This window comes from Brevundimonas sp., assembly GCF_036659295.1.
GTDB lineage: Bacteria > Pseudomonadota > Alphaproteobacteria > Caulobacterales > Caulobacteraceae > Brevundimonas.
Genome location: NZ_JAVXCU010000017.1, coordinates 1 through 40,466 on the forward strand (window position 1 = coordinate 1; position 40,466 = coordinate 40,466).

The window sequence follows — 40,466 nt, forward strand, 5'->3', positions numbered from 1 at the left end:
TGATCATCTTGGAGCGGATGTTCTTGGGATCGATTTTGGCCATGGCGGCCAGTTCGGCTTCGGTTGGTGCCGGTGTAACCGGCAGATCGTCCAGACGGGCCAGTTCAAAGCCCGTATTTTCCTGCACTTCCTCGAAGGTCACGCCGGGGTGCAGCGAGATCACCCGCATGGCGCGGTCAGGGCCGCCAAAGTCCATCACGCACAGATTGGTGATGATGCGACCCAGATCCAGCCATACCGGAACCTTACCGTCCGGATAGCGGGCCGGATTGAAACCGGGCGAGCAGACATAGTCGACTTCGCCCGCCACAAAGGCGCGCTTGGTGTGGTTGGTGAACATGAAGCTGTTCAGGTGGCAGGTGGTGTTGCCGGGGAAACCGCGTGCGCCCAGCATGGCCGACTTGGGTTTCTTGTGGTCGCCAATGACGCTGATATTGGTCTGGCCAAAGCGGTCCATCTGCACCGGAGCCACCATAGAGTGACGCTTGCCGCTCCACAGGGTGGTGAAGACGCGCTGGTAGGGCACCCAGCCTTCGATTTCGAAATCGGCACTGGACAGGCCCGGACCCAGCGGCTCGGTGGTGTAGAAACACTCACCGTCCGTTGTCATCAGGTCGGGATTGTACAGGGTCTTGGAGACACCTGCGGCAATACGGGGCAGGGGGCCAATGCCCGTGCCCATGATCTCGCCATCGTCCACCCAGCACTGGGCCGCAGCGGCGATCATCAGTTCGACCAAGGAATACGACATGTCCGGAACCCCTTAATAAGCCGGTTTGCGCAGGGCGCGGATGGCATCGACACCGCCAACTGCGGCGACATAGGTTTCGTGCGGTACATCGACGAAACGCTGGCGATATTCGGACAGGGCCTCGGCGGATGCGGCGGCATCCACATAGGTTTTCAGGTGGTCCATATCGATGTGGTAATCCGGCTCGGCGCTGGTCGGATGGGCTCCGAACGGTACCTCGGCCACACCGGCGACCAGAGCGCGGTCGATGATGTTGAAGCGGCTATTGGCGCGCATATCCAGTTCGGCCGTCGTGACCAGTTTCTCGGTGGTCACAAAGGTACGTTTGGCGGCGCGGGCCAGAATCTCGTCAAACAGCGGATCGGGTGACAAGGTCAGCACATTGCCGCGCTCGTCCGAGCGGTGAACGTGGATCAGGGCGGCGTCCAGAGGAATGGCAGGCACGGCCACCAGTGTCTCTGCGTCTTCAAACGGGCTGACGACGGTTTTGGACAGTTCCGGCTGTTTGATCAGGTCGGTGCCCAGACCGATGCGGGTGGCCATGAACGGCACCTGCATGGCGGCGGCCATCAGGGCGAGCTGGTAGTGGCCTTCGTCCAGTTCCAGAATGTCGAAGCCACCCGCCTGACGGGCCGCACGGAAATGCGGGTCCAGCGGAATCTGGTCCATGCTGACGAACGAGAAGATCAGCTTTTTGATCTTGCCGCTGGCTGCCAGCAGGCCGACATCCGGCCCGCCATAGGTCATGACCGTAAGGTCCTTGAGCTTGCTGCGGGCGATGGCGCGAACCAGTGCCATCGGCTTGCGGCGTGTGGCCCAGCCCCCCAGACCAAGGGTCATACCGTCTTGAAGTTGGTCGACGATGTCGTCGATCGTCATACGCTTGTCAGCCATAACCTAGTCCTCGGCCTCCCAGGCCCATTTGTGGCCCCATGCACTCACCGCCATACTGGTGGTGGGCACCCATGTTTGCGGGTCGATCACCAGTCCGTTCCAGCCGTATTCGAGATCGAAACCGCCGGGGGTCTGGACGTAGAAGGAAATCATCTTGTCGTTGACGTGCTGGCCCAGCGTCGCCGAGATCGGGATGGCACCCTTGCTCTTGAGCGCACGGTCATAGGCGCGACCGACATCGGCCAGTTCCTTGACTTCGAGCATGAGATGGACGGCACCGTTCGGGCTTTCGGGCATTTCGCCCAGTGCCAGCGAGTGGTGGCGGCCATTGGCGGCATGCATGAAGGCAAAGCCGATACCCGGATCGTCGCGACCGCCGCCTTGCAGATAGAAGCGGCCCAGATCGGTATCGCTGAACCCCAGCACCGACTTGTAGAATTCGTGGACGGTGGTGAAGCTCGGGGCGGTCAGCACGACGTGGCCCATGCCCAGATCGCCATTGTCGCCGGTGACAAAACCGCTGGTCCCCGCCTTGGAACTAAACGGCGCATAGTCAACGAAACGGCCGTGATAGATTTCAAAAGCGTGGCCGTCAGGATCGCTGGAGCGGACGATTTCATAGGTCTGGCGCGCACGCGCTTCCAGCACATCCACATGCTCGACCGGACGACCGGCATCTTTCAGCGCGACGACTGCGGCGTCGAAGCCGGCCTTGTCGGCAAACTCCCAGCCGGAAGCCAGAAAGCGGTCCTGCTGACCCTTCTGGATCCAGAATCGGTAGGGGCGGTCATCGATACGGAAAAGCGCCACGTCGGGATCGGCTGACGGCGCTTCCATCATGCCCAGAAACTCGACGGCGAAGCTGCGCCAGCGGTCAAGATCCGTCGCCTCCACCACAATATATCCCAAAGAGCTTACGGCCATGCGTCGAACCTCCCCGTTTGCGCATTCGACTGATTTTGTGTCGAACGCTCGCTTGACGATTTGCGTATTAAACAATAACTCTTTTTACGCAATATGAAAGTTCTATCCGCTTTTAGCAGAAGGATGCAAGCCAGATGGTCGATAACTCTGCACCTGTGGCAGCCCGTAAAAACGAGGCCCTAGCCTCCATTCCGACCCCGGCAGAGTTGATAGAGCGTGCCCGCGCCCTGATCCCGGCCATCCGTTCGCGCGCTGTGCAATGCACGGCCGAGCGCCGCGTCCCGACCGAGACGATTCGCGATATCGAGGCGGCGGGCCTGTTCCGGATTCTCCAGCCCCAACGCTGGGGCGGCTACGAGATGGAGCCGAACGTCTTCTTCGAGGTGCAGAAGCTGCTGTCGCAGGGCTGTATGTCGACGGGTTGGGTGTTCGGTGTGGTCGGTGGTCACCCTTACGAAATCGCCCTGTTCCCGCATCAGGCGCAGGCCGATGTCTGGGGCGATGACGATGCGGTTCTGGTGTCGTCTTCCTATCAGCCGGTCGGCAAGGTCGAGCGCGTCGAGGGCGGCTTCAAGCTGTCGGGCCACTGGGGCTTCTCGTCCGGCTCCGAGCACTGCAACTGGGTGCTGCTGGGTGCGATGATCCCGCCGCTCAATGCCGGTGATCCGCCCGACATGCGCACCTTCCTGCTGCCGCGCAGCGACTATCGCATCGAAGACGCCTGGTACACGTTCGGCCTGCAAGGCACCGGCAGTCAGGACATTGTCGTCGAGGACGCTTTCGTGCCGGAATACCGCACGCACAAGGCGGCGGACGGTTTCCTCTGCACCAATCCGGGTCAGGCCGAGAATGACGGCCCGCTGTTCCGTCTGCCATGGGCGCAGGTGTTCCTGCGTCTGGTTTCGACCTCGGCGCTAGGGGCCACGATTGCGGCTCTGGATGGTGCCACCAAGATCATGGAAAGCCGTATCTCGACCAATACGGGCAAGGCGTCCAAGGCCGATCCTCTGCTGCAAGGCGCGATTGCGCGGGGCTATGCCGAGGTGGACGAGATGGAAACCGTTCTTACACGCAATATGGACGTGCTGTATGGCCGCTCTGTTGCGGGTGAAGAGGTCACGATGGAAGAGCGTGCGCGCTTCCGTTACCAGTCCTCGACCGTGGCGCGCCGCTGTGCCGAGATCGTGGATGCGTTGCTGCCGCTGCTGGGTGGTCGCGCCATCTATATGCACAGCCCGCTGATCCAGCCGTGGCTGGACCTGAACGCCGCCCGCCAGCACGTCGCCAATGATCCCGGCAATGGTGCGGCAGATGTGATCGGCACCCGTTCGGGCAACGCCCCGACCTTCATGTTCATGTGAGGCAGCCATGATCCGCGCGACTGTGACACGCAAAGTCCACCGCATTAGTGGCGGCTACGACATCTGTATTCAGGAAGCCGGTTCCGGCCCTGCCGTGGTGTTTCTCCATGGCAGCGGACCGGGGGCGTCGGGTCTTTCGAACTTTCGCCAGAATGTTGATGCGTTCGTGGATGCCGGTTACCGCGTCATCCTGCCGGACCTGATCGGTTATGGCGCGTCGTCCAAGCCGGAAGGCATCGACTATACGCTGCACCTGTTCACCGACACGACGGTCGAGGCCCTCAAGGCCCACGGCATCGACAAGGCCATACTGGTCGGCAACTCGCTGGGCGGCGGCGTCGCCATCCAGATGGGGCTGGACCACACCGAGATGGTGGATCGTCTGATCCTGATGTCGCCGGGCTGTATCGAAGAACTGCCGATCTATTTCGCCATGCCGGGCATTGCGAACATGAAGAGCACCTTCGGCAGCCCCGAATTCGCTGTCGGCGACCAGCGCCGTCTGGCCGAGAGCCTTGTCTATGATCCGGCGCACATCACCGACCAGCTGGTGGCCGAGCGTTTTGCCGTGGCCAAGGCCCAGCCCAAGGATGTGCTGGCGCGCATGAAGACGCACAACCTGCGTCCGCGCCTGTCGGAACTGAAGATGCCGATCCTCGGCTTCTGGGGTTTCAACGACACCTTCATGCCGTTGTCGGGGATCAACTATTTCCTCGAAGACTGCGAGGACGTCCGGTTCGTCACCTTTAACAAGGTGGGGCACTGGGTGCAGGTCGAGCGTACCGAAGAGTTCAACCGTTATAGCCTCGAGTTCCTGCGTGGGTGAGCCAGCCATGAACCATGATCTGTCGGGTGGGTTAAAGGATGCCATGCGGCGTCTGGCCTCTGCGGTGGCTGTGGTTTCGGCCCGCAGTCGCGATGGCGGCGCAGTGGGCATGGCGGCGACCTCGGTCACCTCGCTGTCGATGTCGCCGCCGTCGTTGCTGGTCTGCGTCAATCGCCAGACCGGCATTCATGCCAGCCTGTTTATTGGTGCCAAGTTCAATGTGAACCTGCTGGGCAATCATCACCGTGATGTCGCCTCGGCGTTTGGCGGCCAGATGGCCCGCGAACTGCGCTTTGGCGTGGGCGAATGGGCGGACGACATTCAGGGTCTGCCCGCCCTTGCCGATGCACAGGCCGTGGTCGGCTGCGAGGTTGACCGTCTGGTCACCTATGGCACCCACACCATCGTCATCGGCGCTGTGCGCGAAGTGCGTGTGGCCGGTGAAGTCCAGCCGCTGATCTATCAGGACGGACGCTATCTATGAGCAAGCATCAACAGTTTGCCGACCAGCTTCATGCGGCCTTGAGTGACGGTCAGGTGATCGCGCCCCTGATCGAGCAGGACGCCTCGCTGACCATCGACGACGCCTATGCCATTTCGCTGGAGGTGATGAAGCGCCGCACCGCCGAGGGCGAGGTGGTGATCGGCAAGAAGATCGGCGTCACCTCCAAGGTGGTGCAGGACATGCTGGGCGTCGACCAGCCGGACTTTGGTTTTATGACCGACCGGATGCTGGTGCAGGGCGATATCGATATTGCCGCCCACAAGCTGATCGCGCCGCGTGCTGAGGCCGAGATTGCCTTTGTGCTCAAGTCTTCGCTGAAAGGCCCCGGCGTCACCGAAGCCGACGTGCTGGCGGCGACTGAAAAGGTCGTCGCCTGTTTCGAGGTGGTGGATAGCCGCATCAAGGACTGGAAGATCGGCATCGTCGATACGGTGGCGGATAATGCCTCGTGCGGGGTGTTTGTGCTGGGTGACGCGCACGATGATCCAGACTCGCTGGACCTGCCGAACCTCAAGGTGGTGGTCAAAAAGAACGGGGCCTTCCTGTCCGAAGGCTACGGCTCGGCGGTGCAGGGATCGCCGCTGACGGCGGTGGCATGGTTGGCCAATACGCTTGGAGCCTATGGCGTCACGCTGGATGCAGGCGATGTGATCTTGTCGGGATCACTGGTGCCGCTGGCTGATGCTGTGGCGGGGGACGTGTTTGAAATGGAACTGGACGGGGTGGGACGCTGCGTCGCCCGCTTCATCTAGGGGCAAGTGAGGGGATAAGCATGAGCAAGATTAAGTGCGCGATCATTGGATCGGGCAATATCGGTACGGATCTGATGGAAAAGCTGATCCGCTATCCCAAAAATCTGGAACTGGCCGCTGTGGTCGGTGTGGACCCGGCCTCCGAAGGTCTGGCCCGTGCCCGCACCCACGGTGTGTTCGCCACCCATGAGGGGCTGGCCGGTCTGGTGGCCTCTGACGTGTATCCCGAGATCGGTGTCGTGTTCGATGCCACATCGGCCTATGCCCATAAGGACCACGATGCCCGCCTGCGTGCGGACGGCAAGCTGGTGGTCGATCTGACCCCTGCGGCTATCGGGCCGTTCGTTGTTCCCGCTGTGAACGGTGACGAGAACCTCGATAGCGGCAACGTCAACATGGTCACCTGCGGTGGTCAGGCGACCATTCCGATGGTGGCGGCGGTCAGTCAGGTCGCCAATGTGCGCTATGCCGAGATCATCGCTTCGGTCTCGTCGCGTTCTGCTGGTCCCGGCACCCGCGCCAATATCGACGAGTTCACCCGCACGACCGCCCGCGCGATTGAAAAGGTCGGCGGTGCCGAGCAGGGCAAGGCGATCATCATCCTGAACCCTGCCGAGCCGCCGATGATCATGCGCGACACGGTCTTCACCCTGTCTGACGGTGCCGACGAAGACGCCATCCGCGCCTCGGTCGAGGCCATGGTCGCCAAGGTCAGCGCCTATGTGCCGGGTTATCGCCTGAAACAGCAGGTGCAGTTCGAGCGCTTTGGCGACAACAATCCGCTGACCATTCCGGGCCGTGGCCAGTTCACCGGCCTCAAGACCTCGATCTTCCTCGAGGTCGAAGGCGCGGGCGACTATCTGCCGCCCTATGCCGGCAACCTCGACATCATGACCGCCGCCGCCAAAGCCACGGGCGAGCTTCTGGCCGCCCGCCGTCAAGAGAAGGAGGCCGCGTAATGGGCTTCGACGTCAACAAAGACCGTCTGTATATTCAGGACGTGACCCTGCGCGACGGCATGCACGCCATCCGCCACATGTATAGCCTCGATCAGGTGCGCGACATTGCCCGCGCGCTGGACAAGGCCGGTGTCCACGCCATCGAGGTCGCCCACGGTGACGGCCTGTCGGGGGCCAGCTTCAACTATGGCTTTGGCGCGCATACCGACTGGGAATGGCTGGAAGCCGTGGCCGAGGTGCTGGAACAGTCGGTGCTGACGACCCTGATCCTGCCGGGTGTCGGCACGGTCGAGGATCTGAAACGCGCCTATGATCTGGGGGTGCGATCGGTGCGCGTGGCGACCCACTGCACCGAGGCGGACGTCTCCAAGCAGCATATCGGCTTTGCCCGCGATCTGGGCATGGACGTGTCTGGCTTCCTGATGATGAGCCACATGATCGAGCCGGAAGCCTTGGCGCAACAGGCTGTGCTGATGGAATCATACGGCGTGAAATGCGTCTATGTGACAGACAGCGGCGGCGCGCTGGATATGGACGGTGTCAGGGCTCGTTTTGAGGCCTATGACCGCGTCCTTAAGCCGGAAACCGAACGCGGTATCCACGCCCACCACAACCTGTCGCTGGGTGTGGCCAACTCGATCGTCGCGGCCCAGTACGGTGCCGTGCGTATCGATGCCAGCCTGACAGGCATGGGGGCAGGGGCTGGGAACGCGCCGCTGGAAGTCTTTATCGCTGCCGCCGACCGCAAGGGCTGGAACCACGGCTGTGACGTCAGCGCCCTGATCGATGCCGCAGAAGACATTGTCCGCCCGATGCAGGACCGTCCGGTCCGCGTGGACCGCGAGACGCTGAGCCTCGGCTATGCAGGGGTTTACTCATCCTTCCTGCGTCACGCCGAAAAGGCAGCGCAGGACTATGGTTTGTCCACCAAGGACATTCTGGTCGAACTGGGCCGCCGCCGCATGGTGGGGGGTCAGGAAGACATGATTGTCGATGTGGCACTGGATATGCTGAAGGCTCGGGAAACTGCCTGAAGCATATAAAAAGCCGGAGGATGAGCGATCATCCTCCGGCTTTCATATCTTAAAGGGCCTTTGGTTTTGGCCTTAGTGGGTCGCCGTCGAGATGATGCGATCGGCCGAAACCTCGGCATAGGGCTGGAGTGCAGGCTTGGCCACAGCCGGTCCCATAATGCCGACAATGGCGGCGCACAGGCCAATGGTCACGAGAATGGACAGGACGATATAGGCCGAGCGCTTACCGGCTGGCTCAAAGGCGCACGTCGTCCCTGCGGTGGTGTTGATCATGGTTTCCTCCCCGGCCTCTTGATGGGCTGGTACAAGGATGAAGCTATGAAAACGGGGTTCTGTAAACAGCAAAATGCGCAATAAAGATGATTTATGACTCTTTATTCGAGTGTTTGCGTAAAAAATTTGATCTAAAAAACGAATGCAAGTGTTATGGGCGTGCGCAAAGTGGCGCTTCGTCGGGTGTGGGGGCGCAGTGAAGGGGGCGGGTGTGATTTTCCTGACCGGTGGTCATGGCAAATCCGGCCTTTCTCTACTGCTGCGTGTACGGCTCTCGCGGGTGTCCGAATCTGCATATCGACGGTCCGTCAGTGACGGATTGCGTGTTTTTCAGCCGCTGTGCTGCGAAATCATTGGTTTCATAGGTCACATGATCGCAATTTCACAAAGAACGCTTTATGACCTCTAGTGGAAAATTGGTCACTCGGCGGAGTAGAATGCAGATACGCGAAAGCAACGATGGTGCCGTCGCCACACTCGATGAGCTCGAGACGGGAATCATCGATATTTTGCGCGAGAATGGTCGTGCAACCAACCTCGAGATTGCCGAGCGTCTGGGCGTCACCGCCGCGACCGTTTCGAGCCGTATCAAGCGCCTCGAAGAGAGCCGCGCCATGAAGGTGGTGGCGGTGTCGGACTTTGCGGCCCACGGTTTCGAAATCCTGCTGGCCGTCGGCGTCAAGGTGACGGGGCGCGATGTGGACCATGTCGCCGCCGAACTGGCCGCGCTGCCCGAGGTGTTCTCGATCAATATGGTCACGGGCCGGTTCGATATGGAGCTGCTGGTTGCGCTGAGATCGTTTGACGAGATCGCTGTCTTCCTGACCGAGCATGTCGCCCACATTCAGGGAATTTCCGACCTGGATGCCGGTGTGGCCTACGACATCGTCAAATTCGAATTTAACGTGGCTCCGCTATGACCAAGCCTGCACTGGACGAGCTGGATCACCGCATTATCGAGACCTTTAGTCGCGATGCCCGCGTCTCGAACCGTCAGGTTGCGAGCGAGCTGGGTGTGACCGAGGGCACGATCCGCACGCGACTGCGCCGTCTGCAAAACAGCCGGATGATCCAGTTCACCGTCGTCACCGACTATCGGATGGCGGGATCGCCCAATCTGGTCCTCATGGGGATCAAGGCCAATCCGTCCCATGTTCAGGCTCTGGCCAAGGCCCTGTCGGACATGCCCGAAGTGGGGTCGGTGGTGTTGATGATGGGACGCTACAGCCTGCTGGCAACAGCTCTGATTACCACCGTAGAGGCCGCTGACCAGTTGATCCGTCGCAGGATCAGGACGCTGGAAGGGGTGCAGGATGTGGAAGTGTCCTGGTCGATCGGGACGCCCAAATATGATGCGCGTCTGGCCCGTATCACCGGACCCGCCGAATAGTTTGCAAGTTCAGGCCGCTGTGGTTTCGCAGCGGCCTTTTTCTTGGTCGAAGGATTGAGCGGGGGTCTATCGGCACAAGGCGGCAAACCGCAACTGCGTAATCTTAAGTGCGAAATATACGCAAATCTTACTGCCTTAAGCCGTAGAAAATATTGGGCAACGGCCCCCGATTATCTCGGTGTGATGAGGGTGTGACGAATTAACCATTGAATATGAATGGTTATTTTCTGGAGGCGCGCAATTCTGCTCCGATTTCAGTCGGGTAAGTATGAATTGACAAGATGCGTAACCGAGATAACAGTAATATACGCGATCACGCAATTATATGAACATAAGAACAAGCTTTGCGCTTTCGAGCGCAGGCGGGCGTGGTTCGCATGACCGTTAGACGTTGGGAGTGAGTCATGGCGGGGACGCAAGATTACGGGCTGGGGCCTTCTACCTATCCGCGTGGATGGTTTCTGGTAGCCGAAGGCAAGGAAGTCACGAACAAGCCGCTGGCGGTTCGCTACTTCGGTGAAGAGCTGGTTCTGTATCGCGGCGAAAGCGGCCGCGTGTTTATGGTCGATGCATTCTGTCCGCACATGGGCACGCATCTGGCCAAGAACAGCAGCTCCTACGTGGTCCAGGACCGCGTTCACGTCGAAGGCGACAACATCCGTTGCCCCTACCACGCCTGGCGCTTTGGCCCTGACGGCAAGTGCAACGAGATTCCTTACTCCAAGGCCCCGATTCCGGCCGCGGCCAAGATCCGCACCTGGAAGGTCGAAGAGAAATACGGCTGCGTCTTTGTCTGGCACGATGCGGAAGGCGGCGAGCCCGATTTCGACCTGCCGGCCATCCCGCAATGGGATGATCCCGCCTTTGTGCGCTGGGATCTGGACCATCTGGGCGAACTGCCCTGCCATCCCAAGGAAATCATCGACAATATCTGCGATGTGGCCCACCTCGGCCCGACGCATGGTGGTCCGTGCGAGTACTTCCATAACGAGTTTGACGGCGTGATCGCGCGCCAGCGTCAGGGTGGCTATCACCGCGCGCTGGAGGTCGGCGTCATGCTGGAAACCGACACCTGGTACACAGGGCCGGGCATTCTGATCTCGACCTTCAATGAAGGGAACTCGGTCATGTTCATCTGCCACACACCGGTGGAAGACGGGCGGACCAAGGCGTGGCACGCCCTGATGATCAACTCCGGCAAGCCAGTGGCCGAGCCTGCGGACAAGGCTATGCAGATCGAATATCAGGCCGGAAGTCTGGCGGCGTTCGCGCAGGACTTCGATATCTGGATGAACAAGGCCCCCTGCATTACGCCGCTGGCTGTGCCGGGGGACGGAGCCTATTCCAAGGTCAAGACCTGGTATCAGCAGTTCTATAATCCGCGCGCCGAGGCCGAGTCGTTCCAGAAACGCGCCAACGGCATCTACAAGATTACCGGCATGCCGACTGTCCGCGAGGACGCGGCCTAGTCCAAAAGCTTGAAAGTCCACAAGCCCGCGAGCCGGAGTGTGTTCAACTCCGTCTCTTTGAGCGGCCTTGTGGCAACCTCTTGGTACGGCCCGTCATCGCAGGGATGTCGGGCCGTATCTTTTGCAGAGGTGGGTGGTTTAAGCGCCTTAACTTGATGTTCGCGCCATATCGTGCGTACGCATCTACGCAAAACATGGTTGTAGCTGCCGTAAATTCAAAATATGCGTATATCAAAGGCCGTAAAGGTCATGCGCAGATAGAGTGGGGTAGGGGTTATGACCTTCTGTCATAAAAGAACGCACGGCGGGCCTGTTTACGTCGCTGCCCGTGGTTTGAAGGCGCGTCCATGACGGCCTCGCTTCCCCGATCCATTCCCCATGCCGCTCAGGCGGCGGCGGCCCGCTGGGGCGACAAGCCGGCCCTGATCGAAAACGGTGCCAGCGTTTCCTTCACCCAGCTATGGGCCGAGGCCCGCGCGGTGGCATCCGCCTGTCTGGCCAAGGGTATTGGCCCGCAAAGCCGCGTGGCCATCTGGGCACCGAACTGTCGCGAATGGATCGTGGCCACGCTGGGGGCACAGATTTGCGGCGCGGCGATTGTACCGCTGAACACGCGCCTGAAGGGCCGCGAGGCGGGCGATATCCTGCGCCGCGCCAAGGTCAGCGTCCTGTTCACCGTCAAAGAATTTCTAGGCTGCGACTATCCCGCCCTGTTGAAAGACGAAGACACGCCGGACCTTGCCCACACCATCCTGATGGAAGGGGACCACTGGCAGGCCTTTCTGGATGAAGGGCAGGGCGCGGGCGATGAGCGTCTGGATGCCATGCTGGAACAGGTTTCGGGAGAGACGATCAGCGACATCATGTTCACCTCTGGTACGACCGGCGCGCCCAAGGGTGTGCTGTCGGTCCATGGCGCGGTGGTGAAGATGTTTCATGACTGGGGCGAGCGGGTCGATGTGCGCGAGGGCGACCGCTTCTTGATCGTCAATCCGTTCTTCCACACCTTTGGATACAAGGCGGGCTGGGTGGCCTGTCTGGTGCGCGGGGCGACCATCCTGCCCATGCCGGTGTTCGATGCGGCCAAGCTGGCCGACATGATCGAGCGCGAGAAGGTGAACTTCATCCCCGGCGCACCGACCATCTACCAGATGCTGCTGATCGAGCAGGAAAAGGCCAGCCGTAACTTCTCTTCCCTGCGCGTGGCCGTGACGGGCGCGGCACCGGTGCCACCGTCGCTCATCTACCGGATGAAGAACGAGCTGGGCATGGAGCGCGTGGTCAACGGCTATGGCATGACCGAGCATGGCTGTGTCTGCATGACCCCTTCTGAGGCTTCGGTGGACCAGATTTCGGCCTCCATCGGCATACCGTTACCGGATGTCGAGGTGGTGTGTGTCGATGAAAACGGCACCCATCTGGGCCCCGACCAGTCGGGCGAGTTCTGGGTGCGTGGCTATGGCGTGATGCGCGGCTATCTGGATGATCCCGAGGCCACCGCCGAGACGATCACGCCCGATGGCTGGCTGCGCACGGGCGACATCGGCCGCATTGATGCCAACGGCTATATGTTCATCACAGACCGGATGAAGGACATGTACATTTCGGGCGGGTTCAACTGCTATCCGGCCGAGATTGAAAAGCTGTTGAACGACCATCCGGGCATCGAGGTGGCGGCTGTTGTCGGTATGGATGACGAGCGGATGGGCGAGGTCGGCAAGGCGTTTGTGATCCCGCGCGCCGGTGTCGAACTGGACCCTGCCGCCGTGATCTCGTGGGCGCGTGAGGCCATGGCCAACTACAAGGTGCCGCGCAAGGTGGTGATCGTGTCGGACCTGCCGCGCAATGCGGCGGGCAAGGTTCTGCGTAATGCTCTTCGAGAAATGGCGGATTGAGAGATGACGGATAATACCGATCTATTGCGTCGTATCGACCGGCTGGAATCGCTGGATGCGATCCGTCAGCTTGCGGCCAAATACAGTCTGGCGCTGGACATGCGCGACTCTGATGCCTGGGTCAGCCTGTTCCCCGAGGATGTGCAGGTCGGCGGCGGCAAGTCGGGGCGAAAAGCGTTGCGCGACTGGTTCGACGAAACCATGGGCCAGCAGTTCGACGGCACATCCCACCACATCGGCGGCCACGTCATCGAGTTCATCGACGAGAATAACGCACAGGGCGTGGTCTATTCCAAGAACGAGCACGAGACGGGCGTGGAATGGGTCATCATGCAGATGATGTATTTCGACCGTTACACCCGCATCGATGGTCGCTGGTATTTCCAGCGCCGTCTGCCGCTGTACTGGTACGCCACCGATCTGAACAAGCCACCGATCGGTAGCCGCAAGATGCGCTGGCCCGGTCAGCCGCCCTATGAGGGCAGTTTCCATGACCTGTTCCCGTCGTGGCAGGCGTTCTGGGATCGTGCGGGCAAGGCCCATGATGCGCCCGTGTCCGAGCCTGCGCCCCTTGAGGGCTTCATAGATGCCATGCGCAAGGATCACCCCTTGCCGCGCCCGCGTGTACGCTAAGGAGTAGGCTTTGGCCGGTTTGTTTGATCCCGTAAAACTGGGCGCGATTGCCCTGTCCAACAGCATCGTCATGGCCCCCATGACCCGCGACCGTGCGGGGGCGGGCGATGTGCCCACCGATCTGATGGTGGACTATTACCGCCAGCGCGCCTCGGCGGGCCTGATCATCACCGAAGGCACCCAGCCGTCGGCGGCAGGCAAGGGCTATTGGCGCACGCCGGGCATCCATACGCCGCAGCAGATGGCGGGCTGGGCCAAGGTCGCCGAGGCGGTCCATGCCGAGGGCGGCAAGATCGTGGTGCAGTTGATGCATGTCGGTCGTGCAGCAGTGGCGGCCAATAAGGATACGGGCGCGGATACGGTGGCACCGTCGGCGATCCAGTGCCCCGACAAGATCCCCGGTCCGGATGGTGTGCCGCAGGACTGCGTCATACCGCGTGCGCTGGAAACGCACGAGATTGCCGGTGTGATCGCCGAGTATGTTCACGCCGCCCGCTGCGCCATCGAGGCCGGTATGGACGGTGTCGAGTTCCACTGCGCCAGTGGCTATCTGCCGATGCAGTTCCTGTCGTCAAACTCGAACCAGCGCACCGACCAGTATGGCGGCAGTGCCGAGAACCGCGTGCGGTTTGTGGTGGAGACGCTGGCGGCCCTGTCGGAAGCCATCGGTGCGGATCGTGTGGGGTTCCGTATCTGTCCGGGGGTGACACTGAACGGCATGGCCGACGCCAATCCTGCCGAGACATACGAGACCCTGATCAAGGCCGTGGACGGCACGGGCTTGGCCTATCTGCATTTGATCGACCTGCCGCAGGACGGTCTGGATGCGCTGGCACTGGTCAAGGCGCACTGGAGCGGGCCGCTGATCCTCAACAACAGCCGTGGGATTGAGGACAATATCCAAAGACTTGAGAACGGTACGGCCGATGCGATCTCTTTGGGGCGCGGCTTCATCGCCAACCCCGATCTGGTCGGCAAGCTGAAGCGTGGCGAGCCTTTGGCAAGGCCGGATCGCGCAACGATCTATACCGGCCAAGGTGACGATGCGCGGGGCTATACGGACTACGTTTAAGTACCGCGCATGCCGATAAAGAAGGCTGTATTCACAGTTAAGGACTGGCGAATTGATCGCCTAACATTCTCGCGTCATCCTCGCCCCTGTGGCGAGGATGACGAAGCAGGGTGTCTGATGGCGGGTCCGAATACCTCATTTGAATTCAGCCCAAAAAAGAAGGCCGCCGGATCGCTCCGGCGGCCTTTATGCTTGCGGGACGAAAACGGTCAGACGCCGAAACCGCCCGCCACAGACAGCACCTGTCCGGTGATGTAGTTGGCGCGGTTGGAGGCGAGGAAGACGGCGGCATTGCCGATGTCGTCCGAGGCACCCCAGCGTTTGATGGGAAGCAGTTTCTTGACCTCGGTTTCCCAGGCTTCGTCGAAATAGCCGGCTTCCTGACCGATCTTGAACTGGCCCGCATCAATCACGCCGACCAGCACCGTATTGGCGCGGATTTCGTTGACGCCTTCTTCCTTGGCGATGCCCTTGATGAGGGCTTCGTTACAGGCTTTGGGCGCGACCGACAGGCCGTCCAGATGCGGGAACCAGTCATGGCCCGCCGAGCCGAGGTGAACAAACGAGCCACCGCCTTTTTCGCGCATGTGCGGGATCAGGGCGCGCACGGCGTTGTGGAAGCCGAAAGCCTCGATCTCGATGGAGGCGCGGAACTGCTCGTCGCTCCAGTCGGCAATCAGGCGCTGGGGAACAACCGGCCCTGCACCCCAGACCATGGTGTGCACGCGGCCATGGGTGTCGATGACGTCTTGCGTCATGGCGCGGACCTGATCGGCATCGCGCACATCGCATTTATGGATGGAGGCCGCGCCGCCCAGAGCACGGATGGCCTCTGCCGTCTGCTCGGCCACATCCTGTTTGGAGTTGTAGCCGATCGCGACGGGCGTGCCTGCGCGGGCAAAGCTCATGGCCACACCGCGACCGATGCCGCCGCTGCCACCGTAAATAATGGCGACGCCTTCAGGGAATTCGTTCTGCATAGATCTATATCCGGTCAGAAAAAAAGGCTGCGGACGTGGTGTCCGCAGCCTGAAGTTTCGAGGAGATGGTTAGAAGGCGTAGCGCACGCTGGCATAGATGCGGCGCGGCGGGTTGTAATAGGCCTCGGTGAAACCGAAGAAGGCGGCACCGTCATAGCCTTCCTTGATGACGCGCTCGTCGGTCAGGTTCTGGCCTTCGATGCCGAAGGACAGGCCGTTATCGGTGCGGAAGTTCAGGCTGGCATTCAGCAGGGTGTGGGCTTCACCCTTCAGCAGAGGCTGGTTCTGGGTGTCGCTATATTGCTCGTCCATATAGGAAGCATCGACACGGAAGGTCGTGTCCAGCTGGCCGATACGGCGGGTGACAACGGCACCGAGGCTGGCGGTCCACGGCGGGGTGTGTTTCAGCTTCAGGTGGCTGTAGTCGAGGATATTGCCCGCCGGATCCTGGCTGAGATATTCCTCGTAGGCCGCATTCAGATAGCCGAGCGCGCCTTCGAAGCTCAGCCAGTCATTGGCGATAAAGCGGCCCTCGGCCTCGATACCCCAGATGCGGGCCTTACCGGCGTTTTCGGTACGGGCCACAACACCGCCCATAACCGGATAGGACACCACGACCTGCATGTCTTGATACTGGTTGTAGAATGCGCTCAGGTTCAGGCGCAGACGACGGTCCAGCAGGTCGTTTTTCAGACCCAGTTCATAGCTGGTCAGGATTTCCGGATCGAAGCTGCCGATTTCGGCTTCGGAGGTAGGACGCCCGTTGAACCCGCCCGAGCGGAAGCCCTGCGAGACGATGGCGTAACCGCGCACCTGATCGTTGAACTCGTAATTGGCGCTGATCTTGGGCGAGAAGTTCGTCCAGCTTTCGTCCAGATTATAGCCGGGGATACCGGGGATCAGCGGCACCTTGGCAAAGACGCGCGAGGACGACTGCTCGAAGGCCTTTTCCTCGTAGGTGTAGCGGGCACCGATGTCGAACGACAGACGCTCGGTGGCGCGATAGGTCGCGTTACCGAATAGGGCGATATTGTCGGTTTCCTGCGTCTGGTCGAAATTGACGTTGAAATCCAGACCTGCCGCCATGGCCGGATCGAAACCGGCCTCGATCAGCTTGGGATACAGACCCCATGCGGTGACCAGCAGGGTCTTCTGGCGCGAACGCTCGTGATACAGGTAAAGGCCGCCCAGCGTGGTCACCTTGCCGTCGAACAGTTCGTGCGACAGCTGGAATTCCTGCGAGAACTGGCGGCTGGTAATGTCCTGACGGTCACCCGAATAGTTGGTTTCCGAGGCATCGCCGTCGCGGGCAAAGGCGACGCGGCTATAGCGGGCCGCGCTGATCGACTTCATGTCGCCACCAAAGGCCGGGAAGTCCAGCGTCAGGGTGGCCGAGCCGGCATCGGCATTGTCGATGTTCAGCATCGGCGTGACATCGGTCTTGTCGATGCTTGACGGTACGGTGCAGCACGGTTCCACAAAGGTGGAATACATGTCCGAGAAGAAGACCGGCTGGAAGGCGATCATGCTGCTCGCTGCCGAGTTCTGGCGCTGGCGATAGCCGTCCACGCTCAACACAGCGTCAAACTCGCCCTTGGTCCAGCGCAGGGCCGCACGACCGGCAATCTGGTCGGTGTCGCCCTTGGTGCCACCGCTTTCCAGCTTCTGCCAGCCATCGCCCCAGCGACCCAGTGCCGAAACGGACATGGACAGATCGTCGGTCAGGGCCATGTCGTAGCTGCCGCGCACCTGCGCATAGTCATAGCTGCCGACCTTCAGGTCCGCCTCGCCGGTATTGGAGCCGGTCGGCTTTTTCATCACGACGCTGATGGCGCCGCCAATGGTGTTCTTGCCGAACAGCGAGCCTTGCGGACCGCGCAGAACCTCGACGCGCTCGATCCCCATCAGCGAGGTCAGGGCGCCGAACGGGCGGCCCTGATAGACGCCGTCAAAGAAGACGGCCACGGCGGGGTCGGAGGTGACGATATAGTCGTATTCACCCACGCCGCGCACATAGGCCGACATCTGGCCCGACGAGCCGCCGGTGCCGGGGGTGAAGGTCAGGTTCGGGGTCATCTGCTGGATGTCGATCAGCGAGCTGTAACCGCGGGCCTCCAGTCCTTCGCCGGTTACTGCGGTTACCGCGATCGGCACATCCTGCAGGTTTTCGGAACGGCGGCGGGCGGTGACGACCACGTCGCCCACCATGGTTGCAGCCTGCGGGGTTTCATCCACCTGCTGGGCCGCAGCGGGCGTGGCGATGGCGAGCAGGGCGGCTGGAGCAGCACCCAGCATCCAGGCGCGCAGAATTGCTTTGTTAGATTTCACATGTCCCTCCCGAAACGCTTGTGCGTTTTCGTCATTGCGTTTTTGTTGCCGCATTTAGAAACGCAAATCAACGAAATTGATTTCACATTTTTGCACATCGCGCTGTGAGTGGTGGTTCGTCTAACGCGATTGCGTATTTATGACGGGCGGGCCGCAATAGAAGGCGCGCCGTGGTTGTGATTCCACGGCGCCGATAAAGCCATGATCTGCATAGGTTTGCGTAGTGTTGTTCAACAAAAAAGACCGGACCAACGGGTGTTGATCCGGTCTTTGATCGGTTGAGCCGCGTTTAGGCGGTGGGCAATAGCCAGTTTGCGCTGATCTTGCCCTCGACGGCTGTGCCTTCCAGTGCGGAGCGGGCCACAGACTTGGTTTTGGACATGCGCCAGCCGTCTTCGGTGCGGCGATATTCGTCATGATAGAACATCGACAGGGCGCGGAACTGGCCGGTGCGGGGATCATAGGTGGTGAAGCCCAGATTCCAGACTGCTCTGGCTGTGTCGGCGGACAGGATTTCAATCTCGGCATTATGGCCGTGATGGCTGTCGCTGATGGGCGAGTTGACGGCGATTTCGGTGAAGATACCGACCAGCTGGTCCACCGTGAAAACGCCCATGCCCTCGAAATCGATGACGGCATCAGGGGTGAAACAGGCATGCACCATGTCGGCCTGTTTGGCATCGCAGGCATTCAGATAGCGGGCCTTCAGGCGGCGGATGTCGGATTCGGCCTCGAGGCGGGCCAGACGCTCTTCGATAGTCATCGGAATACTCTCTTAGTCTTCGGAGGCGATGGTGACCTTCAGGCCGCTGACGGCATCGCTGAAGGGGAGTTGGCATGACAGACGCGAACAGGCGGTGCTGTTTTCGGACCATTCCAGCAGATCGGCCTCGTCCTGGTTCGGGGCGTCGAAACGCTCGAAATAGGCGTCGTCCACATGGACGTGGCAGGTGGCGCAGCTGAGGCCGCCACCGCACACAGCCTGCAGTTCGTCAAAACCCGCATCGCGGATGGCTTCCATGACGGAACGGCCACCGGCAACCTCGGCTTCGTGTTCGGTGCCGTCGCGCGTGACGACAATCAATTTAGGCACTTCAAATCTCCTGATGGGGGCTGTTCAAACCGGCAGGTTTACCCGCGCGGTTCGCGCGGAAGGCCAAGACCGCGCTCGGCGATCAGGTTGCGCTGGATCTGGTTGGTGCCGCCATAGATCGTGTCGGCACGCGAATAGAGGAACAGGTTGGGCAGGGTGTCCCAGCCATAGTCCTCGCGGTCATTGACCTCTCCGGCCTGACCCAGAACATCCATGGCCAGTTCGCCAAGGCTGCGACGCCACGACGCCCACTGGATCTTGTAGGTCAGGGCCGCGCCGTCGATCTTGGAATGGTCGGTCTGCGACAGCATCCGCAGCGCGCCATAGCGCATCAGGCGCAGGCCGATCTCGGCCTTGGCGAGACGCTGGCGGATCAGCGGATCATGGGCGGTGCCATTGGCCTTGGCGGCGGCGATGATTTCGTCCAGTTCGTTGCGGAACGACATCTGCTGGCCCAGCGTCGAGACACCGCGCTCGAACGCCAACAGCCCCATGGCGATCTTCCAGCCCTCGCCTGGTTGGCCGATCAGGCTGTCGGCAGGACAGCGGGCATCGGTCAGGAAGGTCTCGTTGAACTCGGCATCGCCATTGATCTGGGGGATGCCACGGATTTCGATACCCGGCTGGTCAATCGGCATCATCAGGAAGCTGAGACCCTTGGGGCCTACCGTGCCTTCCTCGGTACGGGTGATGACGAAAATCCAGTCGGAGATATGGGCCAGACTGGTCCAGATCTTCTGGCCGTTGACCACCCATTCCTGTGCGCCTTCTGGGCCTTCCAGACGGCCTTTGGTGCGAACCGAGGCGAGGTCCGAACCTGCGCCCGGTTCCGAGAAGCCCTGACAGAAGATGGTCTTGCCTGCCGCGATATCGGGCAGGAAGCGCGCTTTTTGTTCTTCGGTGCCAAAGGCCAGAATGGTCGGGCCGGCCAGTTCGATGCCGATATGGTTCACACGCCCCGGAACACCGGCGCGGGCATATTCCTCGGCAAAGATCACCTGTTGGGCCAAGGTGGCATCACGGCCACCCCATTTGGCGGGCCAGCCGATGCAGGACCACTTATGGGCCGCCAATTGCTGTTCCCATGCCTTGCGGCGTTCGGGCATGTCGGTCAGCGAGGTGATGCCCTTGATGTCCTTGAACTCGCCCGCCATCTGGCCATTCAGCCAGTCGGCACATTCCTGACGGAAGGCTTCGTCGGCGGCAGAAAAACCGAGCTTCATGCGGCGGCTCCCAGGATCATGTCGGCGATTTTGGCGCGGTGCCAGTTGTTGCTGCCCAGAGCGGTCTGGGTGGCGCGGGCGCGTTTGAAGAACAGGTGGGCGTCGTGTTCCCACGTAAAGCCGATGCCGCCGTGAAGCTGGATCATGTCACCGGCGCAGCGGAAATAGGTGTCGGTGGCAAACGACTTGGCCGCATGCATGGCCAGTTCGGCCTCGTCGGAGTTTTCGTCGGCGGCGCAGGCGGCCCAATAGACGGCAGAGCGGGCCTGTTCGATCTCGATCATCATATCGGCGAGGCGATGTTTATAGGCCTGGAACGAGCCGATCGGACGGCCGAACTGCACGCGCTCTTTTGAATAAGAAACAGTGCGATCCAGACAGGCCTGCGCGCCGCCCAGAGCTTCGGCAGCGATGGCCACAAAGGCGGCGCGGTGGGCGCAGGCAATGGCGGTGGCAGCATCGGCCAGAGGCTGACCCTTGGCACCGTTCAAGACCACGCTGGCATAGGGGCGGGTCTGGTCCATCGTGGTCTTGGCGGTGACGGTAACGCCATCAGACTTGGTCCCGTTTTTTGGGGCATCGACAATCCATGCGCCGCTATTGCTGGTGACGACGAAAACATCGGCCGAAGCGCCATGAGCGACAAAGCCGTCTGTGGCGGTTAGCACATCGTCACTGGCCGTCAGGGCCGCATCATGCACATAGGCGGCGATACGTTCCCCGGACAGCAGGGACGGCAGCAGTTCGGCCTTTTGCTGTTCGGTGCCGCCATAGGCGATGGCGCGGGCGCACATGACCAGACTGCCCAGCATGGGCAGGGCGGCGACCTGCGCACCCGCGGCCTCGGCGATGATGGCCATCTCGACCAAACCCAGACCCGCACCGCCGACATCCTCGGGAATACCGATGCCCGACAGGCCCAGTTCCTGACAGAAGGTAGCCCACAGATCGTGGTCGATACCGTCCTTGGCCATGGCGGCGCGGGTGCGCTCGCTGGTGGCGTTTTCGGTGAAGAAGGCGATGGCCGTCTCGGCGATCATGCGCTGTTCTTCGTTAAAGGCGAATTCCATTAAGCCTTGTCCCAAACTGCTTGTGCCGTGTGACGGCAATCATTCAAATTCAAACGGTTAAGTTGCGTTGTGGCCTAGCCCGCGACATGGCCGCCATCGACGCTGAGCAGGGTTCCCGTCGCCTTGCGAGCGGCATCCGAGGCCAGCCATGCAATCGCTTCGGCAATATCTTGCGGCTCGCAGGCCCCGTTCTCCAGCTTGGGAGCCGCGCGCATCATCAGCGAGAAGTCGATGTCTTCGGCCTTTTCGCCAGTTTGCGGCACCGTGGCGGTCATGGGGGTGTTGACCTGACCGGGGCAGACGCCGTTTACGCGCACACCGGTTGACGCCCACTCGACCGCCAGACCCTTGGTGATGCCGATGACGGCGTGCTTGGACGCCGAATAGGCGACCGTATAGGGCATGCCGACCAGACCCGAGGACGAGGCGGTATTGACGATATTGCCCTTGGACTTGAGCAGATGCGGGAAGGCGGCCTGACACAGGGCAAAGACGCTGGTGGCGTTCACACGCATCACAAGGTCCATATCCTCGACGGCAAAGGTCTGGCTGGAGCCCCATTTGAGGATGCCCGCAACATTGCACAAAACATCCAGACCATCGGCAGCGGCGACATCCACCAGTGCACGGCACGAGGCGGTATCGGCGGCATCATAGGTCTGGATTTTGGGCGCAGTGGCCATCAGGGCGGCGGTCTCGGCCAGTCCCGCCTCGTTGATGTCGCCAATCGTGACCGCTGCACCTTCGCGTGCGAACAGGAGGGCGGTGGCGCGGCCAATGCCAGATGCTGCGCCGGTCACAAGGACTTTTTTGTTCTGGAAGCGCATGAAAACACCTTGAAGTCGTTTGGGGGAAGACGTCCGTGACACAGGCGGTTTCTGTGTCACGGACGCGAGCCGTCAGTCGTTCGCGCCGGTCAGGTGACGGGCGGCCAGATAGCCGAAGGTCAGGGCCGGACCGAGGGTCACACCCGCACCCGGATAGCTTTCGCCCATGGCCGAGGCGGCATTGTTGCCAATGGCGTAAAGACCGCTGATCGGCTGGCCTTCGGTGTCCAGTACCTGTGCCCTGTCATTGGTCAGCATGCCGCCATTGGTGCCGATATCGCCGGGATAGATCGGCATGGCGTAGAACGGCCCCTGATCCAGCGGACGCAGGCACGGATTGGGCTGGACGCGCGGATCGCCATACATCTTGTCATAGGCCGCCTCGCCGCGATGGAAATCGGGGTCCGAGCCGTTGGCGGCATGGGTGTTGAAGGTCTGGATGGTGTGCTCCAGCGCCGCCGGATCAACCCCGATGGCCTTGGCCAGTTCGGCGACGGTACGGCCCTTTTTCAGGATCGAGCGCACGCCCTTACCATGCAGCCAGTCTGGCTGGATCGGATACAGCGGGCCGACCGGATAGGCATGGCGATAGCGGTGGTCGAACACGAACCATGTCGGCGAGGCATCGCCGGTAGCGGCCTGACGGCGGGCCATCTGCTGGCCGACAATGTGATAGGACGCCGCCTCGTTCAGATAGCGTTTGCCGTCCTGCGCCACCATCATACAGCCGGGCAGAGCGCGCTCGATGGTGCACAGGCGACCACGGTCTTCACCGGGGACATAAAAGACCGGTGCGGCCCATGTCGATTGCAGGTTCAAGGTTGCGGCACCAGCCTCGATGCCGGCGCGGATGCTGTCGCCGGTATTGCTACTGATCCCGCCCGAAAACTGCGTGCTGGGATACAGCGGGGCGTGCGTCTCGCGCATGGCCTTGTTCTTGTCAAAGCCACCTGCCGCCAGCACCACGCCCTTGCGGGCACGGATGTTCAGGGTCTGGCCGTTCTGGCGCACGCGGGCACCGATGACCTTGCCGTCCTGATGGATTAGTTCCTCCATCGGGCTGTTCAGCCATAGCGGCACATTGCGCTGGTTCAGCGCATCACGCAGGCCACCCGTCAGGGCATTGCCCAGAGTCAGGCGGCGGTCCTTGCGCGAGGTCAGTCGGAACGGCAGGTCGAGCCAGTAACGGGTCAGGCTCTTGGCCAGATGTTTCCACCACCCTTTGGCGCGGAACAGCAGGATGTAGGTTTCGTCAAAATGCCAGTTCAGATAGCCGAACAGGCTGGCTGCCGGAGAGGCAAACCGCATGCTTGCCACATCCTTGCCCAGCACCCGACCATCGATGGGCAGCGGCATGTGGGTGCGGAAGCCGGTTGGCGAGCCGCCCGGATTTTCGGCGTGGTAGTCGGGATAGGGGAAGGCCTGATAGCTGATCGCCGTATTGGCTGTCATCCAGCGCAGCATCGGCGCGGCATTATCGACAAAGGCGCGGATATTGGTGTCGGGCACATTGTCGGCCGACAGTTTGCGCACATAGGTAAAGGCGTCGTCGGTGCTGTCGTTAAAGCCTGCGGCTGCGGCCTGATCGCTGGCCGGAATCCAGATGCCGCCGCCCGAGGTGGCCGAGGTGCCACCCCATAGGGCGTCCTTCTCGATCACCAGAACCTCGGCATTGTGGTGCGAGGCCACAAGCGCAGACATAAGTCCGCCTGCACCCGAACCGACGATCAGGACATCGACGTCCTTGTCCCATTTGGTGGCGGCTTGGCCTGCCGCGCCGGAGGTCACAGAGCCGCTCATGACGGCAGATACATCTGGGCGGCCTTACCGCCATCGACGGGTAGGGCAACGCCGGTAATATAGCTGGCCGCATCGGACAGCAGGAAGACAATCGCCTGTGCCAGTTCTTCGGGCAGACCGCCGCGACCCATCGGGATGGCGTCGGCGGTGCGGGCCGCGATTTCGGGGGCGCGTTGGTTGAACTCTTCGGTGCCTGCGGTCTGGACCTGACCGGGCACAATGGCGTTGACGCGGATACCCTTGCGGGCCCCCTCCATAGCGGCGACCGAGGTGAACTGGATCATGGCCGCCTTGGAGGCCGAATAGCTGGACATATTGGCCGCAGCACGGATGCCGCAGGTCGAGGAGATGTTGACGATCGAGCCCTTACCGGCCTGACCCATGATCTTCATCGCCGCCTTGGTGCTGACGAAGACGGCCTCGGCATTGACGGCGAAATCCTTGCGCCAGTGCTCTACCGTCAGGCGCGAGATCGGGGCGTAGTGGGTGGACATGGCATTGTTCACCAGCATGTCGAGGCGACCGTATTTCTCGCCGGTATTCTCGATCAGGGCGGTGAGGGCCGCTTCGTCGGAGACATCCAGCTGGACGGTTTCGACCTTGCCACCATGGGATTCGATCACGGACTTGGCCTGATCCAGCTTTTCCTGACGGCGTCCGCAGATGACCACCTGCGCGCCGCGCTGGGCCAGTAACGTGGCCGTTGCCAGCCCGATCCCGTCGCTGCCTCCGGTAACGACTGCAACTTGCCCTGACAAATCCACACTCATTTCCCTACCCCAATATTCAGAGTGACTGTTTTCAGCCTTATTCCCGCAATTGACGTTCAGATTGACGCCGTGTCAATCAAATGCGTAGCTATGAAATACACAAAATACGAATTTTGGGGATTTTGAAGTGGTTGATCTCAGCAACAAAGTGGCCCTCGTAACCGGTGCGGGTCAGGGGGTCGGGCAGGGGATTGCTCTGGCACTGGCAAGCGCGGGTGCCGATATTGTGGTGTGTGGCCGCACGGCTGAAAAGCTGGAGGCCACCTGTGCCGAGATCGAGGCGCGCGGCCGCAGGGCCTTGCCGCTGACCGGCAATGTCAAGGATGCCGATGACCTGTCGCGCATTGTTGCGGCGGCGTGCGAGCATTTTGGCGGGATCGATATCCTGGTCAATAATGCGCAGGAAGTACCGGCAGGACGCCTGCTGGATGTCAGCGACAAGGCCTTTTCCGCCGGATTTGAATCCGGCCCTCTGGCCACGCTGCGCCTGATGAAACTGGTACATCCGGTGATGGTGGCACGCGGTGGCGGCACCATTATCAATCTGGCGTCATCGGCTGCCGAGCGCTGGGACCCGAGCGGCTATGGAGCCTATGGCGCGGTCAAACAGGCCATCCGTACCCTGACGCGCGCGGCGGCCGCCGAATGGGGGCGCGAGGGCATCCGTGCCATCGCGATTGCGCCCCATGCGGAATCGCCGGGCCTGAAAGGCTGGGTCGAGCGTAACCCCCAAGAAGCCGAGGCCTTTTTCCGCACCATTCCTCTGGGTCGTATCGGGCGCCTGGAAGAGGATATCGGCCGCGCTGTGGTGTCCTTGTGCGGGCCGGATATGGGCTATCTGACCGGCGCGACCGTGCCGTTGGATGGCGGACAGGCTAATTTTGGCTAATGACCGCATAAGGCGCGGTTAGCCTGTAAAATAAATGCGCGAACAAAAACTATAAGATCACAAAATAGCTATTTTGCGTATTTTATAGACCTTTGACATTCGCAAATCATGGACTAGTGTTCTCTCAAAAGCATAAAATGCGTCTGTAGGGGAGTACAGGGTATGACGAAAATTGCACTGGTAACAGGGGCTAGCCGGGGTGCAGGTCGGGGGATCGCGCGCGGCTTTGGCGAACTGGGCTATACGGTCTATGTGACGGGTCGCACGATCCAGCCGGGTGATGCCAAGGGCTGGGACGGTAGCGTCCTGCCGGGCACGGTGGCCGAGACGGCGGCAGAGGTGACCAAGGCGGGCGGCAAGGGCATTGCCGTTATGTGCGACCATGCCGACGACGCACAGGTCGCCGCCCTGTTCGAACAGATCATGCGCGAACAAGGACGACTGGATATTCTGGTCAATAATGCCGCCTATATCCATCACCAACTGATCGAGAAGAAACCCTTCTGGGAAAAGGAGGTTGAGGCGGTCGGCATTCTGGATGTCGGTCTGCGCAGCGCCTATGTGGCCAGCTGGCACGCGGCCAAGATCATGACCCAACAGGGCAGCGGCATCATCGCTTTCGGCTCGTCCTTCGGTGGTTCCTGCTACATGCACGGTCCGGCCTATGGCGCGCAAAAAGCCGGTCTGGACAAGTTTGCCCACGATATGGAGCACGACCTGCGCGGCACCGGCGTGGTGACGGTTTCGATCTGGATGGGGCCGCTGGTCACAGAGCGCTCGGCCATTGCCCGCGAGACCAATCCCGAACAATACGAAGCCTTCATCCAGTCCGCCGAGAACCCCGAATTCACCGCCCACATTGTCGATGCCATCGACAAGTCGGCCCAGCGTGAAGAGCTGTCGGGCAATACGCTGGTTGCTGCCGAGATCGCGCAAACCCTCGGCGTTACGGATCGCGGGGCCACGCGTCCTTCGTACCGCGAGATGCTGGGCAGCCCGCATCCGAAAAACCCAGCCGTCGTTTACTGAGGTAGGGCAATGACGCAAATCGATCCTGTATTCGCTGCTGTCACTGCCCCCGGAACACCTTTTGAGCTGGCGGATGTCGATGGCGTCCTCCAGTTCGCCAATGCGGCACCCGACCTCAATCTGATGATTGAGTCCGCGCGTCGTCACGGTGACAAGACCTTCCTCGTGGACTTCTCGTCCAGCGGGGAAGAGCGCCGCCTGACCTTTGAACAGGTCTTTGCATGGCGCGACCAGTTGGTGCCGCTTCTGGGGATCGGTCGCGGTGATCGCGTGGCCATCTGTATGCGCAACCGTGCCGAATGGATGGTGGCCTATCTGGCGGTCATGAAGGCCGGCGGTGTCGCCGCCCTGCTGAACAGTCGCGGCGCACCGGTCGAGATCGTGGCCATGATCGAGGATGTCTCGCCCAGCGTCGTGCTGGCCGATACCCGCCGTGCCGAACTGATCCGTCAGGGTGGCTATACCGGCCGGATGCTGGACCTGACCAAGCCGTTCCCGCCCGAAGAGATCGAGCGACGTCAGGCGCAACCGCAGGCGAATACGGATGCCGCCCCGCAGACCGCCAAGGCCGAAGACGATTGCGCTATCCTGTTCACCTCGGGCACGACCGGACGGGTAAAGGGCGCGGTCCTGTCGCACCGCAGTCTGATTACCGGCCTGATGGGCGCGCAGTTATCGGGCATTATGGTGCTGCACAACATGGCCAAGGCCTATGGCATGTCGCCGCAAGACCTGATGGCCAACCTGCCGCAACAGGCCTGCCTGCTGGTCTATCCGCTGTTCCATATTTCAGGGCTGGGATCATCCTTCCTGTCGCCGCTGCTGGCAGGCTCCAAGGTGGTCATCATGCGTCGCTGGAGCGGCGACGAGGCTGTGCGTTTGATCGCGCAAGAAAAGGTCACCAATTTCGCCGCCGTGCCGACCATGATCTGGGATCTGGTCAACGGGGCCAAGCTTCAGGACCATGACCTGTCATGCCTGAAGAATATCGGCTCGGGTGGTCAGGCCCTGCCGATCAATCTGCTGGATTCCCTACGTGTGCACTGTCCCGATATTGTGCTGGGCGTGGGCTATGGCATGACCGAAACTTCCGGTGCCTTTGCTCAGGCTCTAGGCGAGGATTTCATGCGCAAGCGGGCCTCGGCGGGGCGTGTGCTGCCGCTGGCCAGTGTCTGCATCGAGGGGCCGGACGGCACCATCCTGCCTGCCGGTCAAAGCGGCGAGATTCTGGTTCGCAGCGCCATGGTGATGAAGGGCTACTGGAACCGCCCCGAAGAGAACGCCAAGGCCTTCACATCGGACGGATGGCTGCGTACCGGCGACGTCGGATATATCGACGAGGAAGGCTATGTCTTTATCGTCGACCGCACCAAGGACATGGTGATTTCCGGCGGCGAGAACATCTATTGCGCCGAGGTCGAGCGCGTTCTGAGCGAGTTCGAGGGGGTCACTGAATGTGCCGCCTTCGGTATTGCCGACGAGCGACTGGGCGAACTTCTGGTGGCGGTGGTCGGCGGTGATGCCCGCGACGCAGATGCCATGATCGAGTGGGTGGCAGAGCGTCTGGCCCGCTACAAGGCGCCGGGTCATTTGATCGTTTCGACCGAGCCTCTGCCGCGTAACCATCTGGGCAAAATCGACAAAATGGCGCTGCGCAAAGCGTGGCCGCAGCTTGCTGCTGCACAAGTAAAATCGGGGGACAAAATCCATGGCTATGCCTGAAGGTATCCGCGTCATCGACACCATGCTGGGCATCCCCGAGGCGGATGACCGTTCGGACTGGTTCGACCCATTCCGTGCACTGATTAAGGACAAGCAGACCCTCGAACAGTTCGCCATGCCGGCGCAGTACATGTTCAAGGACATCCCCCAGACCAGCAATGTCGATGACTATGTGACATGGACCGTCGAACAGATGGACCGTTTCAATATCGACAAGGCTCTGGTGGGCTGGAACGACAATGAAACCTCGCGCCGTGCCAAGGAAAAATACGGCGACCGTTTCTTCTTTGACGTGCCGTGCGATCCGAACAAGGGCATGGAAGAGGTGCGCCGCATCAAGCGCCTGCACGCCGAGGTCGGAATTTCGGCCATCAGCGTCTTCCCTGCCGGTACGCTGCCGCAGGTGCCGATCAATCACAAATACATGTTCCCGCTCTACGCCTGCGCCGAAGAACTGGGCATTCCGATCCTGCTGAATGTCGGCATTCCCGGCCCGCGCATCCCAATGGAAAACCAGAAGGTCGAGCATCTGGACGAGGTCTGCTGGTTCTTCCCCGACCTGAAAGTGGTCATGCGCCACGGGGGCGAACCGTGGGAAGCTCTGGCTGTGAAGCTGATGCTGAAATGGCCGAACCTCTATTATTCGACCAGTGCCTTTGCGCCCAAACACTATCCCAAGGCGATCATCGACTACGCCAATACGCGCGGCGCGGACAAGATCATCTATGCCGGTTATTTCCCGATGGGATTGAGCCTGGACCGCATCTTCTCGGACATGCAGCACGTGCCGTTCAAGGACGAGGTCTGGCCGAAATTCCTGCGTGAAAACGCGATCAAAGTCTTTGACCTGAAATGACAGTGCAGGAGAAATCCATGAGCAATCCTACACCGACTGACGTCACCGATGCCCGCACCGCTCCGGTGGCTGTGTGGCAAATCCTTGAAAAGCTGCGCGGTCAGGACCTGCTGGACTGGCGCAAGGCCGATGTGAAAGGGCGCGCCTCGGTTGCCGAGCGCAATTTGGACATCGGCTTCCCGTTCGGATGGTACGCGATCGACCTGTCGGCGGATCTGGCGATCGGCGAGGTCAAGCCGTTGCGCTATTTTGCCAAGGATCTGGCCATGTGGCGCGGCGAGGACGGCAAGGTCCGCATCATCGATGCCTATTGCAAGCATCTGGGCGCCCATATGGGCTATGGCGGCAAGGTGTACGGCAATCTGCTGGAATGTCCGTTCCATGCCTGGCGCTATGATGGCGAGGAAGGCGTGGTCAAGGAAATCCCCTATGCCAAGCTGATCCCGCCCAAGGTCAAGCGTCGCTGCACCGAGACCTATCCGGTGGTGGAAGCCAACCGCTGGATCTGGATGTGGTACCACCCCGAAAATATCGCCCCTCTGTTCGAGGTGCAGCATCAGCCGGAAGCCTCTGACCCCGACTGGACCGACTACGAAATCCACGAGTGGAATGTCTGGGGCAATATCCAGAACATGGCCGAGAACGGCGTGGATGTGGCCCACTTCAAATTCATCCACGGCACATCGAATGTGCCGTTGGGCGAACTGCGCTGGGACGAGTGGGGCCGTGGTGCGGATGTGAATGCCAAGATGGGCACGCCGTGGGGCGAGGTCGATGGCGGCATCAGCTATGACACCATGGGACCGGGCCAGAGTTGGACCCGCTTTACCGGCATTTCCGAGACCCTGCTGGTGGCGTGCATTACCCCTGTCGATCTGGACCATGTCCATGCGCGGTTCTGTTTCACCCAGCCGCGTTCGCAGGCCGAGGGCGAGCGGGCGGGTGTGGCCAAGGCCATCATCCGCGACATCTGCAAACAGTTCGATCAGGACAAGGTCGTCTGGGATCGCCAGAAATACGAGCCGAACCCGACCATCTGTGACGGCGACGGCCCGATCCCGCAGTTCCGCAAATACTATTCGCGCTATTATGTGACGCCGTCTTCATGATGAGCCGTCGTGAACTGATCGCCACCGGAGCCGCTGCGGCGGCTCTGGCCCCAGCAACAGGCGCAGCGGCGGCTTCGTTCCGCTCCGGCAGCCCGCTGGACACCCATGACGCACTGGGTCTGGCGGGCCTTGTGCGCCAGCGTCAGGTGTCGGCGGGCGAACTGCTGGAAGAGGCCATTCTACGCGCCGAGGCGCTGAACCCGCGCTTCAACTTTATGGCCCAGAAACACTATGACCTTGGGCGTGCGGCCATTGCGTCGGGCCTGCCCGAAGGTCCCTTTACCGGCGTGCCGTGGCTGATCAAGGATTTGAACACGACCATTGCGGGCGAAGTGACCGAGAACGGTAGCCGCTTCTATAAGGGCGAGCGGGCCAGCGTCACCTCCGAGATTGTCGCGCGCGCCCAAAAGGCGGGATTTGTAGTCTTCGGCAAGACGACGGCACCAGAGTTCGGCCTGTCGGCTACAACCGAAAACAAGCTTCAGGGCGACACCCGTAATCCATGGAATCCGGCCCATATTGCGGGCGGTTCTTCTGGCGGTGCCGCTGTGGCGGTGGCGGCGGGTGTCCTGCCTGCGGCCCACGCGACCGATGGTGGCGGCTCGATCCGTATTCCGGCGTCTTGCTGTGGTCTGTTTGGCCTCAAGCCCAGTCGCGGGCGCATCCCCATGGGGCCGACGCGCACCGAAGGCTGGGGCGGTCTGTCGGTCCACCACGCCATTACACGCTCGGTGCGGGACAGTGCGGCCATCATGGATGCCACGCACGGGGTAGAGCCTGGCTCTCGCTATGCGGCACCGACGCCGGACGGCACGTTCTCGTCATACGTCGACAAGGCCCCGCGCCCGTTGCGTATCGCCCTGATGCTGACGCCCGCATCGGGTAGTCCGGTGGATGCAGAAGCGGTCGAGGCGGCACGCGCGGCGGCGCGGCTGTGCGAGGCCCTTGGTCACCATGTCGAAGAAGCGGCCCCGAAGCTGGATGCCGCCGCCATTGGCGCAGCCAGCTTTGTGCTGAGCGCCTCGTCCATTGCGGCGGACCTGCTTGATCGCGCCAAGGCGACGGGGCTGGTTCCCGGACCCGATAATCTGGAAGCGATCACACTGGCCTTCTTCGGATACGGCCAGCAGACGACGGGAATGGATTTCGCGCGGGCCAATAACACCCTGCAGACCGCCGCCGTCGAGGTCGCGCGCTTTATGCAGTCATATGATCTGATTTTGTCCCCGACACTGGCGGCCCCGCCGTTGGAGCTGGGCAAGATCAATCTGACACCCGATTTGGACTTTGCCGCATGGGGGCAAAGGATCGCGGTGTTCTCACCCTATGCCCAACTGGCAAACCTGACGGGACAACCGGCCATGTCGGTACCCTTGGCGACGTCAGCTTCGGGTCTGCCGATGGGGGCGATGTTTATGGCGCGCTATGGCGACGAGGCGACGCTGTTCCAACTGGCAGGCCAGTTGGAAAAAGCGGCACCGTGGGCGGACAAACGACCCGCTCTCTGAGTTAAAAAGGCTGTATTCGCCTCGAATGTTGGTGCACCCACCGTCATCCTCCGACAAGCCGCATTGCGGCGCAGATCGGGGGACCCAGCGGCACCGAAGGTGATCTTATGGCCCAAACGCATCACCCAGACGCGCAGTAATGCTTTGGACAGCTACGCATTGCCGTGTCGGTCGCGCTATCGCGCGCCGCTGGGTCCCCCGGTCAAGCCGGGGGATGACGAAGGGGATTTGCGCTAACATCCAAAGCGAATGCAGCCATTACTGTGCGGTGGTCAGTCCTCGCCCAGATCAGGTGCCCATGCCACGCCGTTGATGTGGGCGCCGCCATCTACAAACAGGGTGTTTCCGGTCAGGTAACGGGCGTCGTCGCTGGCCAAAAAGGCGCACACCCCGCCAATATCCGCATCGGGATCGCCCATCCGGCCCATCGGGTTGGCGGCGCTGATACGCTCGATCATGCCCGGCTGCTGTTCCATGATGCGCTTTGCCGATTGCGACAGGGCAGCAGGACAGACAATGTTGCAGCAGATGCCATAGCCCGCCCATTCTCGCGCCGCCGTGCGCGTCAGGGCGCGCAGGGCTTCCTTGGCGACATTGTAATCGGCGCTGCCCATATGGGCGTTCACCCCGTTCAACGAGGCCATGTTGATGACGCGGCCCCAGCCCTGCGCCTTCATGTGGGGCAGGGCGCTCTGCATGGTCCATTGGCAGGCATACAGCCCCATACGAATGGTGGTGTCGAACTGGGCATCGGTCTTGTTCTCGATGCGGCCAATGCCCTGACCGCGCCAGGCGTTGTTGACCAGAATATCGACCGGGCCGGCCGCCGCCATCATGGCCAGAACGCTGTCCTTGTCGGTGATGTCCACGGCGATAAAGCGGGCCTTGCCGCCAAGGCTTTCGATCTCGCGCGCGGTCTGTTGACCGGCATCCGTATTATAATCGGCGACGATGACGCTTGCGCCATCGCGGGCCAGACGGTGCGCCACGCCCTGTCCGATGCCTTCTGCGGCACCCGTGACCAGTGCTGTTCTTGCCGACAGATCATGTCCCATAGGTCGCGCCCTCCCTCGTGCGTCGATTAAACCGCTATAAAATACGATAATGGCGTTTAGTGTTGCATTTCGTTCGATATATGCGCGTTATCTTAATCTCATAAGAACGCATAACGCGAAAATCGGGGGAGGAAAGATGCGCGGCTTGAAAGGCAAGGTCGGTATTGTCGCCGGTGGAGGCCGCGGGATCGGCGCAGCCACCGCAAGGCGACTGGCCGAAGAAGGCGCTGCTGTCGTTATCGGTGACATAAACGCAGGCTGGGCACAAGAAACCGCCCAGTCGATTTGCGACGCAGGCGGTCGGGCTGTGGGTGTGATGCTGGACGGCACAAAGGCCGCATCGCAAGCCAATATCGTTCAGGCTGCACTGTCCGAGTTCGGCGGGCTGGACTTCTACCACTCCAATCTGGCGGGCGGCACCGAAGGGGATATCGATATCCTCAACTGTACCGAAGAGGTGCTGGACCGCTCGTTTGCCATCAATACCAAGAGCCATTTTCTGGCCAGTCAGGCCGCTATGCCGGTGATGATCGAGCGCGGCGGCGGGGCGATGATCTACACCTCGTCAGGCGCGGCGACCTCGGGCAACCCGCTACAGGTCGCCTATCCCATGACCAAGAATGCCATCCATGCGCTGGTGCGCCATGTGGCCCGCAAATACGGCAAGCAGGGTATCCGCGCCAATGCCATCAGCCCCGGCATGGTGATGACCGAGGCGCTGTCACAGCACCTGACCGAAGAATACGCGCAACAATTTCTGGCCCAGTTGCCGCACACGCGTCTGGGCAAGCCCGGGGATATTGCAGGGGCGGTTGCCTTCCTTGCTTCGGATGATGGCCAGTGGGTGACGGGTCAGGTCTGGCACGTCAATGGCGGCTCGGTGTTGAGGGACTGACGGGTATGACAACGGTACAAACAACCAATTCTGCAGGCGGCAAGGTAACGAACGCCTGGCTGGTTCTGGGCATGCTGCTGCTGGTCTCGATTGTGAACTTCGCCGACCGCTTTCTGCTGACCGGACTGATCGGTCCGATCAAGGCCGAGTTCGGTCTGGGTGACGGCATGATCGGCCTTCTGATGGGGCCGGCTTTTGTTGTGCTTTATGTGGTGGCGGGTATTCCGCTGGCACGTCTAGCTGACCGCTGGTCGCGCAAGATGATCATCGCCATTGGCTGTGTTACATGGAGTCTGGCCACCATCGCCACCGGCATGGCGCAGGACGAGGTCAGTCTGGTCATTGCCCGCGCGGCAGTGGGCATCGGCGAGGCCTCGTTTGCGGCACCGGCCTATTCGCTGCTGGCCGCCTATTTCCGGCCCGAGCGTCGGGGTCTGGCCTTTGGCCTGCTGGGCGTGGCGACCTATGTCGGACAGATCATCGGTCAGGCCGGTGGTCCGGCGATTGCCGAGGTGCATGACTGGCGTTTCGCCTTCTACCTGCTCGGCTCCATCGGCATCGGTGTGGGCTTGCTGATGGCTGTGGTGGTACGCGATCCGGCCCGTGTGGTCAGTGAAACCGCCTCGGCGGTTACCATCCCGATGATGGCGCTGGTCAAGGTTCTGAGCCGTAATGTCAGCTTCGTGCTGATGATGTTTGCCTTTGGTCTGGGCGCGCTGTCGGGCATTGCCTTTGGCTATTGGGGGCCAGAGCTTTTCACCCGTAACTATGGTCTGGACCCCGTGGTGGCCAAGACCGCGTTTGCGCTGAATTTCGGCATTGCGGGCCTGTTGGGCATGTTGTGTTTCGGTGCGGTTTCCGACCGCTTTGCCAAGCGTGACATGGCATGGCCGGTACGCCTTTCGGCCTTGGCGCTGGGCTCTGCGACACTGATCATTCTGGCCGTGACATGGTCCAACTCGTTTGCGCTGGCCAAGTGGCTGGCCATTCCGGCGGGCCTGATGGGTGGCGGCTGGTCGGTCGGTATCTATGCGACCTTGCAGTACATCCTGCCGGACCGCTTTCGTGCCACGGCGACGGCGCTGTTTTTGGCGGTCACCACCTTGCTGTCCTACTTCCTCGGGCCGTGGGTGACGGGTCTGCTGAGCCAAGCCTTTGGTGACGGCACGGACTCGCTGAAACTGGCCCTGACCGTGGTGATCCCGATCGGTTTCATCGCCTCGGTGATCGCCATGATCGCCAGTCGCCGGATCGAAAAGGACCGCGCCCTGTTGCAAGAGCAGCAATAGGCGCAAAAGGCACGGGTCTGAAAAACTTCAGCCGCCCTCTGATCCAGAGGGCGGCTGTTGTAATTTCACGCTTCGGATATGTGAACGATCAGGTCGCGGTCGCCCCGCCATCCACCACCAGCGGGTGGCCGGTGACAAAGCTGGCCTGATCCGAACACAGCCACAGAACCGCGCCCGCGATTTCTTCGGCGCGGCCCATGCGGCCCATAGGGGTCAGGCCGTCCAGAACCTTGCGCATGTCGGGATTGGCCGCGAGTGGCGCGGTCATCGGGGTTTCAATCACACCGGGGCAGACCGCATTGACGCGAATACCGGCCTTGGCCCAGCGCAGCGCCCCGTGACGGGTCAGACCAACAACGCCATGCTTGGTGGCCACATAGGCGGGCTGTCCGGCATTGCCGACCAGGCCGTTGATCGAGGCGGTGTTGACGATGGCGCCCTTGCCCTGTTTGAGCATGACCTCGGCCTGTTCGCGCATGCACATCATGACGCCGGTCAGGTTGATGCTCAGGCTGCGCGCCCAGACGTCATCCTCGTACTCGTTGGCCCCCATCGAGTTGATGCCGGCGTTGTTGTGGGCAAAGTCCAGCCGCCCGTATTCGGATACAGCCCGCGCCACCAGCGCCTTGACCTGATCGCCATTGGCCACGTCGCAGTGCTGGAAGACCGCCTTGCCGCCTGCGGCCTCGATCAGGGCGACCGTTTCCAGACCGCCTATTTCATTGACGTCGGACACCACAACCGCTGCGCCGGAGGCGGCAAAAGCGACTGCGGTGGCGCGGCCGATACCGCCACTGGCGCCGGTGACCAGCGCAACCTTGCCGTCGAACCCGTAATTCATGGGAAATCCTTGCTTTGCGTAGGGAAGGGCATAAAACTTACCGATAACATCGATCAATAAAGCATGATGGCGAGGAAATGCGAATGACGGGGGCGTTTAAATTTTCGGCTGCAAAGGCAGGGGCTGCGCGTGGCTGCTGAATATTCCCGCCTCCTGTCTAAGGGCCGTATCGGCACCATGGATTTGCGTAACCGCATGGTCGTTTCGGCCATGGGGGTCGGGCTGTCCGAAGAGGACGGCACGGTCGGCGAGCGCATGATGGCCTTTCTGGAGGAGCAGGCCAAGGGCGGTGCCGGAATGATCGTCGCGGGCGTGTTGGGGGTGGCATGGCCTGTGGGCGCTGTGACGCCGAACCAGTCCGCTATTTCCGATGACCGCTACCTGCCGGCCTTGAGCGAAATGGTGAAGCGGGCACACCGCCACGGAGCCAAAATCGCCGCGCAACTGCACCATGGCGGACTGGCGGCCGGATATTCTGCCGGTGCGCATGATGCGCTCCTGTGGGGACCCAGCCTGCCGCCGCCCTTGAAGGGGGACTTTGTCAGCTACTTCCTGCCCGAGGAAATGGCGGCCTTTGCGCCCAAGAAGAGGCCCGTCATCAAGGAACTGGAAAAAGCCGATATCGATCTGGCGATTTCCCAGTTTGCGCAGGGCGCACGCAGGGCCAAGGCGGCGGGCTTTGACGGTATCGAAATCCACTCGGCCCATGGCTATCTGCTGTCGTCCTTTATCTCGCCCAAGACCAACAGCCGCACCGACGATTATGGTGGCCCGCTGGAGAACCGTATCCGCCTTTTGCTGGAGGTTATCGCCGCCATTCGCGCCGAGGTGGGCCGCGACTTTCCGCTGTGGTGCAAACTGGATGCGTGGGAGGCAGGCAAGGAAGGCGGCATTACCCTTCAGGACGCCATAGCCGCCGCCAAGCTGGTCGAGGCCGCAGGCGTGGATGCCATTACAGTGTCCAGCTATCACAATGCGGCGGTGGGCAAGCTGCACTCCGGCTCGAACATTCCGCACGTGCCCGAAACCAATATCCCCTCGGCCACAGCCATCAAGGCCGAGGTCAGCATTCCTGTGATTGCTTCGGGCCGTGTCGAGTTGGAGGCTGCCGAGCGGCATATCGCCAACGGCCAGTATGATTTTCTGGCCATGGGTCGCAAGGTGCTGGCCGATCCGGCCTTGCCGAACAAGCTGGCCAACGGGCAGGGCGATCTGATCCGTCCGTGCGTCTATTGCTACACCTGTGTCAGCGCCATCTATACGCAAGATCCGGTGCGCTGTGCGGTCAACCCGCAGACAGGGCTGGAATGGCAGCACAAACCCCATCGGATCAGCGGCCAGACCTATGTGGTGGTCGGCGCAGGACCGGGCGGGATGGAGGCGGCCTGCCAACTGGCCGAAGCGGGCAACAGGGTCATATTGCTCGAAAAGTCCGGCCGCATGGGCGGGACTTTGCGGTTTGCCTCTCTGGCCTATCCGGCAAACGAGCGGTTGCTGGACTGGCTGATCGCACGGGTTAAACGCTCGCCTGTTGAGGTGAGGTTGAAGACCGAGGTGACGCCCGAACTGCTGGCGGCGCTGAAACCCGATGCCGTCATCGTCGCAACGGGCGCGCGGCGAGACATGCCCGTTCTGGTCGGCAATGACCTGCCGCATGTGTTTAGCGGCGATGACATGCGCAACCTGTTGCTGGCACAATCGTCAGATGAGCTTAAACGCAAGACCGGCAGCCTGACCCGTCTGGCCACCAAGGTCGGGGCCGTTACGGGCCTGACGGACAATCTGGAGTTTGTGCGCAAGGTCTCGCACACATGGATGCCGCTGGGCCGCAAGATCGTCATTATCGGCGGCGAGCTGGTCGGGGTCGAACTGGCCGAGTTCCTGTGCGAGCGCGGGCGCGATGTGACCGTGATCGAGACGGGCAGCCATGCGGGGCGCGGACTGACACTGGTGCGTCGTGCGCGCCTGTTGTCCGAGCTACAGGAGCATGGCGTGACCCTGCACAACGGGGCCAGCGCCATTGCTATCGGCAAGACCTCGGTGACTTTTGGTGACAAGGACGGTCAGGCGCACACCGTGGCCGCCGACCATGTGATTGTCGCCATGGGGGCCAGTGGCGATACCACTGTGGCCGACCGGATTGCGGCCTTGGGTTACCGCGTCCTTTTGGCCGGTGATGCCAATGGTGTCGGCTATATCGAGGGGGCTATCCGCGGGGCCTCCGACGTGGTGGATGAACTGATCGCCTGATTGCGGTCAGTAGAGACAACAAAGCCCGCCGGTTTCACCAGCGGGCTTTTTATTGGCAGCCGGCGCGGTCGTCCGCACCGGCTATACTGTCCCTTAGAAGCGGGCGCTGACCGTAACACCGAAGGTGCGCGGGTCGGCATAATAGCCTCCTGCCAGACCCAGAGCGGCAAAGTCCACGCCGCGCACGAAGTCGTGGCTGTCGGTCAGGTTCTTGACCCACAGGCGAACCTCGCCCTCGGCATTGCCGAAGTTCAGACCATCAATGCCGAGTTGGGCATCGATAACATTACGGTCGTCGCCACGGATTTCTTCGTTGAACGGTGCGCCGATGGAGTTGTTGAAGCTCAGCTTGCCGTCTTCATAGGTGTAGCTGAGGCGACCGAATACGCGGCCATAGGATACGGGAAACTCCATGTTCAGAGCCACGCTGGCGGTCAGAGGCGAGGTGTAGCCGGCCTCCGTTATCGAGGCGACGTTGATCGGCGGTGCACCCGGAACAACCGACTGGCCGGTCATGAATTCCTGATACTCGATGTCGACATAGCCAAGGTTGGCGTCCAGCGAGAAGTTGTCGTTCAGGATGGCCTGGGTTTCGATGTCGAAGCCCGTATAGGTGACTTCACCGGCATTACCCACGCGGGTTGCGAAGGTGCCTGGAGGGGCATCGGTACGCGGGATGTTGACGGCCAGATCGGTATAGATGTTGTGATAGGCCGAGGCGTTGAAGCGCAGGCGGCGATCAAACAGTTCCGACTTCAGCCCGATCTCGTATGAGATAACCGTTTCGGGATCGAAGCTGGCCAGTTCCTTGGTGCCGGGGATGACCGGATCTTGCGAGTTGAAACCGCCCGAGCGATAGCCGGTGGCGATGCGGCCATAGACATTGACGTGCTCTTGCAGGTCATAGGCAGCCATCAGGTTCCAGGTGAACTGGTCGAACTTGGCATCGCCATGCTCGGTCACGGCCAGAGGTGCCGCGCCGTTCTGGGTGCGGTTCAGCTCTTTCTTGTCCCATGTATAGCGACCGCCTGCGGTCAGGCGCAGCTTGCCGTCGCGGCCACCCACATAATAGGTGCCTTGACCATATATGGCCGTGCTTTTGCTTTCGGCCTCATAGACCAGCGAGGAGCGGGTGATCACGGCGCGATAGCGGGCCGGATTGGCCGCTGCCAGCGACGGACCAAGAGCGCCGAAGCTGCCGAGGAAGATGCCGTTGGTGTCCAGAACAAAGCCGCTGTTTTGCGGGTTGTTCTCGTTGCCCTTCTCGTGGAAGTAGAAGCCGCCCACGACCCAGTCGAGCGTGTCGGTATCACCGGCGAATTCCAGTTCCTGACTGAACTGCTTGTGTTCGCGCACGTTCATGGTCTCGAAGAACGACAGGGTCTGGCGCGGCACCGGCTGGCTGGCCAGATAGGCGGCGGTCGCAGGATCGGGAACGATAAAGCCCAACAGGGATGCGGGCAGGCCGTTCATCAGCGTGGCTTGCGTGAAGATCGGGCCGCTAAAGGTGCCCAGACCGTCCAGATCGGTATCGTTGGAGCTGTCCCAGACGCGATAGCCGGTGGTCGATTTGAATTGGAATGATCCGAAATCATTTTCGATCTGGAGGTTATGCCCCCAGGTTTCGTCCTGCGCCGTATTGGGGCGGTCATTGCACATCTTGTCGCGATATTTGCGCGTCGGTGCGGACAGGGCGGCGCATTGCGGCTGGGTAAAGGTCACGCCTGCCAGATAGGGAGCGACCGGTGCTGGCTGGGTGAGAACCAGTCTCTCGCCATCGATGATAATCGGGGTGCGCGGGGTACCGTCACCGACATGGGTCAGCTGGAAGGCCGAGGTAATGCCGTCAATCTTGCTGTAGTCAAAGATGTACTGGACGCTGGCCGTGCCGGCAAAGTCGCGACGGACCGCAGCGCGGAAGGAGTCCGACTTGCGGGCACCGGGGTCTTTGGAATCGTCCGGTTGCAGGATGTTGTCGACCACGCCGTCGCGCTGGCTGTGGTTATAGCTGAAGCTGGTGGCAAAACCTGCAATCTCGCCCGGATCGATCGAGGCGCGGACGTTCCAGGCATTATAGTTGCCATAGCCGGCTTCAAGCTTGGCGCGGAACTCGTCCGACGGCGCACGCGAGATGAAGGCGATGGCACCGCCGGTGGTGTTGCGTCCGAACAGGGTGCCTTGCGGGCCGCGCAGG

General features: G+C 61.3%; 37 protein-coding genes. 21 read left to right on the forward strand and 16 right to left on the reverse strand.

Annotated elements, in window-relative coordinates; translation table 11 throughout:
• From RSB01_RS05055 to RSB01_RS05065, 3 genes are all read right to left on the reverse strand, one after another.
• On the reverse strand, positions 1–751 hold a 751-nt coding region (locus RSB01_RS05055), incomplete at its 3' end, for a hypothetical protein (RefSeq protein ID WP_332625133.1).
• 12 nt (positions 752–763) lie between these two features.
• Positions 764–1,645 (reverse strand): CoA-transferase, encoded by an 882-nt coding sequence (locus RSB01_RS05060; RefSeq protein ID WP_332619736.1) that lies wholly within the window; start codon positions 1,643–1,645, stop codon positions 764–766.
• A 3-nt stretch (positions 1,646–1,648) separates the two neighbouring features.
• Entirely contained in the window at positions 1,649–2,569 is a 921-nt protein-coding gene (locus tag RSB01_RS05065) for a VOC family protein (protein WP_332591690.1), read from the reverse strand.
• 134 nt (positions 2,570–2,703) lie between these two features.
• Here RSB01_RS05065 and RSB01_RS05070 point away from each other — a divergent pair, with 134 nt between their 5' ends.
• The 6 genes from RSB01_RS05070 to dmpG are packed head-to-tail and all read left to right on the forward strand — an operon-like array spanning position 2,704 to position 8,006.
• Positions 2,704–3,930, forward strand: a complete 1,227-nt coding sequence (locus RSB01_RS05070; protein WP_332591689.1) for a hypothetical protein — start codon at positions 2,704–2,706, stop codon at positions 3,928–3,930.
• 7 nt (positions 3,931–3,937) lie between these two features.
• Positions 3,938–4,756, forward strand: a complete 819-nt coding sequence (locus RSB01_RS05075; RefSeq protein ID WP_332591688.1) for an alpha/beta fold hydrolase — start codon at positions 3,938–3,940, stop codon at positions 4,754–4,756.
• 7 nt (positions 4,757–4,763) lie between these two features.
• Complete coding sequence (locus RSB01_RS05080) at positions 4,764–5,240, forward strand: flavin reductase family protein (protein WP_332591687.1); 477 nt, start codon at positions 4,764–4,766, stop codon at positions 5,238–5,240.
• Positions 5,237–6,013 carry a fumarylacetoacetate hydrolase family protein gene (locus RSB01_RS05085; RefSeq protein WP_332591686.1) on the forward strand — a complete coding sequence of 259 codons (777 nt, stop codon included), beginning with the start codon at positions 5,237–5,239 and terminating at the stop codon, positions 6,011–6,013. Before RSB01_RS05080 ends, RSB01_RS05085 begins: the two co-directional genes overlap by 4 nt.
• A gap of 20 nt (positions 6,014–6,033) precedes the next feature.
• Positions 6,034–6,972: an acetaldehyde dehydrogenase (acetylating) gene (locus tag RSB01_RS05090; RefSeq protein WP_332619774.1), complete on the forward strand. Its 939-nt coding sequence runs from the start codon at positions 6,034–6,036 to the stop codon at positions 6,970–6,972.
• On the forward strand, positions 6,972–8,006 hold the full coding sequence (dmpG, locus tag RSB01_RS05095; protein WP_332592164.1) for a 4-hydroxy-2-oxovalerate aldolase: 1,035 nt from the start codon (positions 6,972–6,974) through the stop codon (positions 8,004–8,006). The genes RSB01_RS05090 and dmpG overlap by 1 nt, the downstream gene beginning before the upstream one ends.
• Positions 8,007–8,078: 72 nt before the next feature.
• Here dmpG and RSB01_RS05100 read toward each other — a convergent pair whose 3' ends face one another.
• Positions 8,079–8,279: a hypothetical protein gene (locus RSB01_RS05100; protein WP_332592165.1), complete on the reverse strand. Its 201-nt coding sequence runs from the start codon at positions 8,277–8,279 to the stop codon at positions 8,079–8,081.
• A gap of 437 nt (positions 8,280–8,716) precedes the next feature.
• On the opposite strand from RSB01_RS05100, the gene RSB01_RS05105 reads away from it, so the two are divergent.
• The 6 genes from RSB01_RS05105 (at position 8,717) to RSB01_RS05130 (ending at position 14,738) form a co-directional block, all read left to right on the forward strand.
• Positions 8,717–9,199, forward strand: coding sequence for an Lrp/AsnC family transcriptional regulator (locus RSB01_RS05105; RefSeq protein WP_332619776.1), 483 nt, complete (start codon positions 8,717–8,719; stop codon positions 9,197–9,199).
• The gene (locus RSB01_RS05110) at positions 9,196–9,669 is read left to right on the forward strand and encodes an Lrp/AsnC family transcriptional regulator (RefSeq protein ID WP_332590778.1); all 474 of its coding nucleotides are present in this window, start codon (positions 9,196–9,198) and stop codon (positions 9,667–9,669) included. The genes RSB01_RS05105 and RSB01_RS05110 overlap by 4 nt, the downstream gene beginning before the upstream one ends.
• A 404-nt stretch (positions 9,670–10,073) precedes the next feature.
• Positions 10,074–11,138 carry a Rieske 2Fe-2S domain-containing protein gene (locus RSB01_RS05115; RefSeq protein WP_332590777.1) on the forward strand — a complete coding sequence of 355 codons (1,065 nt, stop codon included), beginning with the start codon at positions 10,074–10,076 and terminating at the stop codon, positions 11,136–11,138.
• Between the two features lie 347 nt (positions 11,139–11,485).
• Entirely contained in the window at positions 11,486–13,033 is a 1,548-nt protein-coding gene (locus RSB01_RS05120; RefSeq protein WP_332590776.1) for an AMP-binding protein, read from the forward strand.
• Positions 13,034–13,036: 3 nt separating this feature from the next.
• Positions 13,037–13,666: a nuclear transport factor 2 family protein gene (locus RSB01_RS05125; RefSeq protein WP_332590775.1), complete on the forward strand. Its 630-nt coding sequence runs from the start codon at positions 13,037–13,039 to the stop codon at positions 13,664–13,666.
• 10 nt (positions 13,667–13,676) lie between these two features.
• On the forward strand, positions 13,677–14,738 hold the full coding sequence (locus RSB01_RS05130) for an alkene reductase (protein WP_332590774.1): 1,062 nt from the start codon (positions 13,677–13,679) through the stop codon (positions 14,736–14,738).
• Positions 14,739–14,947: 209 nt separating this feature from the next.
• On the opposite strand, the gene RSB01_RS05135 is transcribed toward RSB01_RS05130, so the two are convergent.
• The 9 genes from RSB01_RS05135 to RSB01_RS05175 all read right to left on the reverse strand — a co-directional run bounded on the left by RSB01_RS05135 (position 14,948) and on the right by RSB01_RS05175 (position 24,817).
• Positions 14,948–15,718 carry an SDR family oxidoreductase gene (locus tag RSB01_RS05135; RefSeq protein ID WP_332590773.1) on the reverse strand — a complete coding sequence of 257 codons (771 nt, stop codon included), beginning with the start codon at positions 15,716–15,718 and terminating at the stop codon, positions 14,948–14,950.
• Between the two features lie 69 nt (positions 15,719–15,787).
• On the reverse strand, positions 15,788–18,046 hold the full coding sequence (locus RSB01_RS05140; protein ID WP_332590772.1) for a TonB-dependent receptor: 2,259 nt from the start codon (positions 18,044–18,046) through the stop codon (positions 15,788–15,790).
• Positions 18,047–18,335: 289 nt separating this feature from the next.
• A complete protein-coding gene (locus RSB01_RS05145) occupies positions 18,336–18,809 on the reverse strand; it encodes a nuclear transport factor 2 family protein (RefSeq protein WP_332620455.1) in 474 nt (157 codons plus the stop codon).
• 12 nt (positions 18,810–18,821) lie between these two features.
• Positions 18,822–19,139, reverse strand: a complete 318-nt coding sequence (locus RSB01_RS05150) for a 2Fe-2S iron-sulfur cluster-binding protein (RefSeq protein ID WP_332590770.1) — start codon at positions 19,137–19,139, stop codon at positions 18,822–18,824.
• 38 nt (positions 19,140–19,177) lie between these two features.
• Positions 19,178–20,362, reverse strand: a complete 1,185-nt coding sequence (locus RSB01_RS05155; RefSeq protein ID WP_332590769.1) for an acyl-CoA dehydrogenase family protein — start codon at positions 20,360–20,362, stop codon at positions 19,178–19,180.
• Positions 20,359–21,432, reverse strand: coding sequence for an acyl-CoA dehydrogenase family protein (locus tag RSB01_RS05160; protein WP_332619850.1), 1,074 nt, complete (start codon positions 21,430–21,432; stop codon positions 20,359–20,361). The genes RSB01_RS05155 and RSB01_RS05160 overlap by 4 nt, the downstream gene beginning before the upstream one ends.
• 74 nt (positions 21,433–21,506) lie before the next feature.
• Positions 21,507–22,259, reverse strand: coding sequence for an SDR family oxidoreductase (locus tag RSB01_RS05165; RefSeq protein ID WP_332589938.1), 753 nt, complete (start codon positions 22,257–22,259; stop codon positions 21,507–21,509).
• Positions 22,260–22,331: 72 nt separating this feature from the next.
• A complete protein-coding gene (locus RSB01_RS05170; RefSeq protein WP_332589939.1) occupies positions 22,332–24,059 on the reverse strand; it encodes an FAD-dependent oxidoreductase in 1,728 nt (575 codons plus the stop codon).
• Positions 24,056–24,817, reverse strand: a complete 762-nt coding sequence (locus RSB01_RS05175; protein ID WP_332619849.1) for an SDR family NAD(P)-dependent oxidoreductase — start codon at positions 24,815–24,817, stop codon at positions 24,056–24,058. Before RSB01_RS05175 ends, RSB01_RS05170 begins: the two co-directional genes overlap by 4 nt.
• A 139-nt stretch (positions 24,818–24,956) precedes the next feature.
• On the opposite strand from RSB01_RS05175, the gene RSB01_RS05180 reads away from it, so the two are divergent.
• From RSB01_RS05180 to RSB01_RS05205, 6 genes are all read left to right on the forward strand, one after another.
• The gene (locus RSB01_RS05180) at positions 24,957–25,718 is read left to right on the forward strand and encodes an SDR family oxidoreductase (RefSeq protein WP_332589941.1); all 762 of its coding nucleotides are present in this window, start codon (positions 24,957–24,959) and stop codon (positions 25,716–25,718) included.
• Positions 25,719–25,880: 162 nt separating this feature from the next.
• Positions 25,881–26,747, forward strand: a complete 867-nt coding sequence (locus RSB01_RS05185) for an SDR family NAD(P)-dependent oxidoreductase (RefSeq protein WP_332589942.1) — start codon at positions 25,881–25,883, stop codon at positions 26,745–26,747.
• Between the two features lie 9 nt (positions 26,748–26,756).
• Positions 26,757–28,469 (forward strand): class I adenylate-forming enzyme family protein, encoded by a 1,713-nt coding sequence (locus RSB01_RS05190; protein ID WP_332589943.1) that lies wholly within the window; start codon positions 26,757–26,759, stop codon positions 28,467–28,469.
• On the forward strand, positions 28,456–29,325 hold the full coding sequence (locus tag RSB01_RS05195) for an amidohydrolase family protein (RefSeq protein WP_332589944.1): 870 nt from the start codon (positions 28,456–28,458) through the stop codon (positions 29,323–29,325). Before RSB01_RS05190 ends, RSB01_RS05195 begins: the two co-directional genes overlap by 14 nt.
• Positions 29,326–29,342: 17 nt before the next feature.
• Entirely contained in the window at positions 29,343–30,434 is a 1,092-nt protein-coding gene (locus tag RSB01_RS05200) for a Rieske 2Fe-2S domain-containing protein (RefSeq protein ID WP_332589945.1), read from the forward strand.
• Positions 30,431–31,942, forward strand: coding sequence for an amidase family protein (locus tag RSB01_RS05205; protein ID WP_332589946.1), 1,512 nt, complete (start codon positions 30,431–30,433; stop codon positions 31,940–31,942). The genes RSB01_RS05200 and RSB01_RS05205 overlap by 4 nt, the downstream gene beginning before the upstream one ends.
• A gap of 272 nt (positions 31,943–32,214) precedes the next feature.
• Here RSB01_RS05205 and RSB01_RS05210 read toward each other — a convergent pair whose 3' ends face one another.
• Positions 32,215–32,997, reverse strand: a complete 783-nt coding sequence (locus RSB01_RS05210) for an SDR family NAD(P)-dependent oxidoreductase (protein WP_332589947.1) — start codon at positions 32,995–32,997, stop codon at positions 32,215–32,217.
• A 136-nt stretch (positions 32,998–33,133) separates the two neighbouring features.
• On the opposite strand from RSB01_RS05210, the gene RSB01_RS05215 reads away from it, so the two are divergent.
• Positions 33,134–33,892 carry an SDR family oxidoreductase gene (locus RSB01_RS05215; RefSeq protein WP_332619492.1) on the forward strand — a complete coding sequence of 253 codons (759 nt, stop codon included), beginning with the start codon at positions 33,134–33,136 and terminating at the stop codon, positions 33,890–33,892.
• Between the two features lie 5 nt (positions 33,893–33,897).
• Entirely contained in the window at positions 33,898–35,181 is a 1,284-nt protein-coding gene (locus tag RSB01_RS05220) for an MFS transporter (protein WP_332589949.1), read from the forward strand.
• An 88-nt stretch (positions 35,182–35,269) separates the two neighbouring features.
• Here the strand turns inward: RSB01_RS05220 and RSB01_RS05225 are convergent, their stop codons facing one another.
• Positions 35,270–36,022 carry an SDR family oxidoreductase gene (locus tag RSB01_RS05225; RefSeq protein WP_332589950.1) on the reverse strand — a complete coding sequence of 251 codons (753 nt, stop codon included), beginning with the start codon at positions 36,020–36,022 and terminating at the stop codon, positions 35,270–35,272.
• A 129-nt stretch (positions 36,023–36,151) separates the two neighbouring features.
• Between RSB01_RS05225 and RSB01_RS05230 the strand changes: the two genes are divergently transcribed.
• On the forward strand, positions 36,152–38,272 hold the full coding sequence (locus tag RSB01_RS05230) for an FAD-dependent oxidoreductase (protein WP_332589951.1): 2,121 nt from the start codon (positions 36,152–36,154) through the stop codon (positions 38,270–38,272).
• A gap of 93 nt (positions 38,273–38,365) precedes the next feature.
• Here RSB01_RS05230 and RSB01_RS05235 read toward each other — a convergent pair.
• The coding region (locus RSB01_RS05235) for a TonB-dependent receptor (protein ID WP_332625135.1) at positions 38,366–40,466 on the reverse strand (2,101 nt) is incomplete at its 5' end.

Coding starts and splice junctions, on each gene's coding strand:
- RSB01_RS05125 (WP_332590775.1), top strand. CDS start 13,037: ATGACGGATAATACCGATCTATTGCGTCGTATCGACCGGCTGGAATCG.
- RSB01_RS05120 (WP_332590776.1), top strand. CDS start 11,486: ATGACGGCCTCGCTTCCCCGATCCATTCCCCATGCCGCTCAGGCGGCG.
- RSB01_RS05110 (WP_332590778.1), top strand. CDS start 9,196: ATGACCAAGCCTGCACTGGACGAGCTGGATCACCGCATTATCGAGACC.
- RSB01_RS05085 (WP_332591686.1), top strand. CDS start 5,237: ATGAGCAAGCATCAACAGTTTGCCGACCAGCTTCATGCGGCCTTGAGT.
- RSB01_RS05210 (WP_332589947.1), bottom strand. CDS start 32,997: ATGGGACATGATCTGTCGGCAAGAACAGCACTGGTCACGGGTGCCGCA.
- RSB01_RS05190 (WP_332589943.1), top strand. CDS start 26,757: ATGACGCAAATCGATCCTGTATTCGCTGCTGTCACTGCCCCCGGAACA.
- RSB01_RS05160 (WP_332619850.1), bottom strand. CDS start 21,432: ATGGAATTCGCCTTTAACGAAGAACAGCGCATGATCGCCGAGACGGCC.
- RSB01_RS05165 (WP_332589938.1), bottom strand. CDS start 22,259: ATGCGCTTCCAGAACAAAAAAGTCCTTGTGACCGGCGCAGCATCTGGC.
- RSB01_RS05105 (WP_332619776.1), top strand. CDS start 8,717: ATGCAGATACGCGAAAGCAACGATGGTGCCGTCGCCACACTCGATGAG.
- RSB01_RS05205 (WP_332589946.1), top strand. CDS start 30,431: ATGATGAGCCGTCGTGAACTGATCGCCACCGGAGCCGCTGCGGCGGCT.
- RSB01_RS05135 (WP_332590773.1), bottom strand. CDS start 15,718: ATGCAGAACGAATTCCCTGAAGGCGTCGCCATTATTTACGGTGGCAGC.
- RSB01_RS05065 (WP_332591690.1), bottom strand. CDS start 2,569: ATGGCCGTAAGCTCTTTGGGATATATTGTGGTGGAGGCGACGGATCTT.
- RSB01_RS05170 (WP_332589939.1), bottom strand. CDS start 24,059: ATGAGCGGCTCTGTGACCTCCGGCGCGGCAGGCCAAGCCGCCACCAAA.
- RSB01_RS05220 (WP_332589949.1), top strand. CDS start 33,898: ATGACAACGGTACAAACAACCAATTCTGCAGGCGGCAAGGTAACGAAC.
- RSB01_RS05090 (WP_332619774.1), top strand. CDS start 6,034: ATGAGCAAGATTAAGTGCGCGATCATTGGATCGGGCAATATCGGTACG.
- RSB01_RS05145 (WP_332620455.1), bottom strand. CDS start 18,809: ATGACTATCGAAGAGCGTCTGGCCCGCCTCGAGGCCGAATCCGACATC.
- dmpG (WP_332592164.1), top strand. CDS start 6,972: ATGGGCTTCGACGTCAACAAAGACCGTCTGTATATTCAGGACGTGACC.
- RSB01_RS05215 (WP_332619492.1), top strand. CDS start 33,134: ATGCGCGGCTTGAAAGGCAAGGTCGGTATTGTCGCCGGTGGAGGCCGC.
- RSB01_RS05195 (WP_332589944.1), top strand. CDS start 28,456: ATGGCTATGCCTGAAGGTATCCGCGTCATCGACACCATGCTGGGCATC.
- RSB01_RS05100 (WP_332592165.1), bottom strand. CDS start 8,279: ATGATCAACACCACCGCAGGGACGACGTGCGCCTTTGAGCCAGCCGGT.
- RSB01_RS05060 (WP_332619736.1), bottom strand. CDS start 1,645: ATGGCTGACAAGCGTATGACGATCGACGACATCGTCGACCAACTTCAA.
- RSB01_RS05080 (WP_332591687.1), top strand. CDS start 4,764: ATGAACCATGATCTGTCGGGTGGGTTAAAGGATGCCATGCGGCGTCTG.
- RSB01_RS05225 (WP_332589950.1), bottom strand. CDS start 36,022: ATGAATTACGGGTTCGACGGCAAGGTTGCGCTGGTCACCGGCGCCAGT.
- RSB01_RS05115 (WP_332590777.1), top strand. CDS start 10,074: ATGGCGGGGACGCAAGATTACGGGCTGGGGCCTTCTACCTATCCGCGT.
- RSB01_RS05075 (WP_332591688.1), top strand. CDS start 3,938: ATGATCCGCGCGACTGTGACACGCAAAGTCCACCGCATTAGTGGCGGC.
- RSB01_RS05185 (WP_332589942.1), top strand. CDS start 25,881: ATGACGAAAATTGCACTGGTAACAGGGGCTAGCCGGGGTGCAGGTCGG.
- RSB01_RS05155 (WP_332590769.1), bottom strand. CDS start 20,362: ATGAAGCTCGGTTTTTCTGCCGCCGACGAAGCCTTCCGTCAGGAATGT.
- RSB01_RS05200 (WP_332589945.1), top strand. CDS start 29,343: ATGAGCAATCCTACACCGACTGACGTCACCGATGCCCGCACCGCTCCG.
- RSB01_RS05070 (WP_332591689.1), top strand. CDS start 2,704: ATGGTCGATAACTCTGCACCTGTGGCAGCCCGTAAAAACGAGGCCCTA.